This window comes from Gracilinema caldarium (genome assembly GCF_029265695.1).
Taxonomy (GTDB): Bacteria; Spirochaetota; Spirochaetia; order Treponematales; family Breznakiellaceae; genus Gracilinema; species Gracilinema caldarium_A.
In genome coordinates this window covers 1-42,544 of the sequence record NZ_JAJUHW010000025.1, presented here as the reverse complement: position 1 = coordinate 42,544, position 42,544 = coordinate 1, and the positions used below count along the sequence as shown (strand labels likewise).

At 43.6% G+C, this 42,544-nt stretch carries 34 protein-coding genes, 3 tRNA genes, 1 rRNA gene and 1 pseudogene; 14 read left to right on the top strand and 25 right to left on the bottom strand.

All coding sequences use genetic code 11. The annotated features are described in order from the left end of the window. Window positions 1-2 precede the first annotated feature (2 nt). From rrf to Q7P68_RS09145, 8 genes are all read left to right on the top strand, one after another. Window positions 3-118 (top strand): 5S ribosomal RNA (gene rrf, locus Q7P68_RS09180). A 111-nt stretch (window positions 119-229) separates the two neighbouring features. After that, complete coding sequence (locus Q7P68_RS09175) at window positions 230-709, top strand: chemotaxis protein CheW (protein ID WP_304224950.1); 480 nt, start codon at window positions 230-232, stop codon at window positions 707-709. A gap of 21 nt (window positions 710-730) precedes the next feature. Then, complete coding sequence (locus Q7P68_RS09170) at window positions 731-1,762, top strand: DegT/DnrJ/EryC1/StrS family aminotransferase (RefSeq protein ID WP_304224948.1); 1,032 nt, start codon at window positions 731-733, stop codon at window positions 1,760-1,762. 33 nt (window positions 1,763-1,795) lie between these two features. After that, window positions 1,796-2,641: an NAD(+)/NADH kinase gene (locus tag Q7P68_RS09165; RefSeq protein WP_304224947.1), complete on the top strand. Its 846-nt coding sequence runs from the start codon at window positions 1,796-1,798 to the stop codon at window positions 2,639-2,641. Further along, window positions 2,634-4,349, top strand: coding sequence for a DNA repair protein RecN (gene recN, locus Q7P68_RS09160; RefSeq protein WP_304224946.1), 1,716 nt, complete (start codon window positions 2,634-2,636; stop codon window positions 4,347-4,349). The genes Q7P68_RS09165 and recN overlap by 8 nt, the downstream gene beginning before the upstream one ends. Then, entirely contained in the window at window positions 4,349-5,164 is an 816-nt protein-coding gene (locus tag Q7P68_RS09155; protein ID WP_304224944.1) for a hypothetical protein, read from the top strand. Before recN ends, Q7P68_RS09155 begins: the two co-directional genes overlap by 1 nt. Window positions 5,165-5,167: 3 nt before the next feature. Continuing rightward, the gene (locus Q7P68_RS09150; RefSeq protein ID WP_304224942.1) at window positions 5,168-6,937 is read left to right on the top strand and encodes an ABC transporter ATP-binding protein; all 1,770 of its coding nucleotides are present in this window, start codon (window positions 5,168-5,170) and stop codon (window positions 6,935-6,937) included. Next, window positions 6,930-9,047 (top strand): ABC transporter ATP-binding protein, encoded by a 2,118-nt coding sequence (locus tag Q7P68_RS09145; protein ID WP_304224940.1) that lies wholly within the window; start codon window positions 6,930-6,932, stop codon window positions 9,045-9,047. Before Q7P68_RS09150 ends, Q7P68_RS09145 begins: the two co-directional genes overlap by 8 nt. Window positions 9,048-9,049: 2 nt before the next feature. Here the strand turns inward: Q7P68_RS09145 and Q7P68_RS09140 are convergent, their stop codons facing one another. Continuing rightward, window positions 9,050-11,854 carry an ankyrin repeat domain-containing protein gene (locus Q7P68_RS09140; protein WP_369695319.1) on the bottom strand — a complete coding sequence of 935 codons (2,805 nt, stop codon included), beginning with the start codon at window positions 11,852-11,854 and terminating at the stop codon, window positions 9,050-9,052. Between the two features lie 209 nt (window positions 11,855-12,063). Between Q7P68_RS09140 and Q7P68_RS09135 the strand changes: the two genes are divergently transcribed. Then, window positions 12,064-12,145: transfer RNA gene (locus Q7P68_RS09135), tRNA-Leu, on the top strand. 115 nt (window positions 12,146-12,260) lie between these two features. Here Q7P68_RS09135 and Q7P68_RS09130 read toward each other — a convergent pair. From Q7P68_RS09130 to Q7P68_RS09110, 5 genes are all read right to left on the bottom strand, one after another. Further along, the gene (locus Q7P68_RS09130; RefSeq protein WP_304224938.1) at window positions 12,261-12,938 is read right to left on the bottom strand and encodes a PP-loop family protein; all 678 of its coding nucleotides are present in this window, start codon (window positions 12,936-12,938) and stop codon (window positions 12,261-12,263) included. Between the two features lie 6 nt (window positions 12,939-12,944). Beyond that, window positions 12,945-13,017, bottom strand: a tRNA-Pro gene (locus Q7P68_RS09125). Window positions 13,018-13,057: 40 nt separating this feature from the next. Continuing rightward, on the bottom strand, window positions 13,058-13,780 hold the full coding sequence (locus Q7P68_RS09120; RefSeq protein ID WP_304224936.1) for a late competence development ComFB family protein: 723 nt from the start codon (window positions 13,778-13,780) through the stop codon (window positions 13,058-13,060). 14 nt (window positions 13,781-13,794) lie between these two features. Next, window positions 13,795-15,075, bottom strand: coding sequence for an HD domain-containing protein (locus Q7P68_RS09115; RefSeq protein ID WP_304224934.1), 1,281 nt, complete (start codon window positions 15,073-15,075; stop codon window positions 13,795-13,797). Window positions 15,076-15,083: 8 nt separating this feature from the next. Beyond that, complete coding sequence (locus Q7P68_RS09110; RefSeq protein WP_304224932.1) at window positions 15,084-17,033, bottom strand: aconitate hydratase; 1,950 nt, start codon at window positions 17,031-17,033, stop codon at window positions 15,084-15,086. 112 nt (window positions 17,034-17,145) lie between these two features. Between Q7P68_RS09110 and Q7P68_RS09105 the strand changes: the two genes are divergently transcribed. Both Q7P68_RS09105 and Q7P68_RS09100 read left to right on the top strand, forming a co-directional pair. Next, the gene (locus tag Q7P68_RS09105; RefSeq protein WP_304224931.1) at window positions 17,146-17,769 is read left to right on the top strand and encodes a hypothetical protein; all 624 of its coding nucleotides are present in this window, start codon (window positions 17,146-17,148) and stop codon (window positions 17,767-17,769) included. 20 nt (window positions 17,770-17,789) lie between these two features. After that, entirely contained in the window at window positions 17,790-19,022 is a 1,233-nt protein-coding gene (locus Q7P68_RS09100) for a PilZ domain-containing protein (protein ID WP_304224928.1), read from the top strand. 58 nt (window positions 19,023-19,080) lie between these two features. On the opposite strand, the gene Q7P68_RS09095 is transcribed toward Q7P68_RS09100, so the two are convergent. The 11 genes from Q7P68_RS09095 to argF all read right to left on the bottom strand — a co-directional run bounded on the left by Q7P68_RS09095 (window position 19,081) and on the right by argF (window position 30,051). Then, complete coding sequence (locus tag Q7P68_RS09095) at window positions 19,081-19,629, bottom strand: ATP-binding protein (protein ID WP_304224927.1); 549 nt, start codon at window positions 19,627-19,629, stop codon at window positions 19,081-19,083. Between the two features lie 23 nt (window positions 19,630-19,652). Beyond that, the gene (locus Q7P68_RS09090; RefSeq protein WP_304224926.1) at window positions 19,653-19,991 is read right to left on the bottom strand and encodes an STAS domain-containing protein; all 339 of its coding nucleotides are present in this window, start codon (window positions 19,989-19,991) and stop codon (window positions 19,653-19,655) included. 23 nt (window positions 19,992-20,014) lie between these two features. Then, the gene (locus tag Q7P68_RS09085; protein WP_304224924.1) at window positions 20,015-21,943 is read right to left on the bottom strand and encodes a GAF domain-containing SpoIIE family protein phosphatase; all 1,929 of its coding nucleotides are present in this window, start codon (window positions 21,941-21,943) and stop codon (window positions 20,015-20,017) included. A gap of 111 nt (window positions 21,944-22,054) precedes the next feature. Then, window positions 22,055-23,734 carry an energy-dependent translational throttle protein EttA gene (gene ettA, locus Q7P68_RS09080; RefSeq protein WP_304224923.1) on the bottom strand — a complete coding sequence of 560 codons (1,680 nt, stop codon included), beginning with the start codon at window positions 23,732-23,734 and terminating at the stop codon, window positions 22,055-22,057. A 21-nt stretch (window positions 23,735-23,755) separates the two neighbouring features. Further along, window positions 23,756-24,424, bottom strand: coding sequence for a PAQR family membrane homeostasis protein TrhA (gene trhA / locus Q7P68_RS09075; RefSeq protein WP_304224922.1), 669 nt, complete (start codon window positions 24,422-24,424; stop codon window positions 23,756-23,758). A gap of 53 nt (window positions 24,425-24,477) precedes the next feature. Further along, window positions 24,478-25,314, bottom strand: a complete 837-nt coding sequence (locus Q7P68_RS09070; RefSeq protein WP_304224921.1) for a 23S rRNA (adenine(2030)-N(6))-methyltransferase RlmJ — start codon at window positions 25,312-25,314, stop codon at window positions 24,478-24,480. A 39-nt stretch (window positions 25,315-25,353) separates the two neighbouring features. Continuing rightward, window positions 25,354-26,208, bottom strand: coding sequence for a hypothetical protein (locus Q7P68_RS09065; protein ID WP_304224919.1), 855 nt, complete (start codon window positions 26,206-26,208; stop codon window positions 25,354-25,356). A gap of 235 nt (window positions 26,209-26,443) precedes the next feature. Beyond that, the gene (locus tag Q7P68_RS09060) at window positions 26,444-27,406 is read right to left on the bottom strand and encodes a DHH family phosphoesterase (RefSeq protein ID WP_304224917.1); all 963 of its coding nucleotides are present in this window, start codon (window positions 27,404-27,406) and stop codon (window positions 26,444-26,446) included. Between the two features lie 9 nt (window positions 27,407-27,415). Further along, entirely contained in the window at window positions 27,416-28,582 is a 1,167-nt protein-coding gene (locus Q7P68_RS09055) for a M24 family metallopeptidase (RefSeq protein ID WP_304224916.1), read from the bottom strand. Continuing rightward, window positions 28,582-29,019: a hypothetical protein gene (locus tag Q7P68_RS09050; protein WP_304224915.1), complete on the bottom strand. Its 438-nt coding sequence runs from the start codon at window positions 29,017-29,019 to the stop codon at window positions 28,582-28,584. Before Q7P68_RS09050 ends, Q7P68_RS09055 begins: the two co-directional genes overlap by 1 nt. Before the next feature lie 90 nt (window positions 29,020-29,109). After that, window positions 29,110-30,051 (bottom strand): ornithine carbamoyltransferase, encoded by a 942-nt coding sequence (gene argF / locus Q7P68_RS09045; RefSeq protein WP_304224914.1) that lies wholly within the window; start codon window positions 30,049-30,051, stop codon window positions 29,110-29,112. A gap of 103 nt (window positions 30,052-30,154) precedes the next feature. On the opposite strand from argF, the gene Q7P68_RS09040 reads away from it, so the two are divergent. Together Q7P68_RS09040 and Q7P68_RS09035 are read left to right on the top strand one after the other, a co-directional pair. Next, complete coding sequence (locus tag Q7P68_RS09040; RefSeq protein ID WP_304224913.1) at window positions 30,155-32,836, top strand: tetratricopeptide repeat protein; 2,682 nt, start codon at window positions 30,155-30,157, stop codon at window positions 32,834-32,836. A gap of 59 nt (window positions 32,837-32,895) precedes the next feature. Next, window positions 32,896-32,968, top strand: a tRNA-Met gene (locus tag Q7P68_RS09035). Between the two features lie 56 nt (window positions 32,969-33,024). Here Q7P68_RS09035 and Q7P68_RS09030 read toward each other — a convergent pair. Genes Q7P68_RS09030 through nrdR form a run of 4 tightly spaced genes read right to left on the bottom strand, consistent with a single transcriptional unit; the run spans window position 33,025 to window position 36,763 of the window. Then, window positions 33,025-33,738: an anaerobic ribonucleoside-triphosphate reductase activating protein gene (locus Q7P68_RS09030; protein WP_304224912.1), complete on the bottom strand. Its 714-nt coding sequence runs from the start codon at window positions 33,736-33,738 to the stop codon at window positions 33,025-33,027. Window positions 33,739-33,758: 20 nt separating this feature from the next. Beyond that, the gene (gene nrdD, locus Q7P68_RS09025; RefSeq protein ID WP_304224911.1) at window positions 33,759-34,247 is read right to left on the bottom strand and encodes an anaerobic ribonucleoside-triphosphate reductase; all 489 of its coding nucleotides are present in this window, start codon (window positions 34,245-34,247) and stop codon (window positions 33,759-33,761) included. After that, window positions 34,244-36,301, bottom strand: coding sequence for a ribonucleoside triphosphate reductase (locus tag Q7P68_RS09020; RefSeq protein WP_304224910.1), 2,058 nt, complete (start codon window positions 36,299-36,301; stop codon window positions 34,244-34,246). Before Q7P68_RS09020 ends, nrdD begins: the two co-directional genes overlap by 4 nt. Next, a complete protein-coding gene (gene nrdR / locus Q7P68_RS09015; RefSeq protein ID WP_304224909.1) occupies window positions 36,302-36,763 on the bottom strand; it encodes a transcriptional regulator NrdR in 462 nt (153 codons plus the stop codon). 200 nt (window positions 36,764-36,963) lie between these two features. Between nrdR and Q7P68_RS09010 the strand changes: the two genes are divergently transcribed. After that, window positions 36,964-38,100: a glycosyltransferase family 4 protein gene (locus Q7P68_RS09010; RefSeq protein WP_304224908.1), complete on the top strand. Its 1,137-nt coding sequence runs from the start codon at window positions 36,964-36,966 to the stop codon at window positions 38,098-38,100. Between the two features lie 3 nt (window positions 38,101-38,103). Here Q7P68_RS09010 and lon read toward each other — a convergent pair whose 3' ends face one another. The 4 genes and pseudogenes from lon to Q7P68_RS08990 form a co-directional block, all read right to left on the bottom strand. After that, entirely contained in the window at window positions 38,104-40,470 is a 2,367-nt protein-coding gene (lon, locus tag Q7P68_RS09005; RefSeq protein ID WP_304224907.1) for an endopeptidase La, read from the bottom strand. Then, window positions 40,467-41,720: an ATP-dependent Clp protease ATP-binding subunit ClpX gene (clpX, locus tag Q7P68_RS09000; RefSeq protein WP_304224905.1), complete on the bottom strand. Its 1,254-nt coding sequence runs from the start codon at window positions 41,718-41,720 to the stop codon at window positions 40,467-40,469. Before clpX ends, lon begins: the two co-directional genes overlap by 4 nt. Continuing rightward, window positions 41,704-42,318 (bottom strand): ATP-dependent Clp endopeptidase proteolytic subunit ClpP, encoded by a 615-nt coding sequence (gene clpP, locus Q7P68_RS08995; protein ID WP_304224904.1) that lies wholly within the window; start codon window positions 42,316-42,318, stop codon window positions 41,704-41,706. Before clpP ends, clpX begins: the two co-directional genes overlap by 17 nt. Before the next feature lie 9 nt (window positions 42,319-42,327). After that, a pseudogene (locus Q7P68_RS08990) lies at window positions 42,328-42,544 on the bottom strand (trigger factor); the annotation flags it as partial.

Sequence of the window (42,544 nt, the reverse complement as noted above, 5' to 3'; positions counted from 1 at the left end):
TGCCTGGTGACCATAGTGGAGGTGTTACACCCGTTCCCATTCCGAACACGGAAGTTAAGCCCTCTTACGCCGATGATACTGCCTCTCGAAGGGGTGGGAAAGTAGGTAGTCGCCAGGCTTTTTTTTTATTCCAGCTGCCCTTCTCAAAAAGATAACTCTTGAAGAAATGCGATTTCAATAGTAAAGTAGAATAAGACAAAGGCAAGATGAGGCCTGAAAGGAAATTTACATGACTGAAAGGGAATATCAATACCAACTGGTAACATTTCAACTCGGCGAAGAACACTATGGCATTGACATAATGGATGTTAAAGAAATTGTTCGGGTCCAAGATATTCGGCCTATACCTAACGCGCCATCATATGTAGAAGGTATAATTAATTTACGCGGTGAGATAATTCCCATCATCAATTTACATAAGCGATTCCATATTAAAAAGGCTGTGGTTGGCGAAGATGAAGAGTTATTATCAGGATTTATTATTATAGACCTAGATGGAATGAAATTGGGTGTGGTCATCGATAAAATAGCACGGGTTGTAACTATAGAAAATGAACAAATTCAGGCTCCTCCACAAATGCTAAGCGGTATAGGTGCAGAATATATACAGGGTGTAATTCAAAACGAAGAAGGATATCTTATCATTCTAGATATACGGAGATTATTCAATCCGAAAGAATTACAAAAAATTAACGAATTACGGCATTAATTACTAAAACGAGGATTACAGATGAAAATAGAAGTTTTCTCACCTACTATACGCCGAAAAGAAATGGATGCCGTTTTGTCAGCCCTGGTTGATGATGCGCTAGGCCCTGGTGATTTTACTGATAAACTACTTACGGTTGCAAAAGAATATATTCAATTTGATTATGGTATCAGTTTCAGAAGTCCTGCATTAGCTCTTTTTTTTGCCTTAAAAGCACTTAATATACCGGTGAATGATGGTATTCTTATATCCGCCCTGTCACCTTTGTACTATCTACAGGTACTCAAAGATCTTTCGTTAACTCCCATTTTTGCAGATGTGGATGAGCATTCAGGTAATATGACAAAGGAAACCATTACAGAAGCTTTAAAAAGAGCTGAGGTTCCTGTCCGTTGTATTATAAACCATCATACGTTAGGATATGTGCCTCATACTGAAGAGTTCCTTGAATTTGGTATTCCTATTATAGAAGACATTTCCCGCAGTTACGGAACCAATGTGGGAGAGTTTAAGGTAGGAACTTTCGGTACCCTCTGTTTGTTAGGCCTCGAATCCCGGGACGTTCTTACCGCCGGTGGTGGAGCCATTCTTTATGCAGTTAATAGAAGAGAGGCATCGGTCCTTAGGCAGAGTATGGAACTGCCACCAGAATACCAGCTCCCCGATATGAATGCTGCAATGGGAATTGTCCAGTTTAAGGAACATGAAAAAAACTTTGAAAAAAGAAAAGAAATAGCTCAAATATTTTTACAGTCCGCATTGCGGACGAGGCATAAACGATTTATTCAGATGGATATAGCTGAATATAACAATTATGCGTTCCCTCTTGTTCTGCAAACAGGCTTAAAGGATGTGGTGGCCTATGCAAATAAAAAAGAAGTGGCAGTAGAAAATGCTTTTACTAATACAATCATTACTAAAATGACAGAAATACAAAATATGTTTCCGATTGCCTATTCATTATCGTTACGAACAGTACTATTCCCATTTTATCCACGCCTTTCGGGCAAACAGATTGAAAAAATTGCAAAGGTTCTTGCAACTTTGCCATAGTTGAATAATAGCGAAAATAAGGGTCAGGAAGCTATGGGTGCACGTATAATACTGATTGTTAACCTTCATAAAGAAAATGCTTCCGCTCTGATGCATTCTATAAAATCAACCCTTGAATCTCAGGGTCATACGGTATTCCTCTGCCCATTCGAAGGTAAACCAGAACTATCTCCTCAGGGTGCTTATGACATTGCCTTTACCCTTGGTGGTGATGGAACCGTTCTCTATGCAAGCCGCTGTATGGCTCCTTTTTCTATACCCGTATTTCCTATTAATATTGGGACCCTTGGTTTTATTGCTGCTGTGCATCCTGAGCAATGGGAACAGGTCTTCCAACAGTGGATGGATGGCCTTATACCAGTTTCCCGACGCTTAATGCTAAAAGTCGAACTATGGCGCGGGGGAGTGCTGCAGGATACCAGATATTGCTTAAATGATGCGGTCGTTTCTGCTTCAGGTATTGCAAAAATCATACGGCTTGATGTTAGTACAGATACCACAGACTTGGGCCCCTTCCGTGCAGACGGTCTTATCATTGCAACACCAACGGGCTCAACTGCCTATTCTGTGGCCGCAGGAGGCCCTATACTCGATCCAGAATTGGAAGCATTCATAATCAATCCAATCTGCCCTTTTACATTGTCTAATCGCCCTATGGTTATTCCTGCCCATGAACGAATCGTTGTTGATGTAGAATCTGGACAACGAAGCAACGTTCTGCTTACCGTAGATGGACAGGAAGTAATACAATTGTCCGAAGGAGACCGACTGATCTTGCAAAAGGCTCCATTTCAAGCCAAAATAATTGCTTCCGACAGAAAGGTTTTTTATAAGGTTTTACGGACAAAATTGAATTGGTCAGGGGGCCCCGATGCTTGATGAACTAGTGATCAAGGATTATGCGTTAATTGACAGGCTTTCTGTACATTTTGACGATGGTCTTAACATCATCACAGGTGAGACCGGCGCTGGTAAGTCAATTATTGTGGGGGCCCTTAGTTTTCTCCTCGGCGATAAGGCAGATATAGAAGTTATTCGTACAGGCTGTGAGGAAGCTAGTGTTTCAGGAATCGTTTCTATAAATTCTAAAAATGACGATGTGGCTGCTTGGCTTACAGAAAAAGAAATTACCCCCGATGAAGGGCGCATTATTATACGAAGAAATATTAAGAAAAATGGTAGGGGATCTATCTATATCCAGGATGTTCCGGTTACAAGGGCGGATTTACAGGAATTTACATCCTTTCTTTTTGATATACACGGGCAGCATGAACATCAATCTTTATTAAAAAAAGAAAATCACCGTCGTTATCTGGATCGTTTTGCAGGCATCGAAGACCAAGTTCAGGCTTTTACCGGCGTTTTTATGGAATTGTCCGAAAAACGAAAGGAGCTTGAAAAGTCTATAGAAACAGAAAAACAGCGAAAAGAAAAACAGGAGCTTCTATCTTTTGCTATAGAAGAAATTTCTAAGGTAAATCCAAAACCGGGCGAAACTGAAGAATTAGAATTGGAAGCAAAAAAGCTTGCAGAATATGAAAAACTGTCTTCCCATATTAACGGTGCCGCGGATTTATTGTCCCATTCTGATCTATCTGCTATCCCGCTTTTAAGGAAGGCCAAAACCTCACTCGAGGCAGCTGCGGCTATAGACAGTTCCTTATCATCTCTTTCTCAAAGATTTTCCGACCTTTATTACGAGCTAGAAGATACCGCAGACCAGTTAGACAATTACAGGAATTCATTAAGGTTTGATGAAAATCGACTTGAAAGCATAGAAGAACGGCTCGCGCTTATGTTTAAGCTCAGGAAAAAATATGGGGCCACAGAAGCTGATGTGCTCTCTTATAAAGAGCAGGCAATTAATGAACTTGAAAAGCTTTCAAAGTTAGATGAAGATCGGGCAGCCCTTAAAGAGGCCATTACGGCATTAGAGCAAGAAATTACTCGAAAGGCAGCCGACCTGTCTCTGCAGCGCCAAAAGGCTGCAACTATTCTTGCAGAACGAATTACAAAGATTTTAAGTACCCTCGGGATGCCAAAAGCACAGTTTGTTATTCAGGTTCAACCGAAGGGTATGAATGGCAACGCGAAAATTATTGGGCCCTACGGGGCGGATGATGTGGAATTTTTAATATCCGCTAATCTCGGGGAACCGGTAAAGGAACTATCTAAAATTGCAAGCGGCGGTGAACTTTCACGGGTTATGCTTGCAATAAAAACCGTTTTAGCCAATACTGATACTGTGGAAACCCTTGTTTTTGATGAAATTGATACGGGAATCGGCGGAGAAGTAGCCCTTTCTGTGGGTGAACACCTATCGCAGGTAGGTAAGAATAAACAAATATTTTGTATTACCCATCTTGCAACTATAGCAGTTCGAGCCCATAACCATCTCAAGGTTGAAAAAAAGGTAGAAGGCGAAAGAACTGTCACCACCTTAAGAATCCTTAGCAAAGAAGAAAGAAGAGAAGAAATAGCCCGTATGTTGGCTGGAGATGCGGCAGCCAATGCCGCACTGGCCCATGCGGACGAGTTACTGGCGAAATATAGTCAACTGGCAAGCAATAGCCAGGGGAGGAATTAATGGCAAAGATCTCCCAGGAAGAAAAACACCAGTATTATGAGCGCATTAAACCGTATAAAGAAGCTACTGAAGCTATATTAGCAAGAGAACGAAGTATTCTTTCTTTAATGCAGAAAGACCCCAATGGGGCAGCTTATAAAAGGCTTACTTTGGCCGATGAAATGCTCAATCTTGCCTCTTATTATCTTGTTATGAATGGTATTTCACAGGCTGTACTTGGAGTTAAAAATGAAGAACATCTCAACGAAGCACGAAAAGCCTTATATAAGGTAATTATATATCTGGAAGAAGTGGTCAGCAATTATATTGATGTTCCCTATTCTGATTATGCAGAAAAACTCAAAGATCTAGAAGGCCTTAACGCAGAACGACGGTATGCCCTGATACGGAAATTGGGGCTTGCAATTCAAATGGTGGAAGATGCATATGGCGATAACACTAAATGGAAATGGGCTTTTGTAGAGCTTGAAGGCCGATTTGCAACGGTTGCAAAGAATATTTTCGATTTGAAAAATGCGGTTGCAAACTTTGATCCCCGTTCGCCTGATTATGAAGTCAGCGTGTACCATATGCGCACTATAAAGCGTCTATTAATGCAGGCCGCAGATCGGTACCGGGAAAAATATGAACTGTCTACCAACCGGATCGATGACTTTAAACAGGCCATCAATTTTTTGGGGGCTTTACGCCGAATCCATGTCTTGCTTGGTGAACGGGATGATGCAGAGACGGTAAAGAAAAAACAAGATATCTGGGCTGCAAAACTTGAAGCGGACCAGAAAAAAAAGGATGATCCATTTTCTCAAAAGAAGTAATTCATGGCTGATGAAAATCAAAAAAACTATTCTTTACGGGAATTTAAAACTCTTTGGCCATATTTAGCCCCCTCTATTCCAAACTATATAGCCGGTTTATTCTGTCTCATTATTGTCGACCTGGGCCAAATTCTCATACCGCTTTTTATTAAATCTGCAATAGATTCGCTTTCTAATCAACAAGCGACTTTGAGGTCCTTAGGTCTTTTATGTCTTGGGATGCTTGCTTTGTCGGCAATTATTAGTGTGGGCCGCTTTCTCTGGAGATATTTTATTAACGGTGCTTCCCGTAGAATAGAGACAGAAATACGGCAAAGTCTGTTTAACCATCTTATGGAACTATCCTATGATTTTTACCAGAAAAATAAAATTGGAGACCTCTTAGCCCGTGCCATCAATGATCTTAATGCGGTTCGGAATGCTCTTGGTATAGGTTTTGTTGCATTTTTTGATAGTACCGTAATGGCTATTGCGATTATTATCATTATGCTGATACAAGATCGAGATACCGCATTGTTTGCCATTATTCCGCTTCCCGTAATTACGCTGCTTATTGTGGGTTTTGGCAATATGATAGGAGGGCGCTTTAAAAAGGTTCAGGAATCATATTCATCCATGAGCGAAACGGTTCAAGAAACCTTTGCTGGTATGAGGGTAATTAAATCCTTTGTAAAAGAAGAATATTTTGTTAACCTTTTTGCAAAAAATAATAATGATTATAAAAATGATAATGTATCGCTTGTAAAAGTATATGGCTTTTTTTTCCCCATGATTTCTTTTCTTTCAGGCTTAACCACGCTTATATTGCTTGTTATAGGTGGCGGAAAGGTTATTGAAGGAAAGCTTTCTGCAGGCACCTTGGTTGCTATGTTCAGCTATCTCCAGATGCTTATCTGGCCGATGCTTGGCATGGGATTCTTAATAAATATGATACAGCGGGGTGCTGCAAGCCTTGGAAGAATCAATGAGATTTTTGCTGCTCCACCAACCATTAGGTCAAGAGAATTAACAAAAGGACCTATTGCTGGTAACTCAGGTTATATCAAGATAAAAAACCTTTCATTTATATATCCCGATGGAACATCAGCTCTTCACAATATTACTTTAGATATTCCTTCTAGATCTGTTATGGGAATCATGGGTAGGACCGGTTCTGGGAAATCAACCCTTTGCAAAGCTCTTTGCCGGCTTATCGATCCTGATGATGGAACTGTGTTTCTTGATAATGTGGATGTTAAAGATTGGGACTTGGTATCCTTACGACAGCGTTTTGGAATGGTACCGCAGGACCCGTTTCTATTTTCGGATTCAATAAAAAATAACATTATTTTTAGCAATGAATATGCCTCTGAAAACCTTATAATGGAAACTGTAGCATTAACTGGACTAACCCGGGATCTGCGGGATTTTAAAGATGGATTGGATACAATTGTTGGAGAGAGAGGCCTTACACTTTCTGGCGGACAAAAACAAAGGTTATCTATTGCACGGGCTATCATAAAAAATCCAGATATTTTAGTTCTTGATGATGCATTCTCAGCGGTAGATACCGAGACAGAACAGCACATTTTAAATGAAATTCTAAAAAATCGTAAGGGAAAAACAACGATAATCGTTTCTCACCGAGTTTCTACACTTAAAAAAGCTGACTTTATTGTAATACTCGATCAAGGAAAGATACTCGAAGCAGGAACTCCTTCCCATTTAATAAAAACGGGAGGATATTTCGCGGAGATGGCTGAACTGCAAAGGTTAGAACATCATCATGGCTGAATATTATGAAACCGAAGAAATTGTAAAAGAATACGATAGCAAACTGGTAAGGAGAATCCTCTCCTATCTTAAACCTTACAAATTACATGCTTTTGCTGCTTTCATTGCTCTGGTCATTTCAACCTTGGGAGAATTATCTCTTCCTGTGATTGTTCAAAAAATTATCGATACCTCAATTATTTCCCAATACATAGCAATCGATGAAACTTTCTTTATTGCTCAAGGTCCTCAACTTTCACAGGAGGAAAAAAAACTTTTTTCAGATATCGTATCCTTTAAGGAAACCATTGTTATTGGCAATAAAAAGTTTGTTTTAAAATCGAAAGATATTGTCATACCAGCTGCTTTGGAAAAACGTCTTAGAGAACTATCTATTATCGATAGTGAACCTTGGTATGTTTTTAACGGTTCTCCAAAAGCTGAATTGCAAAAGGTTAGTATCAGTAACGGGTCCTATTCTGCAATACCGGAAAAAATTCTAAAAACATATCCTAGTGAACTTATTCGTGAAGTAAAACGGCAGGATTTCAATTTTCTTATACGCTCCGGAATCCTTTTTCTTATTATCCTTATACTTATATTGCTTGCAACCTTTGTGCAAACTTTTATAACCACTATCATAGCTCAAAATATCATGAAGGATATCCGGCTTGAGCTATTCAAGAAAACGATATTTCAGTCTACAGCTTTCTTAAGTCGAAACCCGGTAGGTCGCATGGTTACTCGGCTTACCGGCGATGTGGAAACAATTAACGAGTTTTTTACTTCCGTGTTAAGCGCCTTCCTTAAGGACATATCGGTTATGTCCGGGGTTCTAATTACTATGATTTGGCTTTCTCCCAAACTAGCGCTGATTACTTTTTTAACCCTTCCTCCAGTAGCAATTGTAACTGCTATTAACCGATATAAATCCCGTGATGCATTCAGGCGTCAACGTCTTGCATCCTCTCGTCTCAATTCCTTTTTGTCAGAGCGACTTTCTGGTGTTCATATCGTACAGCTTTTTGTAAAGGAAAAGGCAGTTTCAGATCAATTTAAAACCCATAATACTGAATTGCTCAAAGCTAATTTAGGAGAAATGTATGTCTATGCCACCTTTCGGCCTATTATTGACTTTTTAACGAGCCTTACTATTGGAGTGGTTCTCTTTTTTGGCGGGGCCTATATAATTGGCCTTCATTTAAGCCTTGGCACTTTAATTGCATTCATCAATCTTGTGCAGATGTTCTATTTCCCCGTTCAGGATATATCGGAAAAATATACAATACTACAATCTGCCATGGCAGGATCTGAGCGGGTCTTTGCATTAATGGATAAAGATGAAATGATAACTGACAAGGGTAAGTTAACTGTTTCAGCCCAATGCAAAGGTAAAATTGAATTTAAGAACGTTTCATTTTCCTATAATGGCCGAGAACCGGTACTTCGCCATATTTCCTTTACCGTGCAACCAGGGGAGATGGTCGCTATTGTTGGTTATACAGGGGCAGGAAAAACAACCATAACTAATGTATTAAACCGACTTTGGGATATTGGTGAAGGGACAATCTTATTAGACGATGTTCCTATCGAACAGTATTCTCTCTCGAGCCTGCGGAAGGCAATCGTACCGGTTTTGCAGGATGTTTTTTTATTTTCAGGTACCATTGCGGACAATATACGATTAGGATTACCGATTTCCGATAAAGAAGTAGAAGATGCTGCAAAGGCTGTATATGCCCATGAATTTATTTCTAAGCTTCCCCAGGGATACCAAACCCGTTTATCAGAGGGATCAACAAATATTTCTTCAGGTCAGCGGCAATTGATAAGTTTTGCCCGGCTTATTGCCCATAATCCGCGGGTAATCGTACTTGATGAAGCCACCAGTTCTATTGATACGGAGACAGAACTATTGATTCAGAAGGGTTTGCAGAAGATATTGACCGGCCGAACTTCTATCGTTATTGCTCATCGACTCTCTACCATTAAACATGCTGATAGAATATTAGTCCTGTCCCATGGTGAAATAGTAGAATCTGGAACCCATGATACATTACTTAAAAAAAATAGCCTGTATGCAATGCTCTACAGGCTACAATATGAAAATGATGAAACTGCTTTATTTTAGCTTTACTTTAAAAGATTCATAGCATTAGTTCTTCCCCAACGTTTCGCCGTATCATAGGGAGTCTCATCATCATTATTTTTTATATTTTTGATCGCCCCTAATTCAAGAAGAGTTGTGATTACCTCACTGTTTCCTTTGGATGCCGCATAATGAAGTAGCGTGTTGCCCATAGAATCCCGGTTATTAATGTTTTTTGAGTTTAAAAGCACTTTTATAACCGTGGGGCCCTTTGTAATGGCTAGATCTGCTGGAGATTCTCCGTCCGAAGCCTTGATAAATATATCAGATCCTGAATCGATTAAATACCGGGCCGTATCCCAGGCTTCAACCTCAACAGCTAACCTCAGTGGTGTTTTTCCTTGGGAATCAATAATATTGAGCCGGGCTCCTAGTTCCATTATTGTTTTTATAATTCCAACCGGCGCTCCTGCAAGGATAGCAATGTGGAGTGGTGACCTCCCATAATCGTCAGAGAGGGAAAGCCTATCCTTCGTCAAAAGGGTATTTACAATATCAGATGAACCTGCCATGGCCAGTTGGAAAGGGGTTTTCCCTGCTGCATTCTGGGCGTGTATAGCTGAACCTCGAGTAAGCAGGAGATTGCAAATTTCTTTTTGATTACTTGCAACGGCTATATGCAATGGTGTATCGCCGTTCAGGTTGCGGGCCATAGGATCGGAGCCAGCTTCGAGCAGCAGTTCTACACTCGCAGGGACACCAGATGTGATCGCTTCGAAAAGCGGTGTATTGCCTTGGTTGTTTCTGAGATCTAAATTTGCCTTAGCCTGAATCAAGGATGTCACAATGGCTCCCATGCCCAGACGAACCGCCTGATGCAGCGCCGTGTCTCCCGACAAATTTTGGATATTCGGATCTAATCCCGCTTGTATAAGCACAGGAACGCATGCGATCGCATTCCAGCGTACTGCTGCATGAAGCGCCGTATTTCCAAGCTTATCCCGGGACTGAATGTTAGAACCTGCAGCGAGCAAAGATCTTATTGTTTGAGGGGCATTGTTTTTTACAGCGAAAAACAAAGGTGTCTCACCGGTAGCATTTTTCATTTCAAGGGAGACACCTCGCTGTACTAAAATTGGAATAATCGAGTCCATTTGCCACTGGGCAGTATAATGAAGTATGCCATTCCCAAGACCATCACGGGCGTCATAGGTTGATGAATTGAGCATCCATTGGCGGATTTTATCAGGATTTTTAAGCGCAATATAAAGCGGGCTTTCGCCTTTTGCATTAACCGCAAAAATATCAGCCCCCCGGGTTATAAGGAGTTCTCCAATTTCCCGTTCATCCTGTTCAACCGCAAAATGCAAGGCCGTGTCGCCTGCCTTGTTGCGGCTTTGCACTAAATTCTTCTGGTCAATAATATGGGCAATAATTCTCGCCGGTGCAGCGCTCAAAGTGGCGATGTGGAGCAAGGTATTTCCCTTATTATCGCTTTTTTGCACTGTATCCTGGGTTATAAGTTCGGTTAAGCTGCTATTTTTTAATGCCAGTGCCACATCAAAGGGAGTTTTGCCATTTATATCGTCAGCAAAGATGTCAGCCTGTTTGTTTAGCAAGATGGAAATATAATCTTTCCGGTCCATCTCTACCGCGATATGCAACGGTGTTTTCCCCTTAGCATTGCGGATATTTACATCAGCCCCTTGGGAGATAAGCAAACTGGCAATATCCTTTCCCATATCAAGGGCTATACATATATGAAGCGGTGCGTCACCATGATTATCCTTAAGATTGGTATTTGCACCCCTATTAAGTAAAAGACTTATACCGTCCTTACGGACCATAGAGGGCATAACAATATGGAGCGCCGTGTTACCCTTTGCATCCTGAGCGTTGATCGTCGCACCTGAATCGAGTAACATTTGCATAATATTGATAAAACCGCTGCGGGCAGCCTCGTGCAGCGCAGTAGTTCCTGAACCATCTTTTATATTAACGTCCGCTTTTCTTTCTAAGAGTAACTGAACGATGCCACTATGGCCATAACGGCTTGCATAATGCAATGGAGAAAGACCATCTGCAAACCGTATGTTGGGATTTGAACTGCGGACTGCAATTGAAAAGTATGAAAATACTTCATTGCTGTTAATATACCCAGATTGAATAAGTTTTTCAGCGACCTGCGCATGCTTAAAAGAATCGGCGTATTGGAATGCTAAATCCAGAGCTGTATTGCCATGAGAGTCCCGTATATTAGGAGGAATAGAAAAATCTAATATCCTGCGAACCGCAGTAATATTTCCCATACTGGAAGCAATATGTAAGGCATTTTGTCCCTGTTCATTTTTTTGCAGAGCGGTTTTCTCGTTTAACAATGCCTGCAGCATTGCCTCTCCTTTCTGTATAGCAACAGTAAGGGGAGCAGTTTCGCTTTTACTTGAAATAAAAATGTTGGCATTTGCCTTGGCTAATGTTTCGATACAAGCATAGGCTTCATTCTGACAGGCAATTTCAAGTGCAGTTCTGCCTATGGGATCCTGGGTGTCCACATTAGCTCCAAGGGCAATAAAAAAGGCCGTCAATTCCGCATCATTGGCTTCTACAGCCCGTTGCAGCGGAGTGCGTCCTTTAGAATCGGTCGTGTTAACATCCATTTTCCCTCTAAAATAATCGCGAACTTTGTCTGATTGACCCTTGTCAATCAAAGTCCATACATCGTCTTCCTTAACAGGCTCTGGCGGAGGGGCACTGGTACAGCCTAGAAGGTTGAGTCCAGCAAGTATGAGGCTGGCAGCTATACAAAGTCCCAATCTATTTGTACGGGCAAAAAATGTTGAGTATACCATGCTTCTATTCTCGGCAGAAAAGGTGCAGGATTAAGTTGAATAAAGCCCTATTTCAAATCCCTTGAGTCAATTTCAGAAGTGATTGGATTTTGGGAATAGGCTAAGTTTACGGGTTCTTTGTATCTTTTTGGCCTCTTAAGATGAAAAAAATGTAAAAAATTGTCTTGACATTTTTTGATGAAATCGGTAGTATGCAACTACAATTTCACGCGGCGATGGTGGAATTGGTAGACACGCCAGCTTGAGGTGCTGGTGCCGAGAGGCATGGAGGTTCAAGTCCTCTTCGCCGCAACTTCTTATGAGACCGGACTTATACTGAAGTCCGGTCTTTTTATTATTAAATTGACTTCACGATAGCCTGCGGTTATTTTGCACCTACTTTGTCTATTTACGGATTAAAAGCAATTTAATGTTTGCGTGAATTAAACGCTGTTAGCAAGTGCATTTTTTCCTGGAGAGAACCGCCGGTTAGTGATTCCAAACGTTTCCGATATTCTGATCTGACCCCCTTAGTCCCGCGTAGACAGGTACAGGTTTGCGTGTGCCAGGCTTGCTGAGATACAAATCGAATAATGCTTTCTTCTGGAGTATAAAATAAAGGACGTATCAAGGTAACATGAAAAGATTCATAGTACCTTTTGGGCTCAAGTACATCAATTTTACCCTGTAAAAGCAAATTCATAAGCAGTGTTGTAAGCGCGTCATCAAGGTGGTGCCCAAAGGCGATTTTATTATACCCATGTTCTACTGCATAATGCATAATTGACTCCCTTCGCTGAGTTGCACAGGTATAGCAATCTAAAGAAGTAACATTACCAGTTTTCTGAGGCTGACTGAGGATAGCAAGGGGAATATTCCATGAGCTATAGAGGGATTCAAGTTCCTTATTATAAGGCGTAACGTTGTTTTGGATGTATATTGCCCCAAGGGAGAAGGCGCTATTTTTCCAATATCTCATCTTAGAAAGGATGTAACTCAGAGCCAAAGAGTCTTTTCCGCCTGAAGCTCCTATGAGTATCTTATCATCCTTGTTTATTAAATCGAAATCTTGAATGGCCTTTGCAACGGATTTAAAAATATTCATTGATTGTCGGGATGGGCGGATTTGAACCGCCGATCTCTTGCTCCCAAAGCAAGCGCCTTAGCCACTAGGCTACATCCCGGAGTAATATGATGAGAATATATCAAAATCTTCATGCTTGGTCAATTATCTTCACTATCATTACCAGGCGGGAAAAGATACAAATCAGGAATTTTGAATGTTCTCTGCATAGAGAAGCTTGTTTGAACCTGTTCTTCGCTTGTTACGTGTATAGTAAAGAAATGCTGCAGGGGCTCAAAATTTTCAGCCCTTATAGAGATGGAAAAGGAAAAAGTTTTTTCCATCCCCGCCTTTTCTGCACTTTTGGGTTTGGGCCAAAATGTAAAGGTCCCGGCGGTGTTCGGAATAAGCCTGTAGGGATTCTGCCAGTTTGGATCGATCATGGGAGCAAGATTTCCATCTTCGAGCAGTTCCACATCGATATTATTCACTGGTTCAAAATTGAGGCCATTAAAAACACGACCAATAATGGTGGGAAGATTGTAGACCGGTCCTTTAATGCTAAGCGGTGATTCCCGGTCCGCTGGATTATGGGCAAAATGGGGCCGTAGAGATTTGGCAATCTTATGATGACCCTCGTAGATTAACGATACAATGTCTGCATCTTCTTGTTGTTTTTCTATTGTTTCACTCTCAGTCCTCGCAACACCTCTGCTTGATACCACATATTTGGGAGGCAACCGATTCAAAACATAGCAGGCTGTGTCGAGTCTGCATTGAAAGCAGGTACAGGGTCTATCGGGTTTAGCTTCTTTTTCAATAGAGTCAAATATTTCATGGATGAGGCTTAAAACCCTATCTTCGGTTGTATTATGGATATCCATTATGTGCTCCTTCTTTATAAGTGTAGCCAAATCTCTGTATTTCGCAAGTTTTCTAGTATGTTGTTAGATTCCATAACAGCTTCATATAGCTCAGGGGCGGCAAATAGGCGTATCATTCTGAGCTTTTCTGTAAATGCTGAGATTGTTTCAGAGGTAAAAACCGTAGTACCGGTTAAGAAGGGCTTATTTGATTCATAAAGGAGCAGATCTGTTTCAAATGAGATTGGTTCTGGTATATCTAGAATGATTTGACTCTCTGAAACAGTTGTTTTAAGGCTGCGGGACAGAAATGCCGCAAGCAGCGCTTCAGCGCTTTCCCGCACTTCCCAACTCATTTGTCTGTTGCTTGCATCTAGAGGAAGAGGTATTTCAAGTATTGGCTGCCATAAATGCCCTGACTGGACCAATTGTATTAGCTTAAAAGGTTCATAATCAAGGGCTGCAAACTTAGTAAAGAGTCCGCTATCATCCAAATTATACAGCTCCTCTGGATGAATAATGCTTTTTGCAAGCCCATACCGAATTGCTTTTTTAATCATCACAGTAGCAGAACGGACTTCCCGATGCCAATAGACCGATCTGTACATAAGATACTTGGCAAAAAGGAGCGCTTCTATGCTGGGAATCCCTTTTATATCGATAGATACACCGCGATCTTTGTGCGGATATAATCGGCTCAATGTAAAATCAATGTCCTGATTGCCATAAGGAACACCGCAATGGTAGGCATCTCTGTTTAAATAATCCAACTTGTCTGGATCGAGCACGCCGGAAAGTAAATTGCGATAAAAATGTATTTCCTTATTATCTTGAGAGGGAAGGGAATGGTCTACAATAGCAGCGGTCATATAGGGATCTGCCCCAGTTCTGCCGATAAGGGATTTTAATTCATGAGACAAAATGAGGCGCCCCGTAAGGACTTCATGCTGTTCAAGCGGTAAATCTTTTAGGCTGTGGGTATAGGGAAAATGGCCAATATCATGAAGCAGGGCAGCACACAGAAAAGAAAGGATCCCTTGTGGACTCACCCATTCATCAGCCCCCCGTTCGATAAGCTGCAGGATAAGCTTTTTTGCCAGGTGGTAGACGCCGATGGAATGGGCTGCCCTCGTGTGGGTTGCGCCGGGATAAACCAAATAGGTTGGTCCCAACTGCCGGATATGATGCAGACGATTAAAGGGAGCAGATCTGCAAAGTTCTCCTATAGCCGGTGTCACATATATATGCCCCCAAATATTATCCCGGTAAGGTTCAATGAAACCATTAAAGAGAATATCCGCTACACCCTGCTTCATTTCTTTTGTTATTTGCCTCCAGCCTTCGTGTAGGGTACAAGACCGCCAGCTCTCAGGATGCGCCGGGAACGTTCATCTACATCAAGCTTTACTTTGATGACTTTCTGTTTTGTCCTGTTGTTTATAAGTAGCTCACTTTCTCCCGATTCTAGAAAAGCATAGATGTTATTCAGTTCTAATTCGTCCTTTGGATCTACCTGTTCATAATCTTCTGGATTGCTGAATACCAAAGGCAGTATGCCATAATTAATAAGATTTGCTTTATGGATACGGGCAAAAGATTTTACGAGCACTGCCTTCACCCCTAAATACATGGGCGCCAATGCTGCATGTTCCCGGGATGATCCCTGCCCGTAATTGCTGCCTCCGACGATGACACAGCTGCCTGCTTCCTGTGCCCGTTTCCAGAATTCCGGATCCAGCCGGGTAAATACATATTTGGATATTTCTGGAATATTGGAGCGAAGGGGTAATACCTTTGCCCCTGCGGGCATGATGTCATCGGTGCTGATATTATCTCCCGTTTTTAGAAGCACCGGGAGCCGCACTGAATTGGCAATTGGTTCGGGGCGGGGGCATGGTTTTATATTAGGACCCCGTTCTATAACTACCTCTTGTGCTTCTTTAAGCGGAAGCGGCGGAATGAGCATCCCATCCCCCGCAATAGCTATTCCTTCTGCTAAATAGCGGTCAAGGTTGGATTTCTCCATTTTAAACTGATTGGGGTCGGTGATACAGCCGGTGAGAGCTGCCGCAGCGGCAGTTTCCGGCGAACTGAGGTATACCTTTGCGTCTGCGGTCCCGGACCGGCCTTCGAAGTTTCGGTTAAAACTTCTTACACTTACGCCGCCTGATTTAGGCGCAAAACCCATACCGATACAGGGGCCGCAGGCGCTTTCCAAAATACGAAAGCCCGCTCTAATGAGTTCTCCCAAAATACCAGCCTTTTCAGCTGCTAAAAGGGTTGTCCTGCTTCCTGGTGCAATACCTGCTGAAACACGGGGATCGATGACCTTTCCCTTAACGAGAGAAGCCACAGCGGCAAGGTCTTCCAAAGAAGAATTGGTACAGGATCCAATCACAACCTGGTCAACCGGGAGACCTGCAATCTGGGCTACTGGGACCACATTGTCCGGCGAGTGGGGTTGGGCAATCATGGGCTTAAGTTCTTCAAGGTTAATTTCTATGATCCTATCATAAGATGCATCTGGATCTGCTTGGAGAGAAACCCATTGATTTCCCCGGCCTCTCATTTCAAGGAAAGCTTTTGTTTTTTCATCGGAAGGAAAAAGTGATGTGGTTGCCCCAAGTTCCGCGCCCATATTGCAGATGGTAGCCCGCTGGGTTACCTGTAATGATGCAACCCCTTCGCCAAAATATTCATAAATATTACCTACTCCGCCTTTTACCGTTTCTCGGCGCAGCAGTTCAAGGATAATATCCTTAGCGGACGCAGCTCCCTTAAGACGGCCAGTCAGTTTTACACCGACGATTTTGGGCATGATTAAATGAAAGGCGCCTCCACCCATTGCAACTGCTACATCTAGCCCCCCGGCTCCAATGGCAAGCATGCCGAGGCCGCCGCCGGTAGGTGTGTGGGAATCAGAGCCCAACAGGGTTTTTCCTGGCAGCCCAAAACGTTCTAAATGGACCTGGTGGCAAATACCGTTTCCTGGCCGGGAAAACCAGATGCCATAACGGGCTGCCACACTCTGGAGGTATCGATGGTCATCCATGTTTTTCCAGTCTTCCTGCAAGGTATTATGGTCCACATAGGATACAGAGACTTCTGTTTTAACCCGATCCAGCCCCATTGACTCGAACTGAAGGTATGCCATGGTACCTGTTGCATCCTGGGTCAATGTTTGATCTATTTTTATAGCAATTTCAGCGTTTTTTTCCATTTTTCCATCAACAAGATGTGCCTTGATGATTTTTTCAGCAACGGTTAAGCCCATAATATAACTCCTCTAGCCTGATATTATAGACCAGAACCGCTTCTGTCCATAGTTATATAAGAATTTGCGTTTCCCTTTGACGTTATACAAAGGAAATAGTAAAATGATACAAATGAATGCTTTACGAAATTGTATAGTATGCGTGCTATTGGGTCTAACAATCTCCTGTTCTATTAAGAATATTAAGAAGGAAAGTACATCTCAGACCGTTACTGAAAATAATAACACCTCAGCAATAAAACCTATTACGGTCCCCACGGTAGAAATGAAAAGCCTTGCCTCCGCTGAACCGGTGAACAAATCAATCTCAATAACTGCCGATTTAACAATCCCCAATAAAAATGAAATACCGCGTCTGCCCAAAGACTTTTCAATAGGTGACCTTGGACAGGGAAATGTTCCCCTTCCGGTATATGATGCAGCGCAGGACTACTGTAATAGGCTTGTCTCTTCGCAATATACAAAGCAATTATTAAATTTTTTGCCTGTTCAAGAACAAGATAAAATTGCAGAAATGGTTAAAACAATAAATCCGCTCCAATATCGTATTGGCGGGGGAAAGCTGGAAGGGGAGGGCCGTTATTCTTTTTTAATAAGGATTCTCGGCCAAAACACAGCTGCTTCAGGGGCAGTATATGTTCATCTGGTTGACACCCTATGGATTGTCGATGACTTATTATTGGAAATAGATACCAAAACCGCATTTGATCCTTTGCAATATAAATATTTCCTTTAGGAGTACATAAGGAGCAGCCCATGGCCACACCGATTAAAAGGATAGAAAAAGATTTTCTCCTTAAAGTTTTATTTGATGAACAGATACCGATTATGGTCTTTTATAATAAAAACGAATATACCGTGGTTGTTGAAAAGCCGCCCAAACAGGAACTATTGCTTAGGGCTAATAAAGCCATCCCTGGCTTAAAGATAGGACAAAGACTTTCATTAGTTTTTGATTACCGGGGTCAGGTTATTACTTTTTCCGCAAAGGTCTTATCTGTAAAAGAGAATGTAATCACCACGGAAGCACCCGAGTTCTTGTATAAGAACCTTGATCGTTCCTATTCCCGGGTTCCAACCCCATCAGATTTGGTGGTCCACCTTACTTTCCATGGAGATCGGTATAACCTTAATTTCCCAAAGATCCAGGAATATGAGCAGGATGATATAAATGTTTTAATGGATGAATTTGATCCAAAGGATATAAAACAGCTTGTAAACCAGCTTGCATCATGGGCACAAGAGAATTCCTCTGGTTACAAGCTTGTCATGTTTAAGGAAAATAAACCAAATACTTTAGAAGAAAAAATAATAGCCGAAACGGGCAAAGCCCTTTTCATTCCTTCAACTCAAACTGATCTTCCTAAAATAGATCCGTATCCTAAAAAGAAAATCATTACAGAAGATATATTTAAACGGTACCTTGAGAGTTCAGGAGTAGATAAAGTTTATGTGGAAGATGCGCTCGCCCGATTTATTAAATCTAAACGCGACGGGGGTATATATTCCGATGCATGGGTTCCTATTCTGTTTCAAGAATATGTGATTGGATACATACATCTTTGGATAGAAGCAGAAAATAAGCCTCCTTTCGATTTTAGCATCCTTGATACGCTGTATCAGTTTACAAAGGTTCTTGCCTTTTCACTCAAAGAACATGGGTATTTTGAAAGAGGTAAAGTTAAAAAAGAATCCTTCCAAGGAAAGGTTGTGGATATCAGCGCCTCAGGCATGCTCTTTGCCTATCCCCATTCATCCCTCTCATCGGCCTTGCTGGTAGACTCCGAGCTGGATGTAGATCTTATAACTCCAAAGCGTACTATAAAAACCAGTGCTAAAATTGTTCGACGTTATAATGATGCTTCGATGGGATATTTTGGATGCAGGTTTACCCTTATAGAACCAGAAGATTTGCGATTTCTTTTTGAATTCATTTATGGCAGGCCTTTTACCGATCAGGATGCATCATTTATAGCTGGAAAGGTATAAAAAAAGGGGATGTCCAAAACTTATTGGACATCCCCTTAATAATAGCTGTAATAGTGTTCTATTCTTCGAGCGAAATACCGTGGCGTCGTTTGGGGAATGTCTTTTTCATGGCGACCCCGTTTCGTTTATCGTTATAAATAAAACCGCCATTCCAATACTCAAGGGCTGCAAAGAGGGCATTGCCGCCGTCTAAATCATCGCTTTTCTCAGTTCTGAAGGAAACATAGTTCCCCAGTTCTTCAAAATTCTGGGCATGGAGTAATTCAATTCGCTTACGATTGAATTCGTTCCATTTTTCCAAATCCTTAAAACCTTCGCCTTCATCTTCAACAATCAGACGAGCTTCTTCGGGGCTAAAATAATACCAGACACGAACCTTTTTGCTTATATCGCTGTGGTTTCCGTGTTTAACGGCATTTTTTATAATTTCTGAAATCTGTTGCTCAAGAAGGTTTAATTCCTTGATTTCTGGCGGTGCCGATTGGACAATCAAAAGGGTAAAATACCTTATTTGTCTGAAATCGGAAGGAAATTCCTTATATAACATGTTTGTTTTATCAAAAAGAGGGGATGAACCGTCAGCCTTAAGTTCCTTAATTTGTTCCATATATCTGTCCTTTAAGCGTGTTTTTAGCCTTCCATCTGTTTCAAAGCTTCTTCAAGATTTGAACTAATTGGGAAATAGCCCATCAGTTTAGTAAGCTCAATAACCTTTTTTACCGAACCGTGAATATTTGTAATTGTCAGCTTAAGGTTCATTTTTTTAATGGTAGAACAAATATAGATGAGAGCTCCTATTCCGCTTGAATCGATATAATCGACCCCTTCCAGATTGATGATGAATTTGGCTACCTTTTTTTCAAGCATCTTCATGACAAGCTCTTTGAGCTTATATGAATTGTACAGGTCCATTTCTCCCTGTACATCGATGATATACGTTTCATCGTTCTTTCTGATTTTAAGTTCCATAAATACCTACTCCCTCGAAGTTATTATTTGGTTTTCACCACCAAAACTGTCTGATCATCATGTTGTTTAGTATCACCCATAAAGGATTTAATATCCGCCTTAATTTTCTGCGCTATTTCTACCGCAGAAAGATCATGGAATTTATGCAGCAGGGCTGTCAAGCTTTTTATACCATACTGCTTCCCCTTTCCATTTATAGCTTCAATGACACCGTCGGTATAGAAGATTAAAACATCCTCCGGTGCAATAGTAAAGTGGGTGCTTTTGAATTCGGTGTTTTTCTCTACACCGATGGGCACACTTTCTACATCTATTGCATCTACGAGCCCTAAGTTATTGCGCCAAATGAGTAATGGGCGATGTCCCGCGTTTGCATATTCGCAGGCTCCTGTGAGGAGATTTACACACAGAATTTGCAGTGTGGCAAAATGATCAATATCTATTTTTCCAGTAATTCCCCGGTTTATCCAAGATAGAATCGTGGCAGTATTTTTGTTGGTGTTAGTGATGAGGTGCAGAATAGCCCTGATCATGACCATAATAAGGCTTGCTTGAATACCTTTTCCTGCCACATCTCCAATAACTATATAGATACGTTCCTTGCTAACCGGAATTACATCGTAATAATCGCTGTATACCCCCCAAGCGCTTTCAGAAAAGGTTCCAAAGGTCAGATTGGGTAATTTAGGCAGCTTTTTGGGCCGGAGGGCTTTCTGAATGTCCTCAGCGATGCTTGCAGCCGTATCAATGTCTGATCGTTCAGATACATCCTGGAAAGAATAAATGGTATTGATAATAACCGAAGCGAAACCGGCCAGAAGTGTAGCCTTGTCGAAATCCTTATCTGTAAAGACAGGCGAAGACTTCTTGCGTGTCAGGATGGCAACACCAATAATACGTTCTTCAATGAGAAAGGGAACTCCAATAAGACTCCCAATAGGAAAAGAGGGGTGAATGACAATTCGAGAGTCTTTGTCGGGATCTGTAATAAATTGAGCTTTACCAGTTTTAGCAATTTCTCCGATAAGTCCCTGTCCCAGCGGTATTTTAAGATGGGACAACCAGTTTCTAAAGCCATCTTCGTTTCTCGGGATAGATTCTGGGATTTCCATGATTGGCGGAAATACGCCGTGTATCGCATAGGCGGTAACCTGATCTTCAAAATCGTCAACCAAAAGCGTAAGGACCCCATCCGATTCGGTTCCCTGCGCAATGGTTTTAGCCACATATTGCATGAGTTTAGGCAAATCACCGCCGGATCTAAGGGCATCGGAAGAGTTGAGCACAAAATTATACAGCGTATCTACATTGTCAGACAGCCCGTCCCGGTCCTGGATCAGCAGTTCGACCTCTTGGTTGCTGTACTGCAAAAGCAGCCATATAAAACCAAGATACTGGAGTGGATATACAGCGATATGCAGTATTGGATATACAAAGGGACCTACCAGAGATACCGCAGGAGAAAGTATGAGCAATACGGAAATAAGCACGGACCGGATCTGGTAAAATCGCTGCATTTTCTTGTTTTGTTCTGTCTTATTGTTTACCAGATATAATCCAGCTCCGGCCGAAGCAATTGCAGCAAGGGACAGAACAGGAACAGTTGAGGGTATAATTGCAAGAAAGTGAAGCACCCCAAGGGTAATAGCCACGGTAATAGTGATAAGTCCATAGACAAAAACTAATTTCCGATGAGAATTGCCCAAAAATACAAGTGCTATAAAAGCGGGTATGATAATATCGGTTGCAAGAAACAGTTCATGGACACCAACGAGGCCCCCAATGCTGCCCCGGATGATTAAAAATATAGTACCCCAAAAAGCCCAGTTTACAATGTTATCCGTATCATGGTGGGCTATATATCGTAATAAGATAACCAGGGATATTTCTAGAAATAACTTGGCTGGCAAGGCTGTAGAAAGTAGCTGATGAAAAACCTCTGAAAGCATCATTAATACCCTGATTAGTTCAAAATAAAAAAATATTATTAAAAATCTCCAAAATACACCTTATTTAAGTGTACCATTGAAGCTATAAGTCGTCAAGCAAAAGAAAAATCCGCTTTAACGTTCCAATTTGCGATACACATACCGATGGGGCCTATCTGCAGCGGCTCCAATGGTTTGTCTCCGCCATTCTGCAAATTCGGACCAGTTGCCGTCAAACCAGATTACCTCTCCGTCTTCAAAGGCAAGAATATGTGTTGCAACCCTGTCTAAGAACCAACGATCATGGCTGATGACGAGTACTACCCCGGCAAAACTGTCAATTGCCTCTTCCAGAGCCCGCATAGTATTCACATCCAGATCATTGGTAGGTTCGTCCAGGAGCAGCACATTGGCTCCCTCTTTGAGCATGAGAGCAAGATTAAGCCGGTTTCGCTCACCTCCGGATAATACTCCTACTTTTTTCTGCTGATCCCCACCGGAAAAATTGTACCAAGAACAATAGGCCCGGGAATTTACTTCCTTAGTACCCCCTAGCTTAATTATATCGAGCCCATCGGAAAGCTGTTCCCATACGGTTTTGTTTGGATCAAGCCGGTCCCGCATCTGGTCTGCGTAGGCAAGCTTTACCGTTTCTCCAAGCCGAATTTCTCCGCTATCGGGCTTTTCAAGCCCCGTAATTAACTTAAAGAGTGTTGTTTTACCCGCACCATTAGGGCCAATGATGCCAACACAGGCTCCGGGGGGGACAACAAAATCTAGATCCTGGAAGAGCACTTTGTCTCCATATGCCTTGGTGAGCTTTTTAGCTTCGATAACAACCTGGCCGAGCCGGGGCCCTGTGGGGATGGTTATTTTATTTTCTCGTATTTTTTCCCGTTCGTTGTCCTGCAAAAGTTTTTCATATTGGTTGATACGGGCCTTTGCCTTAGCATGCCGGCCCTTAGGGCTCATCCGTATCCATTCAAGTTCCCGCTGCAAAGTTTTTCGCCGTTCGCTTTCGCTTTTTTCTTCTAGTGCAAGCCGGGCCTCTTTTTGTTCAAGCCAGCTAGAATAGTTGCCCTTCCAGGGGATTCCTTCTCCCCGGTCAAGCTCAAGTATCCAGCCGGCCACATTGTCCAGAAAATAACGATCATGGGTTACCGCAATAATGGTTCCTTCATATTGCTGGAGGTGCCGTTCAAGCCAGGCTACGGTTTCCGCATCCAAGTGGTTTGTTGGTTCATCAAGCAGCAAAATATCCGGCTTTTTTAAAAGAAGCCTGCATAGGGCAACTCGACGCTTTTCACCACCCGAAAGAACATCAACTACCTGATCTGCCGGAGGACATCGGAGGGCGTCCATAGCGAGATCCAGTCGGCTATCGAGGTTCCAGCCGTCCAGGGCTTCAATTTTTTCTTGGAGTTCAGCTTGACGGTTTGCCAATTTTTCATAATCCGCGTCGGGGTCGCCAAAGGCTTCGCTGACCTTTTCAAATTCTTGGATAAGGTCCACGATATTCTGAACCCCTTCTGAAACAACTTCTTTTACCGTTTTTCCTGGTGCCAGATAGGGTTCCTGTTCCAAGTACCCGATGGTATATCCGGGGCTCAGGGAAACCTCACCGGAATACTCTGTATCCACCCCCGCCATGATCCTGAGCAGTGTGGATTTTCCGGAACCGTTGAGGCCGATAACTCCGATTTTAGCACCGTAAAAATAAGAAAGACTTATGTCCTTAAGTACCTGTTTTGTTCCATGCTTTTTTGAGAGCCGGTACATGGAATAGATAATTTTTTTGTCGTCCACTGTTGGCATGGGCAGTATTATACAGATTTTTTAACTGATAAACCAGATGGCCCACCAGTGACATACCGCACCGGCAAGGACAAAAACATGCCAAGTTACATGGGTCCCGCGCTTTATTTTCTGTCCGTACCAATAGACCCCCGCAGTATAGGCGATGCCTCCTGCGACAAGCCAGAAGAGGCTCTGAGACGGAATATGGGAAAGCACCTGCTGCCAGCGCAAGACAACAGCCCAGCCCATGGCAATATAGATACCTACTTCTATTTTTTTAAGCTTTTTGTTTCCTACCGCATGGAGAACAATGCCGGTGATGGCCAGGGCCCATTCGAGCCCAAAGAGAAACCATCCCCAGAATCCGCCAATAAGAACAAGACAAAAGGGCGTATAGGTCCCCGCTATCAGAAGATAAATTGATCCATGATCCAGCACACGGAAAACCCGTTTCGCACCATCATGCTGTATCGCATGGTACAGGGTAGACGCAAGAAACATGATGATCAGGGCTGCCGTATAAATAGTAAATGTAGTGATTGCCAGTGCTCCTCCCGCTCTGCCGCCCAGCAGCCCATTGGCCCTTAGCACGAGGAGTACAAGACCTGCAATAGAAAGCAGTACACCAAGACCGTGAAGAATAGCATTGGCGATTTCTTCACCCGGTGTTTGGAAGGGAAGTGGTTCAGGAATTCTCCTGATTTTCATGATGGGGTTGTTGCTCATGGCCTTTTAGACAAGCCAAGCCTCAAAAGGTTTCATTAAAAAAATTGAAAACGAAAATTGGGTTCTGGTTTGTCTCTTTTGACACTCAATATATCAGCAAGTATAGGTATTGCCTCTGGAATGATTCGGTGCAGCACCCATGGAGGATTAAAGATGACCACACCACTCCCGAACATGCCCCGTTCATGCGCTTCCGTCACCTGTATTTCGATACTGCAGCGATTCCCGGAGTAAAGGGAAAGCAATTTTTCTGGCAATTCTTTCGCCTCTGGCCGTGATAAAAGGGGATACCAAATGAGATATGTCCCAGTTGCAAATCGCCGTAAAGCATCTTTTATCATCTCCAAAAGTTTTTCATAATCACTTGCAAGTTCATATGAAGGATCTATAAAAATACAGGCCCTGCGCGATGGGGGCGGAAGGAATGCCTTTAGTCCAGAAAAACCATCAGTATTTAAAACTGAAACTTGTTTTTTATGTTCAAAAGCTTCTTTTAAGAATAAAAAATCCGATGGATGCATTTCAAAAAAAATACGGCGATCCGTTTCCCGCAGTAGATGATCCGCAATAGCAGGAGATCCCGGATAAGAACCTGTATGAGCAATCCAGGATTCTAGAAAGTCTCTGAACTGTATTAAACTTTCTGGCAGAGGGCTCAAAGTTTGACGTAGTCGTTGGAATCCATCAAGCCATTCTTTGTTTTGAGCCGCATATCCAGATTCAAGTTGATATGAACCTGCTCCCGCATGGGTATCTACATAGAGCAGAGGTACATCTTTCTGCCTTAAATATTCAAGACTATGAAACAGGATAAAATGTTTTAAGATATCACCGTGATTTCCAGCATGAAAGGCGTGACGGTATCCCAGCATAAATGCATCCTACTACGGGACTCGATGACTGCTCAAGCACTAGTTGTACAGGTCATCGTGGTTTTTCCATTTATGTTTTAATGCGTGTAGATTCGCATCCACCGTTCCTTTGGGAATTTTAAGCACATCCGCCACCATTTGGTTGCTGGCAGATTTTTTCATAGTATTGAGCCGTTCCGTTAGGTTTTCTAATCGTCTTAAATTTTTTGCAGCCCGCCATTCCAGTTTTGTTTTTATAAACGGATCTAGTTCATGGGATTGTATTTGTCGATCCAATCGAAGCTTTTGTATATAGCACCGTTGAAGCGCTGCTTGGACTGCATCGATCTGGGTATCCATTTGAGTCCGTCTTATTCTGATTTCATTGATCCAATGTTCAAGTTTTTCCGGCTCGATCCCTAAGGATAGAGCAATTCTACGGGAAAAATCCGGAGAAATATAGCGGTATGCTTTGAGCGTCAGGAGCAAGACTTGTTTAGGGTTCCGTATTTTAAGAGGAGGTGCCTCATAATCATACGGTTCTTGTATCTCCTGTACGGTCGCCCCCTCCTGAATTTCTCGAGAACATTCTTCTGCTTGGTACCAGATCTGTGTTTCTTCCTTATGCTTTAACTGTTCTTCTGCCCTATAGTCCCGCAGAGCATACTGGATACTTCGATGAATATAGGCATCAAAACTGTGGCCCGTGTCTTTATATGTTTCTACCGCTTTTCTAAATCGAGGGAAATAAAAGCATATAAAGTCCATGCGGTCATGGGGGGCCAATTCTTTAAGACTAAACCGATGCGGATTGTGTAATAGATGAGAGAGCGCTCTTTTTTCAAAATCAGTTTGGCTTAATGAGCCATTCTTGAGCCCGGTTAATAGCTGTTCCATGGGGGGATTTACTTCCATTTGCTGCCTCCGTCTTGCTTTTTAAGATTGCAGCAATTATGCCAACTAAGGATGATAGTATCGCATTAATATGATAAGTCTTTATGATATATATAATAAGAATATTTAAATGAGATGGTGATAATAGGGGTATTTACAATTTGTTACAAATGAACAGGGACAAAAGGAGAAAAAATGAGGAAAAGAGCCTCAAAGGGCAAAATTAGTTACAATTTGTTACAATTATAGCTTTGCTCTACATGATTGCCGAAAATGCCCTGATAAGCTCTTCTTTAAGATTTTTAATCGTATTTTCAGCGGTAAAACCGGAGGCCTGTTTGTGACCACCGCCGCCGAATTGTGCTGCGATCCGCGAAACATCCACCGCGTCCAGGGACCGCAGCCCGACGGTGCAGGTTGTGGGACTTTCCTGCCGGATAACCGCCACCGCTTCTACATCGGATACCGAAAGCAAAAGCTGGTAGAGCATGTCCGAATCCCTTCCCTGGAGTCCGAAACGTTCGGTGTCTTCTAAGTTTTCATAAGAGAGAAGTAGTCTCCCCCCAAAATATGCCTCGGTACGAGAAAGTATAAGTCCCAGGAGTATGCGGGATTCTAGACTTTTACCGCCGTTAATTTTTTGAAAAGTTCTTTTAGGACTTGCTCCATATCGGATGAGTCGGCTCGCGGCGTCAAAGGCGTAATCTCCGCTGTAATCAATATGTCTAAAAAAGCCCGTATCCGTACAAAGTCCAAAAAAAAGGAGTTCCGCTTCCTCTTTTGTAGGTTCAAGTCCAAGGGCCTCAATGAGGGCTAAGGTCATGACCGTAACCGATGGGGCAGAGGGCTGTAAATATACCGCATCTCCTTTGGGATTTGCCGAAGCATGGTGATCAATAACTGCAAGGGGGAGATGGGTTAGATATTGTTCGAGGTCGCCGGTCCTTTCGAGACTGGAGCAATCCATCACAATAGCCCGATCCTCCGGTCCGACCGTTGGTTGTGCAGAAAAGAGCTCTGCATAGCCGGCAATTTCAGGCCGCTTAAAGGGGCCTGCGGAACAGGGGACAGCCTTCTTTCCCAGACGCTTTAAGGCTGAGCAGAGGGCTAACTGACTTCCCACACAGTCCCCATCGGGTTCCTTGTGGCCCGCAACTATAAAAGAAGATCCCTCATATATAAAGGTGAGCAGTTTTTCGGGTATGTGATCGATAGACATAGAACCTCTCTATGGAGTTAACAGGACAAATTGTCGCGTTTTTCCCGATATATTTGCCTGATTTTGATATATATATACATCAATTTCTGTACGAAAACCATAATCCTGAAAATAGAGTCCCGGTTCAATAGAGAAACAGGCTCCGTCAAGCAATTTCCGCTCATCGGGAAATTCGACTGAATCAATATTTACTCCTGAACCATGGCATTCAGTATCGATTCCATGTCCAGTCCGATGTTTTATAGCCTTTGCATAACCCCTGGATACGAGGAGTTTTCTAACCTCTTTATCAACAGCCGCTCCCGTAGGCCGTATGCCTTGATTTAGCTTTTCTGTAATAAACTCAATTGCCCGTTCGCGGCTGTCTATCAAATCCTGAAAGATACTAGATATATGCGGAGGGATCTCTTTCTCATAATACCCTACCCAGGAAATGTCTGCATAGATGGAACGATCTCCTCTTTCTTTTGCCCATAGATCGATCTGAATTACATCCCCTCTTTGAATGATACTTCCTCTACCTGTGAGCTCATAATGCGGATCACCCGCATGAGGTCCTGCTGCAATAATCGGGGGATGGTCGGTGATTAAATCCCGCTTTTTAAATGCTTCCAGTATAAAATATTGCAGATCCTCTTCATACAAAAGTGTTTTAGTATGGAAGTGCTGCGAAGCAAAAGCCCAGGTTTCTTCAACAATTTCGTAGAGCGCCATCGCAGCCCGTTTGTGGCTTGCTAGATCCGACTCGGAAAGGAGCCCCTTAATTCGCTGAATAAGGCTTGCAGCACTTATGAGCCTTATGCCTGCTTTTTCCAGATTTAACTGGGTTCCCGCATCAAGGAAAGAAACAACAGGCAGATCCGCATCCATATGGGCTGCGAGGCGCTTACCCGAGAACTGGCGAAGTGCTGCATGAAAGGCCTCTTTGCCCGCATAGGGTTGTTTGGTTCCCGGCAGCTTATCGAGGATGTTAAGTTCTATGGCGTGAACTATTTTTATTGGTAAACCAGTTGCGGGAACCACATACACCCATGGCCGAGAATTAGTAACACCAGAATCTATGTCTAAGAGTTCATCCGCAAGACTGTCTCGGTGATGAAAATTATAAAAAAGCCACCCGTCTATATGTTCTTCACGGATGGCTTCCTGAAGTTTTTCTAATGTAAATTGGCTCATTAAAATTCGATCTTTACTTCCTCTACGTTAAATTTGTCGGCTATATTCGCATCGGGCGGCAAGATACCCCAGGAGGGGTGTGATTTGTCCCGTTTTATATACAACCTGACATGACTGAATTTACCATCTTTATAGAAAATGACAAGATAGGGCCAGGTAGGGCTGGCATCCATTTTTATTAAGTCTCCCTTGCCGCCCGATGCGGCAAACCAAGCATCGGGCAAGTAGAGCCGGCCAAGCTCATTGTTAGATTTCCGGTACAGTACGAGGAATCCCAGCGTATGGGGATAGATTTTTTCAACTGGCACGTTGACATAGAACAAATTTGCCCAATTGTCAGGGTTGGTATCAGCCGGGATCCGCGCATCCTGAGCTATCCCCGGCAATATGCTGACCAACATCAATACAGCAACAAGCAGTATGGTTCGAGTTTTCAACGGGAGCCTCCCTTCCATGGAAATTTCCTTTTGCTAGTACAGAAACAGTATAATACCCATGGCGGTGCTGTGCAAGCGCAAGAAGAAAATTTACTTTATTGTCGCCAGCATGATTGCCTTGACCGTATGCTTGCGGTTTTCGGCCTGATCCCAAGCTCTGCTCTGATTTCCGTCAATGACATCAGGGCTGACTTCTTCGCCTTTAACTGCAGGAAGACAATGGAGAAAAATGGTTTCCTTTTTTCCGGTCTTGTTCATTAAACCCTGGTTGACCTGATATGGCCGTAATAGCTGTATGCGCGATTCCCGCTGGGATTCCTCGCCCATCGAAACCCATACATCGGTATAGATAGCATCCGCTCCGCTGACCGCATCGGTGTTATCCGTAATTTCTATAGAGGAACCACTTTCAGCCGCATACATGTGGCATTGTTCCACAAGGGACCGATCAGGCTCGAGGGCGTGGGGCGTAACAACGGTAAAGTTGACCCCCAGTTTGGAACAGATGACCATAAGAGAACGGGCCACATTGTTGCGGCCGTCGCCGACAAAACAGAGTTTTTTTCCCCTACTGGTACCAAAGGCTTCTTCCAAGGTCATAATATCCGCAATAGCCTGGGTTGGATGAAACACATCGGTAAGTCCGTTATAGACAGGGACGCCTGAATATGCAGCAAGCTTTTCCACCGTCTCCTGCTTAAAGCCCCGGAATTCGATAGCATCAAACATGCGGCCTAATACCCGGGCCGTATCTTCCACCGATTCCTTTGCTCCTAATTGTATATCCTGGGTAGAAAGAAATACTGGATGTCCCCCCTCTTCGCCAAATGCGGTCTCAAAGGCGCAGCGGGTCCGGGTTGAACGTTTTTCAAAGATAAGAGCCAGGGTTTTTCCTATAAAACGCTGGTGCAATTCACCCTGTTTTTTCTGTTTCTTAACTTCTTTTGAGAGATCCAACAAATACCGGATTTCTTCCGCCGAGTAATCCTTCCAGGTAAGAAGAGACCTTCCTTTAAGCTGTTCAGGATTCATATTGCCTCCAATGTATGGATATATATACAATATTTATGTATTTTTATGCAATAGGGTTTTGTCACTTTATTTCATAAGGTATTTGTACGATGATAATAACAATATGATAGAAATGTCCTTTAACATTCGGTTTTATTCGCAATTTCACCGGACCCGCCCTGAATTGCTGAGCGATGTGCAGCAAACGTTAAATACCATGATACAGCAATCCGGGGGTAAGGTTACACGCCTTGGCAGAGAGCTGCTTGCCGAGTTCTCGGAAGAAAAATTTGCCTTTTCTATTCAATTTTTTAGCTTTATACGGCAACTGGTTCCTTTCTGTGATGATATACGTAAAAAATTGCTGGGATTCTATATTATTTTTCAAAAAGATACTGATTCAGGGAATGATAGGATTCTTAAATCACTCTTTCATATCAAAAAAGGCACCGGTATTTATTTTTTTACCCATGTGGCCACCCTATTTAGCGATTATTTTTTATATGAGCAATTACCAAATCTCGATATAACGCAGCTCAAGGAGATAAAGCAAGTTCCTGAAACGAAGCAATCGGTATTAGAAGAGCTTTATGGACGGTTTTCTGCAGAACTGGATGTATCTCAGGCTCAATGTAAAATTTTAATAGGCAATGATACGGATCTATTATACTTTTTAGGCAAAACTTATGCAGAAAAAAAATATGATAAGGCCATTCAGTTTTACTTTGGATTTAATCCCGGTACTGCAGCCTTAAATGGTTTTATAGAACTCTTTGCAAACAGTATAAAAATCCAGAAAGAGTCTTTTACAGAATTTGATGAAAAGATCTCTCTGCTCAAAGTATCAAGGCTGCATGAAGTATTAAACGAACCGACCAGGGTTTTACTTTATGAAATGCTTGAAACGTGGCTTGAAGCCTTTGAAGAAAAGCAGGTTGTGCTGCACATTTCCCGGCTTGATGCTATCAATATAGCTTTGCAGGATTTAATCAAACAGTTTCTTGTAAAGTTTTTAAAAAGTCCGTTTCACATGGTTTTTATTACCGCGCAGCAAAAAGACAAATTAGAATGGCTTGATGGTGTAGAACGGCAGTATGTTATTTCTCAGTTTTCTAACAGGTTATGGCGCATTATTCCCGAATCATCTGATACACGTTTTATAGGAATGCAGCCTATTCTCACCGCAGCCTATCTTTGCCACCTGTTATCGTACGTTTATTCAAAATCAGAAATTCCTGCTAAGCTCAGGCAATCAGGATTTTCATCCTTTGCAATTGAATGGATGCTAATGGCTTGTGATACGACATGTATACTTCCCGCATTCCTGCCGGACTACTCTATTGATGCGGAAACTGAAAAAAATATTCAAAAGCGCTTGTCTACTTCTGATAGGGAGCACATATTTGCGCTTGTTCAAGAACTCTTGTTAGCCAGTGTTTCCCAGCATGAATTAAATCCTGGCTTGGGTTTTTTGGAATCCTATAAAAGGGTAGGAGGGACCGCCGATCCAGATTTAATTCTTGACTCTATTTTGCAAGATTTGTCGGAAGGTTATTTTCCCGACCTCAATCAAGCATCCCAATCGAAAAGGCTGGTCTCTTTGGTCGGTAACGATTTGTTGTATCCAATACAATACATTATGATGACCGATCATGTTCTTGTCTCTGGCTCTTACCAGGATATGAAAACAGCTCAGCAGAGTGAAATTCCATCTTCGGTAGCACATCCAAGAATTAATGCATATTGCCATATGAACGCGGCTATTCTCAGGCTGAGTACAGGTGACTTGGAATCAGCTGCAAAAGAAATAAAACAAGCACTGCTATTGCTTCAGGATTATAAAAATAAAAAGGGAATGGACAAGCTTTACCGAATCTTTGGATTGATTGAATTAGCCCATCACCGTATCGAAGACGCGATTGAATATCTTTCATTTTCGCTGGAAGCTGCACACAGGGCAGGCAATATACGAGAAAAAGCTTTGGCAGAATTCTTTACTGCTGTCTCTTATTTCTTGCTTGGCAATGTACCTCGGGCCATTTTTTTTGCAAACCAGGCAATGCAGACTTTTATGGACATCAACAATGAATCTTGGACAGGCAAGACTCGGTTCTTGCTTGGCCGGATTCAGTTTGTTATGGGCAATTATGCTCAGGCTTCTGACCTATTTAACGAAATGTCAAACAATCCTATAGCAGCAGTTTGGTTTATACGTTCGAGCCTTTATAGCGTATTGGGAAATAGGGCTGTTATAGAGCAACTTAACCAGACTTTTGTTTCATCTTCTGTTTATGATCCTCTCTTGCATATAGAACTCATGTATTTCTTAGAAAACTATGATGAATGTATTACATTGTGCGATGAGTTTCTGGGACAAGAGAAGCCCTTTCACGCATTAGTTACCGAACAAGCCGATTGGACCAGTGGTTATTCACAGATAGAGGGCCTTTTATTCCCCCACTATGATTTTGAGTATAGGCAGGCAATTTGTTATAAGGCCCTTGCTCAAAGCAAGCTCCAAAGCGCTGCTTCAGGCAGTATAAATCTTTTAGATTCTATTCTTGATGAACTAAAACCCGGGTTATATGACCCCTATGATGTGTTTTATTATAACTGTTATTATTTGGTTACGCAGCGTATTGGTACATCCGAAATAGACAGGGCAACCGCTCTGAGCGGTGCATTCAAGCGCCTCCAGAAACGGGCGAGCCGTATCGAAGATGCGGAGCTCAGGCGTCATTATCTTACTGCAAACTACTGGAACGGGCTTTTAAGCAGTGCGGCCAAATTGCATAATTTGATATAATAAGCCCCTCAAAGTAATTGACACAATTTAAACAATTTGATATGGTGTGCCCATCCTACGGCGGCATAGCTCAGTCGGTAGAGCAAACGGCTCATATCCGTTTGGTCATAGGTTCAAGTCCTATTGCCGCTAGACCTCCTAAAACCTGTCATGGATTGTTCCTGGCAGGTTTTTTTATTTATAAAACCTTAGTGTTTGCTAAGGTTTTGGTTTATCCCCCGGACATAAGCCCTTTTTCCGAGGCTGCGGGCATAATCCGCTGCCCTGGCCACCTCCGATTCACTGGTGGGAGGCAACAAATTCCAGGATGGATCAAGACAGCTTCCGGGCCTAAAGGGGCTGAAATACCATGGTGTGGTGTCGTCTATCAGTAACGCCATCTCCTGTATATCTGAGGTAGTTCCATTGGTGCCGGGGAGTACGATAGTCCTCAATTCATGGGCAACAGAGCTTTGTTTTATCATTTCTATGCTTTTAAGAAGTTCATTGCCATCCCCGCCCACTTCTACATACCGGTTTGGAGGCAGCTTAAGATCAATGGCAATATAATCGGGCCTATATGTTTTGTGCGACAGTAGTTTCTCTAAAATATCGCTCCTACTGCCATTGGTATCCAGCTTTACCTTAAAACCCATATTTTTGTACAGGCTGATAAGGTCGGGTAGTTCTTTGGTGAGGGTAGGCTCTCCCCCGGAAATAACGATTCCCTCAAGAACTGATCGCCGCTTTAAAAGCAGCGTATTGACCGTATCCAGGGGAATAAGGTCTGCCGTTTCACTTTCGGCCCTATTTACCAAGGGACTATTATGACACCAGGGACAACGGAAATTGCATAGGGGCAAAAATACCACTGCCGCCACTATCCCTGGATAGTCGATAAGGCTCGTCTTTTGTAAACCCACCTTAAGCATAGTGTTTTAAGCTATACTGCAGTCTCGATGCGGTTTTGGGTCTTTGCAAAGGCCAGAATGGATCGTGCATCCCTGGCTCTTCCCAGTTCATTCCCATGGGTGTCAAGGAATATGGCGGTCGGCGTTGCATGTACATTCAGCCGAGCTGCTTCTGAGAGTCCCTGTGCGGTATCCGCATCGACCAATTCAACAGGAATACCCAGTTTTGTCGCCGCATCTTTTGCAGGGGGACAGGCTGGACAGGCTGAACGTACAAATAGAATGAGTCTCGGCTGGGCTCGTTCCGCTTTATCTAATTGTTTGGCACTGCCTTCTTTTTCCGAAGGCACCCGGAACAGCTTTCGCTCTTCATATTCTTCTCGTTTACCCTTGTTCCAATTTTTGACCGAACGGTAGTAGCCCACGATACGGCTGTATACTTCGGTACTCCTTCCTTGAACATGTTCTAGGGCTTTTCGAGCTTCTTGTAATTCCTGCTCAATTTGTTCCAGGGTCCTCATTTTGTAACTCCTTGTAATAATGTTTCCCGCTCCTGTTCCAAAGCGGCGATACGTTTTTGTATTGCTGATACCTGCTCTTCTTTGCAGAGAGGACAGGTAAAGTGTTCGCCGGCCAGATAGCCGTGAACGGGACACACAGAAAAGGTTGGAGAGATGGTAAAGTAAGGAATCCGGTAATTGTGGGCAATAGATTTCACCAGGTTTCGGCAAGTCCGCCAATCATCAATAGCTTCCCCTAAAAAAGTATGAAAAACCGTACCGCCCGTATAAGATGCTTGGAGGCTTTCTTGTAGATCCAGGGCATCAAAAATATCATCGGTCAGCATCACCGGAAGTTGGGTTGAATTGGTATAATAGGGCTCATCAGTTCCGGCGGTGATAATATCGGGGAACCGTTTTTTATCATGTTTTGCGAGTCGATAGGATGTTGATTCGGCAGGGGTTGCTTCAAGATTAAACAGCTCTCCGGTCTCTTCCTGATAATCCGCAAGTCTGTTTCTCATGAACTGCAAGGTCTTAAGCGCAAAGGTCTGGCCTTGTGTAGTGGCGATGGTGCAGTCTGGGCCGAAGAAATTTAAAAGACATTCATTCATGCCAACAAGCCCGATGGTATTGAAATGGTTATCCAGCGATTTGAGGTATCGTTTTGTATAGGGAAATAGTCCAGCCTCAAGTAGTCTGTTCACTACCTTCCGTTTGGTCGCAAGACTTTCCTTGGCCAGATCCATGAGCCGACTCAGTCTGCGAAAGAAATCATCCTCGTCTTTTGCCAAGTATCCTATGCGGGGAAGGTTGATGGTCACCACCCCAATAGAGCCAGTGAGTTCGTCGGAACCGAATAGTCCGCCGCCCCGTTTACGTAGTTCCCGTTTATCCAGCTGGAGCCTGCAGCACATGGATCGGACATCGCTTGGATCAAGATCAGAGTTAACAAAATTTTGGAAATAAGGAGTACCATATCGGGCGGTCATTTCAAAAAGGAGCCGAGCGTTATCGCTGTCCCAGTTGAAATCGGCGGTGATGTTATAGGTTGGGATAGGGTACTGAAAGCCCCTGCCTGCCGCATCCCCTTCGAGCATGAGTTCAATAAAAATTTTGTTAATACGGTCCATTTCTGGCTGGCAATCCCCATAGGTAAAGTCCATCTCCTTACCGCCTACAATTGCCGGTTTGTTCCGGAGATCCTGGGGTACGGTCCAATCCAAGGTAATATTGGTAAATGGCGCCTGACTTCCCCAGCGGCTGGGGGTATTAACTCCAAAGATAAAGCTTTGCAGGCATTGCTTAATTTCCTTATCGGTGAGCTTATCTATTTTTACAAAGGGGGCAATATAGGTATCAAAGGAACTAAAGGCTTGGGCCCCTGCCCATTCATTCTGGAGGCAGCCCAGAAAGTTCACCGCCTGCTGCATAAGGGTATTCAGGTGACGGGCCGGCTTGGAGCTAATTTTATCCGGTACGCCCCCGAGTCCTTCCTGAATAAGCTGCCTAAGGGACCAGCCGGCACAATAGCCAGAAAACATGGAGAGGTCGTGGATATGAAAATCCGCATTCCGGTGAGCCTCAGCTACCGCTTCTGAATAGATATTTTTAAGCCAGTAATTGGCAGTAATTGTCCCTGAATTGTGAAGAATAAGTCCCCCAAGGGAGTAATTTACATTGGCGTTTTCATTGACACGCCAGTCAGACTGGTTCAGGTAGCCATCCATGGTGGCATCAATATCAACCAGAAGTTTTTTGGTGTCCCTAATAGCCTCGTGCCGTGAACGATAGAGTATATACGCCTTGGCTACGGCGATTTCCCGGAACTCTATGAGGGCCGTTTCCACCAGGTCCTGTATTTCTTCTATGGCAGGGATAGAATTGGGGTGGCGCTGCTTCATCATGAGTTTCAGCAGTTCTTCAACCCGATCCACAATGAGCTGCACCTTGTTTTTTCCGTTTTCGCCTAATTCGGAAACTCCGACAGCTTTGAAAGCCTTGCCGACAGCAGCCTCAATCTTCAGCCGGTCATAGGCTTCGATTTTACCAGAGCGTTTAACCACCTGTTTCATTTAAGCATTACCCCCCAACTTTTGTATCTCCTGGACAAATTCTTCCAAATCTTTGAAATGACGATATACCGACGCAAACCGTATATAGGCAACCTTGTCGATGGCACCCAACTTTTCGAGCACCAGTTCTCCGATTTCTCTGCTGGATATCTCATGGTTTGCCTTACCTGCGATGACCACCGCATCTTCAATCTCGTTGACGATATTTTCTATGGTCATCTGTGAGACTGGCCGTTTTTCCAGTGCCCGCTGAACTCCCCGTTCAATCTTTGAACGGTCAAAGGGTTCCCGCCGGCCATCCCGTTTGATGACCATAAACTGTTTGTCTTCTATCCGTTCATAGCTGGTAAAACGGTAGCCGCATCCGTTGCATTCCCGGCGCCGCCGTATCGCCTCACCATTGGCGAGGGTGCGGGATTCAATTACTTTGTCATCGAAGTTGCCACAATGGGGGCATCTCATGCTATACTACTCCCGGTTACTTTAGTCTCATTAAATGTCATTAAAGCACTTTAATAAGGCGCTATATGTAGTGTTTTTTATGAACAGATATCATTTTATCACGCTATCTATTGCGTGACAAGATGAACAGGCTCTTTTTTGTTGATTTTTTGACATACTGTAGTTGTAGAATGTGCTGACCTGAACTAAGGAGAAGGCTCATGAAGATTGGAATCGATACTTTTGCCTGTGATGGGGGCAAATCGGGCGTAGGGGTTTATTTAACCCAGCTTTTAAAACGTATGCCCCGCTCTGAAGCTCCACTGGAACTATTTGGATGGGAGTTTGATAAATATTCTTATACCGATGTGGCAGGTGACTTGGACTTTATTTCTCAATCCTTTAAAACAAGCCGCACTGCCAACTCTTTATGGCATATCTTTCGATATCCAGAATTTGCCAAAACGAGAGGCTATGGAGTCTGTTTTTTTCCCGCCGCACACCGAGGGCTTCCGCTCCATTCCCCCTGTCCGACGGTTGGTACGGTTCATGATATGGCTGCTTATCGGGGGCCATGGCGGAGCCGGGAGCATCTTGGCGCGGTATTGCGTCTAGTATTTCCTGATTCATTAAGGAATTTAGATCGCATTATAGCGGTGAGCGAATGGGTTAAACAGGAACTGGTAGAAGTTGCCAGGGTAAAAGAAGCCCGGATAGAAGTAATCCCTAACGGTATCGATCTAGAAGCATTTTACCCCCGTCCGCGAAACGAGGAAAGTGTGATCCTTATTCAACCATTTAGTTTTCGCCGTCCCTATATTCTGTATGTGTCACGGATAGACCATCCGGTTAAAAATCATGTCACGCTCATCGAGGCGTTTTCGATATTTAAAGAACGAACCAAATACCCCCACCGCTTAGTATTGGCCGGTGCGGACTCTAAAAATGCAGATCGGGTTAAAAAGGTTGCTGCCCGTTCCCAATATCGGAACGATATTTTCTTTACCGGCCATTTCCCGCTTAAAAACTTGCCCGAACTCTATGCAGGTTCTGAAATGGTGGTGTTTCCGTCCCGATATGAGGGTTTTGGAATGGGAGTTCTGGAAGCCATGGCCTGCGGTGTTCCGGTGGCCTGTGCCCGTGCGGCTTCTCTTCCTGAGACTGCAGAACATGCGGCCTTGTATTTTGACCCCGATTCTGCGGAGGATATGGCAGACAGAATGGTTACCTTGGCTACCAATCGTGAGGTGTACAAAGAATGCCGCCAGCGGGGATTGGAACGGGCCCAGCTCTTTTCTTGGGAACGCTGTGCGGAACGGACTTTTAAGGTTATCATGGAGACCGCGGGGCGGGCTTAGGGGCTATTTTATAATTGAAGGCTCAAATAGGATTGCAAAGGCTTCATCAGCCTGATCAACACCATGGATTTTTAAGGCACCTCGGATATCCGCATCCAATTCTTCGAGATCTTCCAGGTTCCCCCGGGGAATAATGACATCGGTCATGCCATTTCGGATAGCAGCTAAAAGCTTTTCCTTTAAGCCCCCGATGGGTAAAATCCTTCCCGTCAGGGTAAGCTCCCCGGTCATGGCAAAACCGCTTTTTACGGCTTGCTGGCTCAGGGTAGAAAGGATGGAAATGGCGAGGGTAATACCGGCGGAAGGACCGTCTTTGGGGATCGCTCCTTCCGGTACATGGATATGAAAATCTGTTTTGCCAATATCCTCGTTGCTCAGTCTGAGCCGTGAGGCTATGCTGCGAAGATAAGACAGGGCGGTCCGGGCGCTCTCTTTCATAACATCCCCGAGGTTCCCTGTCATTATAAGTTCTCCAGAACCCTCGAAGGTGACAGTCTCTACGGGAAGAATGGTCCCGCCGGTTTCAGTCCAGGCAAGGCCATAGCTCACCCCAATACGGGGTTCCTTATAGACCACGTCATGTTTGAATTTGCGGTTCCCAAGAAGACTATCGAGAGATGAGAGTTTTATTGTCTTTTTATAGTCTCCAATGTCTTTAGAACTGCCGTACCCGCTCTGGACTGCATGTTTGGCTAGGCGCCGGATACAGCGGGCTATTTCCCGTTCTAGTCCCCGAACACCCGATTCCATGGTTCTATATCGAATAATATCCCGGATAGCCTCATCCTGAAATTTAATGGACGCCTTTGCAAGGCCGTTTTCTTCCAGCTGTTTGGGAATCAGATATCTTTTTGCGATTTGGAGTTTTTCCTCTTCGCCATAGCCAGGTATCTCTATTACTTCCATGCGGTCAAGGAGCGGGTGGGGAATAGTATGGAGCGAGTTGGCGGTGGCAATAAACAGCACTTTGGATAGATCGTAGGGCACCTCGAGGTAATGGTCTGTAAAAGTGGAATTTTGTTCCGGATCAAGCACCTCAAGCAGTGCAGAAGCCGGATCTCCGCGGAAATCGCTGGAGAGCTTATCAATCTCATCAAGAAGAAACACAGGATTGATTGATTTTGCCTTTCGCATGGACTGTATGATTTTCCCCGGTAAGGCTCCCACATAGGTTTTCCGGTGTCCCCGTATCTCCGCCTCATCACGGACCCCGCCGAGGGAGATACGGACAAAATTTCTACCTAATGCCCGGGCTACCGATTTTCCAAGGCTTGTCTTACCCGTACCAGGGGGACCGACAAAACAGAGGATTGGACCCTTGATCTGGCTTGTGAGCTGCCGGACTGCAAGGTATTCAATAATCCGCTCCTTGGGTTTTTTCATGTTATAGTGATCCCGGTTTAGAATTTCTTCTGCCAGGGCTAAATCATTGGCGTCGGTGGTTGCTTCATTCCAGGGCAGATCGATGATCCATTCTAGATAGGCCCGCAATACTCCCGCTTCCGGCGAAAGACTCTGGAGTTTTTTTAGCCTATTGAGCTCTTTGAGAGCCTTGGCAAGAACCTCTTCCGGCGGATTTTTAGCCTGCAGGGCCTTTTCCATTTCGGTAAATTCATCATCCCCCGAATCCTTTCCAAGTTCTTTGTTAATTTCTTTAAGCTGTTCATTCAGAATGTATTCCCGCTGGGTTTTTTCCATGCGGCTTTTCACTTTTCCGGTAATCTTGCGCTGCAGTGATATGATTTCGTTTTCAAGCTCTAAATTTTCGAGCAGGGTCTGGAGCCGTTTCTGGACTTCGTCAAGCTCAAGAAGCTCAATCTTTTTTTCTATTTTGAGGGGCAGCGCGTTTGCCGCGATATTGCAGAGTTTTTCCGCATTTTCCGCCCGTTCAATCGCCGATAACACTTCGGTGGTTATTTTCTTAGAAAGTTCCGCATATTGGGTAAAGGACCGCTGCACGGCCCGCATGAGGGCTTCGATTTCTGCATTTTCTGGCCCGTTGGTAACTGTGGATTGAACCGGCTGGACCGTCACAAACAAGGTTTGATCCTGTGTCGCAGTGCTTGCGATGTGTCCCCGGTATTCACCATGCAGAACTACCCGGTAGGAACCATCGGGCAGTTTGAGCTGCTGCACAATATGGGCTACGGTGCCAATTGGGTAGGTTTCTTCGTCTTTATTTGTATCCCTGCGGCAGGCAGCAAAAACTCGCTGATCCCGTTTCAAGGCCTCTTCAATGGCCCGAATGCCTGCTGTATAGGTAATAAAAAGGGGGATCATGGTATGGGGAAAAACAACGAACTCCCTCAAAGGTAAGAGAGGGAGTTCGTCCTTAGTATTCCTGCCTTTGAATGCAGAAAGTATACTCATGCGCTTTTCTGGAGCGGTATTATTTCCGGCCGTTCTGATTTCAGAACCACATCTTTGGTCACCACAACCCGTTTTTTTCCTTCTATAGAGGGGATTTCAAACATGATATCGGTCATCATCCGTTCCACGATGGCCCTGAGGCCCCGGGCTCCAGTTTTTTGTTTAATAGCCGTATCGGCTATGGCGTCTATAGCTTCTTCGGTAAACTCAAGTTCTACGTCGTCGATAGCAAGGGATGCTCTGTATTGTTTAAGGATTGCGTTCCGCGGTTCAGTGATAATCCGTTTGAGATCCTCTTTTTTGAGATCATCCAACGTTACCGTTATAGGAAGCCGTCCGATAAATTCGGGGATCATGCCAAAACGGATAAGGTCATCCGGATGGAGATTCTTGTATAACTCTTGGAGATTTTTATCCTTCCGTTCTTTAACATCGGCCCCAAAGCCTAAGGGATGCTGGGAAATCCGCTGTTCAATGAATTTATCTAGTCCCACAAAGGCACCGCCGCAAATAAAGAGAATATTGGTCGTGTCGATACGGATCATTTCCTGGTTGGGATGCTTGCGGCCCCCCTGGGGAGGAACGGAGGCAATAGTGCCTTCAATAATCTTAAGCAATGCCTGCTGGACACCCTCGCCGGATACGTCCCGGGTTATCGATACGTTTTCACCCTTCCGAGCAATTTTGTCTATTTCGTCAATATAAACAATACCCCGTTCGGCGGCGGCAATATTTCCCCCCGCATTTTGGATTAGCTTAAGGAGAATGTTTTCTACGTCTTCGCCGACATAACCGGCCTCGGTCAGGGTTGTTGCATCGGCGATTGCAAAGGGAACTTTTAGCTTTCGAGCAAGGGTTTTCGCAAGAAGGGTTTTCCCCGTACCCGTTGGACCAATGAGAAGTACATTGGATTTTTCAATTTCAACATCATCGGCTGTTTTTGCAGGATTGGCAATTCGTTTGTAATGGTTATACACCGCTACCGAGAGCGCTTTTTTTGCAGCGTCCTGGCCGATAATGAACTGGTCAAGATAGTCCTTTATTTCCCTGGGCGTAGGTATATCGCCGGTAAACTGGGTGGAAAGATCATGATCTTCCTCGGCCAGAATTTTCTGGCAGACTTCCACACATTCGTCGCAAATATATATATCGTTCGGTCCAGCGATGAGTCGGCGGGCCATATCGGCGCTTTTGCCGCAGAAAGAACAGGCTCTCTCGTGCATTCCGGTTCCATTACGAAGACGTGCCATGTTTCTCCCTCATTAAAATCTTGTCTGCTACCCCATAGGATACTGCATCCTGGGCGGACATAAAGAAGTCCCGTTCCATATCTTGGGCTATTTGGGCTTCGGTTTTGCCCGTGTGTTTCGCAAAATACTCGATAGTTAATTTTTTAAGCCTGCTGATTTCTTTAGCCTGTATACCGATATCCTTAGCCTGTCCTTGAGCGCCTCCCCAGGGTTGGTGAATCAAAATACGCGAAGAGGGGAGGGCAAAGCGCTTCCCTGCAGTGCCTGCTGCAAGTATCAGGGCAGCCATGCTGGCAGCCTGACCAAGACAGATGGTTTGTACGGCGCATTTAATGTACTGCATGGTGTCATAAATGGCCAAACCTGCAGTTACCGATCCGCCGGGAGAGTTAATATACAGGCTTATATCCTTTTCGGGATCCTGGCCTTCAAGAAACAACATTTGGGCGACTACGAGATCCGCAGTAATGTCATTGATCTCGCCGTCAAGGAAAATAATTCGGTCCTTGAGAAGCCGGGAATAAATATCATAGGAACGTTCACCAATACCGGTCTGTTCGACCACTATTGGTACCAGGTTATTCATCTGTTCATTCATGGGTATAATTTACCTATTATTTCCTATCAGGTCCAGATATTTCTGTTTCTTTCCCTTCTTAATCTTTGCTTCTGCAATGAGGGTATCAAAGAGTTTGCGTTCCTTAATGTCTTCCCGCAGATATTCCTTCATCTGTTCATTTTCGTAGTATTTCTTTACTTCTTCTATTGAGGTATTCATACCCTCCGCCATGGACTGCATCTCAGCTTCCAGTTCTTCATCGGTG

What these genes read in the sequence shown, in the direction of transcription:
- clpX (WP_304224905.1), bottom strand. Translation starts at nt 41,720, where the DNA reads ATGGCACGTCTTCGTAATGGAACCGGAATGCACGAGAGAGCCTGTTCT.
- Q7P68_RS09070 (WP_304224921.1), bottom strand. Translation starts at nt 25,314, where the DNA reads ATGCTGGGATACCGTCACGCCTTTCATGCTGGAAATCACGGTGATATC.
- Q7P68_RS09055 (WP_304224916.1), bottom strand. Translation starts at nt 28,582, where the DNA reads ATGAGCCAATTTACATTAGAAAAACTTCAGGAAGCCATCCGTGAAGAA.
- ettA (WP_304224923.1), bottom strand. Translation starts at nt 23,734, where the DNA reads ATGCCAACAGTGGACGACAAAAAAATTATCTATTCCATGTACCGGCTC.
- Q7P68_RS09020 (WP_304224910.1), bottom strand. Translation starts at nt 36,301, where the DNA reads ATGAAACAGGTGGTTAAACGCTCTGGTAAAATCGAAGCCTATGACCGG.
- recN (WP_304224946.1), top strand. Translation starts at nt 2,634, where the DNA reads ATGCTTGATGAACTAGTGATCAAGGATTATGCGTTAATTGACAGGCTT.
- Q7P68_RS09065 (WP_304224919.1), bottom strand. Translation starts at nt 26,208, where the DNA reads ATGGAAGTAAATCCCCCCATGGAACAGCTATTAACCGGGCTCAAGAAT.
- Q7P68_RS09150 (WP_304224942.1), top strand. Translation starts at nt 5,168, where the DNA reads ATGGCTGATGAAAATCAAAAAAACTATTCTTTACGGGAATTTAAAACT.
- trhA (WP_304224922.1), bottom strand. Translation starts at nt 24,424, where the DNA reads ATGAAAATCAGGAGAATTCCTGAACCACTTCCCTTCCAAACACCGGGT.
- Q7P68_RS09040 (WP_304224913.1), top strand. Translation starts at nt 30,155, where the DNA reads ATGATAGAAATGTCCTTTAACATTCGGTTTTATTCGCAATTTCACCGG.
- Q7P68_RS09010 (WP_304224908.1), top strand. Translation starts at nt 36,964, where the DNA reads ATGAAGATTGGAATCGATACTTTTGCCTGTGATGGGGGCAAATCGGGC.
- lon (WP_304224907.1), bottom strand. Translation starts at nt 40,470, where the DNA reads ATGAGTATACTTTCTGCATTCAAAGGCAGGAATACTAAGGACGAACTC.
- Q7P68_RS09105 (WP_304224931.1), top strand. Translation starts at nt 17,146, where the DNA reads ATGAATGCTTTACGAAATTGTATAGTATGCGTGCTATTGGGTCTAACA.
- Q7P68_RS09140 (WP_369695319.1), bottom strand. Translation starts at nt 11,854, where the DNA reads ATGGTATACTCAACATTTTTTGCCCGTACAAATAGATTGGGACTTTGT.
- Q7P68_RS09165 (WP_304224947.1), top strand. Translation starts at nt 1,796, where the DNA reads ATGGGTGCACGTATAATACTGATTGTTAACCTTCATAAAGAAAATGCT.
- Q7P68_RS09060 (WP_304224917.1), bottom strand. Translation starts at nt 27,406, where the DNA reads ATGTCTATCGATCACATACCCGAAAAACTGCTCACCTTTATATATGAG.
- Q7P68_RS09115 (WP_304224934.1), bottom strand. Translation starts at nt 15,075, where the DNA reads ATGAAGCAGGGTGTAGCGGATATTCTCTTTAATGGTTTCATTGAACCT.
- Q7P68_RS09110 (WP_304224932.1), bottom strand. Translation starts at nt 17,033, where the DNA reads ATGGGCTTAACCGTTGCTGAAAAAATCATCAAGGCACATCTTGTTGAT.
- Q7P68_RS09085 (WP_304224924.1), bottom strand. Translation starts at nt 21,943, where the DNA reads ATGATGCTTTCAGAGGTTTTTCATCAGCTACTTTCTACAGCCTTGCCA.
- argF (WP_304224914.1), bottom strand. Translation starts at nt 30,051, where the DNA reads ATGAATCCTGAACAGCTTAAAGGAAGGTCTCTTCTTACCTGGAAGGAT.
- Q7P68_RS09170 (WP_304224948.1), top strand. Translation starts at nt 731, where the DNA reads ATGAAAATAGAAGTTTTCTCACCTACTATACGCCGAAAAGAAATGGAT.
- Q7P68_RS09090 (WP_304224926.1), bottom strand. Translation starts at nt 19,991, where the DNA reads ATGGAACTTAAAATCAGAAAGAACGATGAAACGTATATCATCGATGTA.
- Q7P68_RS09145 (WP_304224940.1), top strand. Translation starts at nt 6,930, where the DNA reads ATGGCTGAATATTATGAAACCGAAGAAATTGTAAAAGAATACGATAGC.
- Q7P68_RS09130 (WP_304224938.1), bottom strand. Translation starts at nt 12,938, where the DNA reads ATGAATATTTTTAAATCCGTTGCAAAGGCCATTCAAGATTTCGATTTA.
- Q7P68_RS09100 (WP_304224928.1), top strand. Translation starts at nt 17,790, where the DNA reads ATGGCCACACCGATTAAAAGGATAGAAAAAGATTTTCTCCTTAAAGTT.
- Q7P68_RS09095 (WP_304224927.1), bottom strand. Translation starts at nt 19,629, where the DNA reads ATGGAACAAATTAAGGAACTTAAGGCTGACGGTTCATCCCCTCTTTTT.
- clpP (WP_304224904.1), bottom strand. Translation starts at nt 42,318, where the DNA reads ATGAATGAACAGATGAATAACCTGGTACCAATAGTGGTCGAACAGACC.
- nrdR (WP_304224909.1), bottom strand. Translation starts at nt 36,763, where the DNA reads ATGAGATGCCCCCATTGTGGCAACTTCGATGACAAAGTAATTGAATCC.
- Q7P68_RS09120 (WP_304224936.1), bottom strand. Translation starts at nt 13,780, where the DNA reads ATGGATATCCATAATACAACCGAAGATAGGGTTTTAAGCCTCATCCAT.
- nrdD (WP_304224911.1), bottom strand. Translation starts at nt 34,247, where the DNA reads ATGAGGACCCTGGAACAAATTGAGCAGGAATTACAAGAAGCTCGAAAA.
- Q7P68_RS09175 (WP_304224950.1), top strand. Translation starts at nt 230, where the DNA reads ATGACTGAAAGGGAATATCAATACCAACTGGTAACATTTCAACTCGGC.
- Q7P68_RS09155 (WP_304224944.1), top strand. Translation starts at nt 4,349, where the DNA reads ATGGCAAAGATCTCCCAGGAAGAAAAACACCAGTATTATGAGCGCATT.